Raw genomic sequence first — 57,671 nt, 5'->3', positions numbered from 1 at the left:
CATATGCAAATGATAGTGGAGTACAAGGTAAAATTGTACAAGCCGGAAAGCAAAAATCTTCAGGACCCTTACAATTTTTAGTAGATATGTTTCCTGATAATGCTTTTAAGGCACTATCTTCAAATGGATTGATGTTACAGGTTATTGTTTTTGCTATATTTCTAGGGATTTCAATGTTGTTGATTGGTGAGGAAAAAGCGAAACCTTTAAAGGAAATGTTTGACTCATTAAATGATGTAGTCTTAAAAATGGTAGACTTAATCATGCTATCTGCACCCGTAGCCGTATTTGCTTTATTGGCAAATGTAGTGGTGTCATCTGGTGACCCTGAGTTACTAATGGCACTTCTTAAATATGCAGGAACCGTTGTCTTAGGACTATTTTTAATGGTTGTATTTTATATGATTGTTATAAAAGTATTTACCAAAAAAGACCCGTTTTGGTTTATTAAAGAGTTAAGCCCTGCTCAGTTACTCGCATTTTCTACTAGTAGTAGTGCAGCAACTTTACCTGTTACCATGGAACGTGTTGAAGAACACATAGGTGTTGACAAAGAAGTATCTAGTTTTGTGTTACCCGTGGGCGCTACCATTAATATGGATGGTACAAGTTTATACCAAGGTATAGCTGCTGTTTTTGTTTCTCAAGCTCTTGGTTTTGATATCACCTTTGCAGATCAATTAACAATTATCTTAACAGCCTTATTAGCCTCCATAGGAAGTGCAGCTGTACCTGGAGCAGGTATGGTGATGTTAGTAATTGTTTTAGAATCTATTGGTTTTCCAGCAGATAAATATCCTATTGCGTTGGGGTTGATTTTTGCAGTAGACAGACCATTAGACATGTGTAGAACAGTCATTAATGTAACAGGTGATGCTACCGTGTCAACAGTAATAGCAAAATCAGTTGGTAAATTGGGCATACCAAAGCCTAAAGAATGGGATGATCATTATGATGAAGTAAAATGATATGGATGCATTTAAAGTAATAGGTATTGAGGTTCGCACTATGAATGCAAATAGTCAAGCTCAAAAAGATATTAATGAACTCTGGAATACTTGGTTTAGTGATCAGATAGCTTCTAGAATTCCGAATAAAGTTTCTGAAGCATTGTTTAATATTTATACAGATTATGAATCTGATGAAAATGGACTCTACACGACGATCCTTGGACAACAAGTTAAAACTTTAGATGCTGTTCCGAAAGGATTAGTGGGAAAGGAAATTCCAAAGCTTAAGTATAAAGAGTTTATTTCTAAAGGAAAGTTACCAGATTGTGTTGTAGATACCTGGAAGACTATTTGGAATTTAAAATTTGATAGAAGTTATCAGGTAGATTTTGATGTTTATGAAGCTGATAAAATGAACCTTGAAAATGCTGAAGTTAAAACCTATTTATCAATTAACTAATTTAAAATCTTAGATATGAATGTTTGCTTTTTAATGTATCCTTGGGAGCAGATAAAATCTCCGGAAAACGATACGTCACTTGCACTCATACATGAATGTGCAAGAAGAGGGCATGGTGTAGCTATTTGCTCACCGGCAAATCTTACCATTAGAAATAGTGTTACCAATGCTTTTTGTACCATTATAGAACGTATGGAAAAAGTTCCTGCATCTTTAAAATCTTTTCATAAAAAAGCAATTACAAGAGAAGAAATGCTTCCCTTGGCGGGATTTGATGCCATTTTTATGCGGGCAGAACCGCCTTTAGACCCTTTAATGCTTAATTTTCTTGACTCTGTAAAAGATGATGTTTTTATTGTCAATTCAGTACGGGGAATGCGCGAAGCAAACAATAAGCTATACACAGCTGTTTTTGATGACCCAGATAATGAAATCATACCTGTAACCCATGTTTCAAAAAATAAAGATTATTTAATTAGAATGATTGAAGAGTCTTCTTCTGATAAAATGATCTTAAAGCCCTTAAATGGATTTGGAGGCTCTGGAGTTATCTTAATAGAAAAAACAGCAATGGGCAATATCAACTCATTACTTGATTTTTACATTAATAAAAGTGATGGCACTTCAGATTATGTAATCTTACAGGAATACATTGAAGGAGCTGATCAAGGTGATGTACGAGTTTTAATTTTAAATGGAGTTCCTATTGGAGCCATGCGTCGTATTCCAGGAGATAAAGATCATCGCTCAAATGTATCAGCTGGAGGTACGGTTGCAAAGCATAAGCTCACACCCCAAGAGAAATTATTATGCAAAAAGATCGCACCAAAGTTGGTGAAAGATGGGTTGTATTTCGTAGGCATAGATGTGATTGGTGGAAAGCTGGTTGAAGTGAATGTAATGAGTCCCGGAGGTGTTACCTATATCAATAAGGTGTATAAAACGAAACTTCAGGAAAAAGTAATCGACTTTCTTGAGAGTAAAGTCTTAGAACGAAGTGCTGCCTTTCGACGCAAGACAGATCTTAAAAAAGTTGTTGATGAAGCTTAGTTAGTTGCAATGAGTACTGATTTTTCTACTCCTTTAGTAACTGTTGATTGGTTAGCTAATCATCTTGATAATGATAAAGTAGTTGTTTTGAATGCAACCTTGCCTAAGGTCAGTCAAGATGAAAATGCTTCTTCTAAACAAAGGCTACAAATTAAAAATGCTCGCTTTTTTGATATTAAGCATGTTTTTAGTGATACTTCTTCGTTACTTCCTAATACATTTCCATCTTCAGAGCAATTTCAACAAGAAGCCAGAAAATTAGGTGTCAATAAAGACAGTCTTATTGTTGTTTATGATGATTATGGGTGTTATTCGGCTGCCAGAGCTTGGTGGTTATTTAAATCCTTTAGCCATCAAAATATTGCTGTTTTAGATGGGGGTTTACCAGCTTGGATTGAAAAAGACTATCCTGTAGAAGAGTCAAAAAAATATGAAGGCTTGCTTGGTGATTTTGAAGCTGAGTATGTTGAAGGTGTTATTAAAAGTTTTAAAAAAGTATCAGAAAAGTTAGGTGACATAAATACTAAAATTATTGATGCTCGATCAAAAGATCGATTTTTAGGATTATCTCCAGAACCTAGAAAAGGATTACGGAGTGGTCATATTCCCAACTCTAAAAATCTACCCTATTCAGAGCTATTAAAAAATGGACATTTCTTATCCACAGAAGATTTAGAATCAAAGTTTAAAGGTTTTGCTGCTCATGAGAACGACTTAATTTTTTCATGTGGTTCAGGAATTACAGCATGTATCTTGGCTTTAGGAGCAGAGATGGCAGGCTTTAAGAATCTATCGGTTTATGATGGCTCATGGACGGAATGGGGAAGTAGACATGAATTGCCAATTGAAACAGAAAACTAAATTTCTTAGCTATGTTAAAATTATCTGTTGATCAGATCATTCAAAAGATTGAAAATCAAGAAACCTTTGAAGCCGTTTCAAATGATTATTCTTTTACTATTAAAATAGATAATTATGTTCATTATGCCTGTGGAGCGGTACATGATGGGCATCAGTTTAGACGTGAATTATGGCAGAATTGCTTACATACTGAATATGAACGCTGGTTTGAAGAAGATCCGGCTACTAAAGAAATGGTAAAAACACATCCAATAATTATTGCAGGTATGGATTCACGTTTTGAATACGATCTGAACAGGCATCCTGATAATGCTATTTATGAGGATGCTTGGGGGAAGCAATTATGGAAAAATCCTTTGCCAAGTGATATGCATAAAAAAAGTCTACAGAAGCATGAAAATTTCTATAAAGTAGTAGGCGTTTTAATCAAAAAATTGGAAGAACTTTTTGGTGTGTGTGTAGTTTATGATATGCATAGTTATAACTGGAAGCGTTGGGACCGCGAAGTGCCAACATGGAATCTTGGCACATCAAATGTAGATAATGACCGTTTTGGTGAAGAAATTGAACTTTGGAGAGAAATGCTTTCAAAAATGAAGTTACCAAACAGGATTAAATCTACTTCAAAAATAAATGACACCTTTCAAGGTAATGGCTATTTTTTAAAGTATATAACTCAAAATTTCAAGAATACATTGGTGTTAGCCACCGAAATAGCTAAGGTATATTGTGATGAATTGAATCAGATTATGTACCCTGAAGTAGTAGCCGCAGTTGAAAAAGCATTGCGCACAGATATAAAAAACCATGCAGAAGCTTTTTATAACAGGCATAAATCTTAAATTTGCGTTTCCCTAGCGTAAAGATGTATGATGAAAGATTCTCAGGTAGCCACTGAATCCTTATTTAAAATAGATGCTTATATAGATCAATTAGTCAAGAAGATTGAGTTATTGAGCTATGTAAACCCTGTAAATATTGAAGAGCAAAAAGAAAAATTCTTTGCATCTAAGTATTTTACAGACCCACTTTTTAAGTATCCATCTATTGACTTTGACAAGTTTAAGTTACATAGAGAGTTTTTCGCCCAGCCTTTAGAAATTATTGAGGACAAAGAGCTTAAGCAATTGTATGAGGATATCATCTATTTCTATTCTGGCTTGATTCAGTGCATAGAAACTATTGGAGAAGGAAAGAAGTTCTATTATAATAGTTTGCATTCTTTTGGTACACCCACCGAACAAGATGTTGAGAATGCAAAATTCATTCTACACTTTGAAGAGGAAGACCCAACGGACCCTTATTTTTTGCCAAAATATACCCCTTTAGAAGCTGAACAAATCTTTAGAGACTACTCAAAGCAATACGATTTTAGCTATGAGATCAAGTTTTCTGAAACGATGGGAGCTATTGCTATGGTATTAAATAATATTAAAGCATTGGTGATTAATGGCAATCATACCTTTTCTGAAAACCAGATGGCTATATTAACGAGCCATGAAATAGGAGTACATATGGTTACTACCATGAATGGATTGTTACATCCGCTTAAAATCTTTTCTCATGGTTTTCCTAATAATGTAGAGACTCAGGAAGGCTTAGCTGTTTTTAGCGAGTATATGTCAGATAGCTTAACGGTAAGAAGGTTAAAAGAATTGGCATATAGAGTACTAGCTGTAGATAGTTTAGCTAAGGGCTATTCCTTTTCAAAAACTTTTAGGTTACTTCACAACACGTATGATTTGAATAAAGAGAAAGCCTTTTATATAACAATGCGAGCGCATAGAGGTGGGGGGTTTACTAAAGATTACCTATATCTCTCAGGCCTTAAAAAGATTTATGATTATTATAAATCAGGTAAAGACCTTAATTTATTACTTACCGGAAAAGTATCTTTAGAATATGTTGACCAAATAAATCGCCTAATTGAAAAAGGCTATGCTATTCCATCTAAACATATTACTACTTCTTACAGTAAAAACAAGAATACAAATAAGACTGTAGATTTCATTTTAAGTAACCTGAAATAAAAAAATGAAAATCTCATGGTTTTCCATGAATTTTAAAAATCCTTGATTGCTCTATTGACTGATATATACCTTTTATATACTTTAGTCCTGTATTTCGTTAATTATTCTTGAATTCTTTACACACAATAATTCCTAGTGTAAGGTTTTCAAAAATCGCTCCCTCTCAATTTAGTAGTTAGTTTAATTTTAAATGAATGCCTATGGTATTATAGAAGATTACATCTTTTTTATATAGGTTAGGATAGAACTGTAAAGTATATCCTAAGTAGTATCAAAACATACAATTTATTGAAAGATAAATAATATGTATAGCAGCTAGACGTATGCAAAAAAATAAAGCGCAGTTGTTCATACCTAGGATACTACTTGCCTAAACCAAAACAAGATTACTCTATTTATTAATGAAATTAAAGCGTCCTTTTTTCCGGTAAAAAAGGTACACAGGGGAAGTGCATTCAAATTTAAAACGAAATACAAATATAAGTAACTGAAAAACAACGAAATATATAAAAATAACGAAATATTTTAACGTGACTCCTTTCTTCCCTACAAGAATAAAAAAACTTAAAAAAGTATAACAATTTAAAAATTTATTTATCATGAAGAAAGTAGTTTTAACCACCGTTTTTAGTTTAGTAGTAATGGCATTATTTGCACAAGATGCAAAGCCTCAATTATTAAAATATGTTACTACCGCTCCAGACGGATCTGTAGCCATGACTATAACAGATGATTCTAGAAAAGATGTCATGAAATTAGAATCAGCAAACAATTTTTATAAATATCAAGTATTAAATGAGCGTACAGGTGAACCAGTATATGCTGCTGCTAATCAAGGAAAAGAATGTACAATAGCTAAGTCTAAACTCGCAGCAGGTACTTATAATCTTAAGCTTTATACTAGAAGTTTTGTAATTACTTCTAAAATTACAGTTTCAGCATCAAGAAAAGCAGCCAATGCTATTAAGGAGGAAATGGTTGCCATGAATGATTAATTAGCTTCTAATATTTTCTGACTCCTTTCTTCCTAAAACAAAGTATTAAGTCAATAAACATTAAAAAATAAAATCATGAAAAAAGTAGTATTCACATTCGTAATAAGTTTAGTAGCAGTATTCACATTTGCTCAGCAAATACAGTCACAAAATAGATTGAAATATATAACTACCGCACCAGATGGATCTATAGGAATTACCGTAACTGATGATAGGGTAGAAGATAGCATTAAATTGGAGTCAGCTGATGATTTTTACAAGTTTCAAATTTTAGATACAAGAACAAGTGAACCAGTATATGCGGCAGAAAATGATAGTAATATTTTTAAAATTGATAAAGCAAGTGTAGCTGCAGGGACTTATAAATTAAGGTTATACACTAAGAATTTTATCATAACATCAAGGCTAATTGTATCTGCTTCAAGAAAATTAACGGAGATAGCTGGTGAGCATCCTATAGCAATGAATGAATAAAAATGTTAAACAACTTAAAAATGAATATCATGAAAAGAACATATATTTCAACAGTCATAATGCTTTTAACAGTATTATTTATTACCGAAGGAACAGCGCAGAGTTTTAAGAATCTAGATAATGTACCACATGACATTGCATATTATAGAGAAACAAGATTGACTGAACCTGTTATAAAAGTGGTATATGGAAGACCGAGTATAGATAAAGAAGTGGCAGTTTTTGGCAATAAAATACCTTTTGGTGAGTTATGGAGAACAGGGGCTAATGAGGCTACGGAAGTAAAATTGTATAAAGATGCGGTACTTGGTGATGTAGTTGTAAAGGCAGGATCATATGTATTGTATACTATACCTGGTGAGTACGAATGGGAGGTTATCCTAAATTCTGATTTAGATGTTTGGGGAGCTTATCAGTACAACCCTGACGCAAATGTTGTGCGCATTAAAGTGCCTGTACAACAAGGAAATATGCTTGAAACTTTCTCAATAGCTTTTAAAAGAAAACATGAACAGTTAAATATGGTACTAGGTTGGGGAACAACTAGAGTGAAAGTACCCTTTAGAGTCTATGAACGCAATGATATTGCAGGGCTTTAAAAGATTAAATTTAGATGAATACTTGAGAAATGAATTGAATTAAAACAATATGTGTATTTCGTCTTAAAGATTTTAAAAAGATGAAAAGCAATTTTGATCCGATATCAAAGTGGAACTAACGAAATACACACTTCATTCTCAAGAATAATGATTGTTTCAAACGCTTTTCATTGATTAGGAAGCCTGAATTACTTAAAATTCAGGCTTTTTTTATTCCAAAAATTTAAGTTTCAACTCCTTTGATGGAATCATGCAGTTATCTAATTTCCCAAACCATTTGTACCTATTTCGTGCAACAATATTATAAACTCCATCTCTTATGAACTTTGGCACAATAATAAATCCGTAAAGTAATTGGTATGGAAATCCTAATTTCCTACAAATTCTTAAAACTGCTGTTGATTTGTCATAAATTTTGCCGTTTTCTACCAAAATAATTGATTTTAAATCTAAATTTTCTTGTTGAAACTGTAACAAAATTCCTTGACTGGCGTCAGATTGTAAGGAAGAGAATAAGAAATTATTGTCTTTATCTCTTTTTATGACAAATTGTATTGACGTATTACATAAATTGCAAACGCCATCAAAAAGAATAACAGATTTGTCATGTATGTTTACCATGATACAAATTTACAAAATAACAGCCGATTCGTCTTTTAACATATTATTATGAATAGCTGTAATACCCAATTCTTAATTTTAAATCTTAAATTAATTAACCAGAAATGATCGAAATTAAAAAGCTCCACAAGTCATACCCAATGGGTAAAGACGCTCTTCATGTACTTAAAGGATTAGATTTAGAAATAAAAGAAGGGGAATTTGTTTCCATTATGGGAGCTTCTGGTTCTGGAAAATCTACATTGTTAAACATTTTAGGTTTATTAGATACACACGATGAAGGAGAGTACCATTTAAATGATCAGAAAATTGAGAAGCTGAATGAAAAGAAAGCTGCAGTGCTCCGTAATAAATTCTTAGGTTTTGTTTTTCAATCATTTAATTTGATCACATATAAAACAGCTCTTGAAAATGTAGCTATGCCTTTGTATTACAAGGGTTTAGGGAGAAAAGAACGACAAGAAATAGCCTTAGATTATTTGGATAAAGTGGGTCTAAAAGAATGGGCCAATCATTTGCCTAGCGAATTATCTGGTGGTCAGAAGCAACGAGTGGCGATAGCCCGGGCACTAGTTACGCAGCCTAAAGTTGTATTGGCAGATGAGCCTACAGGAGCTTTAGATTCTACCACTTCAGAATCTGTAATGGATCTTTTGACTAAGATAAATAATGAAGGAATGACCATAGTGGTAATTACACACGAAGAAGATATTGCAGCTATGACACATAGAATAGTAAGATTAAAAGATGGTGTAATAACTAGTGATGAGAAACCTAAAAAACTGCAAAACGTATAAGCAATGTTTGACATAGGCAGGTGGCAGGAAATATTTCAATCAATAAGTAAGAACAAACTACGCACTTTTCTAGGTGCCTTTACAGTAACTTTAGGTATTTTCATATTCACAGTGCTATTTGGTATGGGCAATGGTTTGAAAAATACTTTTGATAAGTTCTTCTCGGATGATGCTACAAATACCATTTTTGTTTGGGCCGGTAGAACCACAAAGGCATATAAAGGGTTTAAAGAGGGGAGGCAAATTCAGTTTGAAAATGAAGATTTAGAGCTTTTAAGAAAAGAATTAGGAGATAAAATAGAGTATATAACACCAAGAATCTACAAAAGTGTTCAGGCTACCAGGAAAAATGAATCTGGAGCTTACACCATGAGAGCAGTTTTTCCTGATCATCAGTTTTTAGAAAAGACAATTATTGATGAGGGAAAATTCATTGATGAAAGAGATGTGAAAACTAAATCAAGGGTTGTAGTTATAGGTAGACTTGTTGAACAAGATCTATTTAAGAATGAGAGTGCTCTAGGTAAGTTTATTGAGTTAAATGGTCTTGCATATAGAGTAGTGGGGGTGTTTAGTGATGCAGGTGGCGATAATGAAGAACGATTGATATATGCACCAGTCTCAACCATCCAATTAATCCATAAAAACACAGATGAAATTGATCAAATTAATTTATCGTTTAACAAAACATTGGGTGTAGCTGGAGCCAAGAAAATGGTGAATGACATAACCAAGATTCTAAAAGATAAGCATAATGTTTCTAAAGAAGACAGAAGCGCTATAAGGGTAAGATCTGTTTTTGATGATTACCAGCAGAATATGCAGTTTGCTAATATGCTGCAGTTGATAGTGCTTTGGATAGGTATTGGAACTCTATTTGCAGGAGCCATTGCCATAGGTAATATTATGGTATTTGTGGTCAAAGAACGAACAAAAGAATTAGGCATCCGTAAAGCGTTAGGCGCTACTCCAGGTGCAATAGTTGGACTTATTTTACAAGAATCTATTTTTATTACAGCAATAGCAGGATATATTGGAATTATGATCGCAGTTTTCGCTTTAAGTAGAATGGGCAATAATCTGGAAGATTATTTTATTACCAATCCTCAGGTGAATCAAAGCACAATAGTTTGGGCAACAATTATTTTAGTTTTTGTTGGTGCATTGGCTGGATATGTTCCAGCACGAAGAGCAGCAAAGATTAAACCTGTTGTAGCCTTAGGAGAAGATTAAAGAAACTAAAAGTACGAGATGAAATTTATTTTTGATAACGATACTTGGCAAGAGATTTTTGGATCGATAAAAAAAAGCAAAATTCGAACGGCCATTACTATTATTGGTGTTTTATGGGGTATTTTCTTATTTATAACTCTTTTAGGAGCTGCAAGAGGTATGGAAAATGGCTTTGATAAAGAATTTAGCAATTTAGCAACAAATAGTATCTTCTTATGGGCACAAAGAACAAGTATGCCAAATAAAGGATTTCAACGAGGAAGACAGTTACGATTAAAGGTTCAGGACGTAGAAGCTATTAGAAGGCAAGTTCCTGATATTGAATTTGTTGTTCCCAGGGATGTGCAGGGTGTGTTTGGCGGTCCACCTGCTCAAATAAAGCGAAAGGCAAATACCAAAACATATAAACTATTTGGTGACTATCCTACACTTGATAACGTAAACAAGGTGAAAATACTAGATGGAAGGTTTATTAATACAAACGATATTAATGACGAAAAGAAAGTGTGTGTTATCGGTGAGAAAATTGTAGATGAGTTGTTTGAAAGAGATGAAAAACCTGTGGGTGATTATTTAGAGATAAATGGCAGTTTCTTTCAAATTGTTGGTACTTATAAAGATAATGGACGAAGTTTTGAAGGAGATGATTCAGTTTATATTCCTTTTACTACGTACAGAAAAATTAACAATACCGGTGATAATATTGGTTGGATGGTGATTGCAGCAAAGAAAGAAGCAGATATTTTAGAAGTTGAAAAGAATGTGAAGACTTTATTAAAAAGACGACACGGTGCACATCAAGAAGATGAACAGGCATTTGGATCTTTTAATTTTGGAGAAATGTTTTCGAAAATAACAGGCTTTGTTAAAGGGATTAAGTTTTTAACTTGGTTTGTAGGTATTTCAACTTTAATTGCAGGTGTAATTGCTATAGGAAGTATTTTACTAATTACTGTTAAAGAGCGAACAAAGGAAATTGGAATTAGAAGGGCACTAGGTGCAACACCGAAAGCAGTAAAAGGTCAAATAGTATTGGAATCAGTGTTTTTAACCATAATTGCAGGAGTTCTGGGAATTATATTTGGAGGAATCGTATTAATGATAATTAATGCAACCTTAGCGGGAGGGGACGGATTCCCATTTGTGAATCCAACAGTAAATATTCCCATAGCCATAGGAGCGGTCTTGGCACTTGTAACATTTGGCACTTTAATAGGACTTATACCTGCGCAAAGGGCTGTTAGCATTCGCCCAATTGAAGCATTAAGAGAAGAATAACAACTTGAATAATTTATAAATCAACTAGAAAATTAATTACAAATGAAAAGAAAGATCATATTTGGTACAATAGCAGTTTTACTTCTTGCAGTTTTAATATGGTTCGGTAAAATGAATAGTAAATCGCCTGTTGAATACGAAACTGAAACACCATTCAAAACCACTATTATTAAAAAAACTGTTGCTACGGGTAAAGTAACTCCACTAGAAGAAATAGAGATCAAACCTCAAATTACAGGTATTATTGATAAAATTTATCTTGAAGAAGGTACAAAAGTCAAAAAAGGAGATCTTATTGCTAAGGTACGGGTTGTACCAAATGAGCAATCATTGGCTAGTGCTAGAGGTCGTGTTAATAGTGTTCAAATACAATTGAATAATGCAAAGGTTTCTTATGACAGAAATAAAGCATTATTTGATAAAGGGGTTATTTCACGGTCAGAATTTGAAGCAATTGAACTTACATATAATCAAGCAAAACAAGATTTGATCAATGCTCAGAATGATTATCAGATCATCAGAAGAGGTTCTATTGGCGGTGGTGGCGGAGCTAATACGAACATTCGAGCTCAAATATCTGGTACCGTATTAGAAATTCCGGTAAAAGAAGGAGATCAAGTCATTCAAAGTAATAATTTTAATGCTGGCACTACCATTGCATCAATTGCTGATATGACAAAGATGATCTTCGAAGGGAAAGTAGATGAAGCAGAAGTTGGTAAGATTAAGAAAGATATAGATTTAGATATCGTACTAGGAGCTGTAGAAGATAAAAAATTCCCAGCCAGATTAAATTTTGTGGCTCCAAAGGGTACTGAAGAGAGTGGTTCCGTTCAATTTACAATTAAGGCTGATGTAACCTTAGATGATGACTATTTCTTAAGAGCAGGTTATAGTGCCAATGCAGAGATTGTTTTAGAACAAAAGGATAGCGTGATGTCAATAAAAGAATCTTTGTTGCAATTTGATAAGAAAACTGAAAAACCATATGTGGAAGTAAAGACTGGTGAAGATGAATATGAGAAAAAAGATGTTAAGCTTGGAATTTCTGATGGTATTAATGTAGAAATACTTGAAGGTGTTACTATGGATGATCAAATTAAAGTTTGGAATAAGAAGTCTAAAGATGAGGATGAAGAAGATGAAGAAGAGAATGCTTAAGGAAAAAGTTTAGAGTAATTTTAGTTTTAATTGAGAGAAACCCGAAAAGAGATATTCTTTTCGGGTTTTTTTATTTCTTTTTAGACAAAAAAAAGGTTTTTATACAAAGTTTAAAAGAATAAAACCAAAAAATTTATTGATAAGATAATCATTTAGCAATTTTCGTTATTAAAACCCAAAAAATAAACGTATTTTTTAGTAAATTTACATTCTAACTAAAATTAATTCAAATATGAAACAAACTTTACTATTGAAGAAATTAAAACTTCTTCTGACATTCTTTCTTGTAATCTCAATCGCTTTTATTGGTTATTCTCAGCAATTACAAAAAAGTCATAGTGCAATACAAAAAGGGCATAAACTTTATAAGCAAACAAAGATTTATGATAATTCTGCTAAGTCAGGTTCTGAAACTAAGCCAAGACCAGTTGGTGATAATGCTCTAGATAGAGTAGGGTACGAACTTGAAAGACTTAAAAACCCTTATACAGGTAAAATTCCTGAAAACATTTTAGACCTTGAGTCTAAGTTTTCAAAATCTATTCAAGAAACTCAACAATCCAAAAGCGCATCTGCCAAGAGAGGTTATTCATATTGGAAAAATAGAGGACCTTATAATGTTGGAGGTAGAACTAGAGCACTAGCCATAGATAGATATAATGAGAATATTATTTTCGCTGGTGGTGTTTCTGGTGGTTTGTGGCGTTCAAGAAATGCAGGAACAACTTGGAGGAAAATTTCTAGAAACAGGCAATCGCCTAGTATTACAGATATAGTACAGGATCCTCGCCCAAGAAAAGGTCGTATATGGTATTATAGTTCTGGTGAACGATCTGGTAATTCTGCATCTGGTGGTGGTGCTTTCTACACAGGAAATGGAATTTATAAGTCTACAAACTATGGTTTTACATGGCGCTTGTTAAAGGCAACTGCTGACAACGATTTAACTTCTATTTCTCCATTTGAAATTACCAATTCACTAGCTATACACCCTAAAAATGGTGATGTATACGCTGCAACATTTAACGGAGTGCATAGATCAAAGGATGGTGGTAGAACTTTTGAAGAAGTTTTACCCGGTGGCTTTGATAATTGGACTGAAGTAATGATTACGCCTAGTGGGAAAATATATGCCACTATAGAATACTTTGGCGATCCTAATAATGGTATTTTCACCTCTGATGATGGTGATACTTGGACAAGATTATCAGATACATCTCCACCTATTTTCAATGGTAGAACAGTTATGACATACGATCCTTCTGATGATAGTATTATTTACTTTTTTGCAGAAAATCTTATAGGAACGCCATATTTGTTAAGATATGATGCCTCTGCAGAGGCAGGTTCTGAGTGGACAGATTTAAGCATTAATTTGCCAAATTCTATTGGAGGACCTGTTGGTAATTTAAATTTACAAGGAAGGTATAATATGATGATCAGGGTTAAACCAGATAACCCTAATTTTATTATACTTGGAGGTACAAATTTATATAGATCAACAACAGGTTTTACCACACCAGCGGGGCAAGAAAGCTGGATAGGTGGTTATTCGCCTTTAAATAATATTAGTGTATATCCAGATCAGCACCCAGATCAACATAATCTTATTTTCTATACGTCTAATCCTAATAAAGTTTTATCATCAAGTGATGGCGGTGTACATGTAACAGAAGATATAACTACGAGTAATACTAACGAAGAACCCGTGGATTGGGTCTCATTAAATAATGGTTATTTAACTACGCAATCTTATGCTGTTTCTTTTGATCCAGAGGCTAATAGCGACGATTTATTGTCGGGCTTTCAGGATAATGGAACTTGGTATACTAATTCAACTGATTCTAAAGAACCTTGGATAGAAGATTTTGGAGGAGACGGCTCGTATAATGCCATAGCGGATGGTGGGAATACGCGGTATGTTTCTTCTCAGTTTGCAAACATCTATCGTTTTAATTTTGATGATGAAGGCAATTTTATATCATTTGCAAGAATAAGACCTGCTATAGCCTCAGACCCCGGTTTTATAGCCCCATTTGTTCTTGATCCTAATAATGATAATATAATGTACTTACCTGACGGTAATCGTATGCTAAGAAATAATAACTTAGATGAAGTACCTGGAGGAACATTTGCATTTGCTACAGTTAATTGGGTTGCTTTATCACAAACAACTACCTTAGATAATAGTAGCATAACCGCATTAGATGTGTCAAGATATCCAGAAGCAAACAAACTTTATTATGGAACCAATAGTGGCTTGATTTACAGAATGGATAATGCCAATATAGATGATCAAGAGATTGTTGATATATCTTCTGGCAAAGGCATGCCACCTGGTTATGTAAGTAATATAAATGTTGACCCTTCTGATAGTGATAGAGTTATTGTAGCGTTTTCAAATTATGGAATTCCCAGTTTGTTTATCACAGAAGATGCAGGAGAAACATGGACAGATATAAGCGGGAATTTGGAAGAAAACCCTGATGGATCTGGTAATGGACCTTCAGTAAGATGGTCTGCTTTTTTTGGCAATGGTCAAGGGTATTACGTGGCAACAAGTACAGGATTGTATTATGCATTTCGTTTAAGAGGAAACAAAACCAGATGGTATAGAGAGCCGTTTAGAGTTGGTAATGCAGTAGTAGATCAGGTAAGAACAAGAAAGGATGGATTTATAGCTTTGGCAACTCATGGTAATGGTTTATTTAGTGCCAAGTTTCCAATTTTGCCTTGGTATAAAATACCTGAACCCAAATTAAGTGTAGCTTATTTGTTACCAGATTTAATTGTAGATGAAAATAGTGATGATACGGTTATTGATATTTCAGGATTATTTGTAAGCGAATCAAATCATCCAATTGAAATTGAATTCACAAATAATAATCCTAATCTAGTAACAGCTACTTTAGAAAATAATACGTTGACTTTAAAGTACACTCCCAATCAAGTTGGAGTAGCTACTATTGGATTTATTGCAACATCAGGAAAAGAAACTGTTGCGGAAGGATTTACGGTTACAGTTAATGAAGTGCCTGTTTATCAACAAACTGAAGACGCTTTGGCATCTGCACCAAGTCAAACATTCCCAGATTTTGGAAATGCGAGCCTTTTATCCGCAGATGATTTTGTTGTACCAGAAGGGAACGTATGGACATTAAACAGAGTTTTAGCTTTTGGTGGTGTAAATGGTGGACCAACGTTAAATAACTCAACTGTAGTTATTTACCAAGACGATAATGGAGAAATTGGCGAAGAAGTGTATAATAGTGGTGAAGTTACACCAATTTCTGCAGCAGACGATGCGAATATAAACATTATGTTACCACAAGAAGTACAATTAGAAAATGGCTCTTATTGGCTAGTTGTTTACATAACAGCTCCGTTTGCTGGAAGTGATCAATGGTTTTGGTCTACTCAATCATTGGTAAATGGTAATGAAAGTAAATTTAAAGACGAAGCTAATTTCATTAGTGGAGCTACAGATTGGACTCCAACCTCACTAGCTCTTGGAAATGCGCCCTCTGATCAACGGTTTCAATTATTTGGTGTATCCTCTGATTCAGACTCTTCTACAAATGTAACAGAATCTGCTTTAGCTACTTTAAATGCAAGTGTAGTTTCTTTAGCTTGGCCTAACCCATCTGCTGATAAGTTCAATTTTAATCTTAATTCTCTACCGTTAGGTAATTCTAAGGTCTCATTAAGAATATTCAATATTAATGGACAACTTGTTTATAGAAAGGATAATCTAGATAGCAGTAGAGAATTTTATTGGGATGCTTCTAGTAAAGCCTCTGGTATTTATTTAGTAAATATCAAAGGAAATAATTTTAATTATAAAACTAAATTAGTTAAACAATAGAAAATTAGATTTTAATTTTTATTAAAAAGGGATTGGTTTATTAGAATCAATTCCTTTTTTATTAATTTAGAATATGACTTACTATAAAATAATACCGATAATTTGTTTTTTAGCTTGTTTTTCTTGTAAACCGACAATTAAAGCTCAACAAAAAAATCAAAAAGAGTTAAAAGAAGTGACAAAATCTAAACCGACCTTTTCTGAAAAAGATATATACAACCAGACTGCTCCAAACATGATTGAGTTACATGCACATGTAGTTCAAATTGAAAATGATCTAAGACTTTGTGATATTGAATATGAGTTGGTTATTTCTTTTAAAGTAGATACAATTGTTAGTTCAGGGTCTTCAATTGTGAATATGTTGAATAAAGATCAAACCTTTAAAGCTATTTTTCTCAGGAATAAAACAAATAAAAAAGAAAAATCACCTGATTTACTATTTAAAAAAGGTGATTTGTTCAAAATTATTATTCATGAACAACTGTGTAAAGATGCTACTAAGACGATATATAGATTAAATAGTTTTATTAAACTCTAATCTCTTTATTTTACCTTCTGCTTTAAAAGTGCCTTTTCAATAACTTCTTTCATAGTATCTACATAATGAAATTTTAGTCCTTTTAAGTATTCAGGTTTAATCTCATCAATATCTTTTTTATTATCCTGACAAAGTATTATTTCTTTAATATTTGCTCTTTTCGCAGCCAATATTTTTTCTTTAATACCACCTACAGGCAATACTTTTCCACGCAATGTAATCTCACCAGTCATAGCTAGTCTTGATTTAACCTTTCTTTTAGTAAATGCAGATACTAATGAAGTTAACATGGTAATACCTGCACTAGGACCATCTTTAGGTGTAGCGCCTTCTGGTACATGAATGTGAACGTTTTTAGCTTGAATGTCTTCTACAGAAATACCAAATTCTTCAGCATTGGCTTTGATAAATTCTAAAGCTATTGTAGCAGATTCCTTCATTACCTTACCCAGATTACCGGTAATACTTAATCCACCTTTTCCTTTAGATAAGATAGACTCAATAAACAAAATATCACCACCAACGCTTGTCCATGCCAAGCCGGTTACCACACCTGCAACTTCGTTATTCTCATATTTATCGCGCTCCAATCGTGCCGGCCCTAAAATCTCAACAATATCTTCATTTGTAATCTTCTTATTATATTCTTGCTCCATGGCAATAGACTTTGCTGCATAGCGCACCATTTTGGCAATCATCTTTTCAAGACTACGTACACCTGACTCTCTTGTGTATCCAGCTACAATTTTTTCTAGTTGAGCTTTACCAATTTGCAGATCTTTACTAGTTAGTCCATGTTCTTTTAATTGTTTAGGTAATAAATGCTTTTTGGCAATTTGTACTTTTTCTTCTTGTATGTACCCACTTACATTTATTATTTCCATCCTATCACGTAGAGCCCAGGGTATAGCATTTATATTATTAGCTGTTGCAATAAACAAGACTTTTGAGAGATCATAACCTACCTCAAGATAATTATCATAAAAAGAGGTGTTTTGTTCCGGGTCTAATACCTCTAACATTGCAGATGAAGGGTCACCTTGGTGGCTATTTCCTAATTTGTCTATCTCATCCAACACAAAAACTGGGTTAGACGTACCAGCTTTCTTAATATTTTGAATGAGCCTACCTGGCATTGCACCTATATAGGTTTTTCTGTGGCCACGTATTTCAGCTTCATCTCTCAAACCTCCTAGTGACATGCGTACATATTTTCTTCCTAAAGACTCGGCAATAGATTTACCTAAGGATGTTTTACCAACCCCCGGAGGGCCATATAAACATATAATAGGCGATTTCATATCACCTTTTAATTTCAACACAGCTAAATGCTCAATAATACGTTCTTTTACTTTATCAAGCCCTGAGTGGTCTCTATCTAATATTTTTTGCGCTTTTTTAAGATCAAATTTATCTTCTGAATATTCATTCCATGGTAATTCTAATAATAGATCTAAGTAATTACGCTGTACAGAATATTCAGCTACTTGAGGATTCATACGTTGTAAACGACCAATTTCTTTTTCAAATGTCTCGGCTACTTCTTTTGGCCAACTCTTAGTTTTGGCCTTGACCTTCATTTCCTCAATCTCTTCATCATATGAAACACCACCTAATTCTTCTTGAATGGTTTTCATTTGTTGATGTAAGTAATATTCGCGTTGTTGTTGATCCATATCCTCACGAACCTTAGATTGAATATCATTCTGCAACTGTAAGCGTTGTAGCTCAACATTCATCTCTTTAAGAATATTTAAGGCTCTTTTTTGTAGGTCATCCTCATTGAGTAATTTTTGCTTTTTATCAACTGAAAGATTCATGTTTGATGAAACAAAATTCACTAAAAATGAATCACTCTGTATATTTTTAATGGCAAATGATGCTTCACTTGGAAGGTTAGGGTTCTCTTTTATAATTTTATATGAAAGATCTCTAATAGAATCTATAATAGCTCTAAACTCATCACTTTTAGTTTCAGGCTTTTTTTCTGGAACCTCAGAAGCAGTTGCCTTTATATAGGGCTCGGTTTGAATAAATTCACCAACTTTAAATCGCTTTTTACCTTGAATAACTACCATAGTATTACCATCAGGCATTTTAAGAATTCTTAAAATTCTGGCTACGGTACCAATTTCATGTACATCCTTGGCGGTAGGGTTTTCAACCAGTTCATTCTTTTGTGCAACAACACCTATGGTTTTACTACCCTTATTTGCTTCTTTAATTAGCTTAATTGAAGCATCTCTACCTGCAGTAATAGGTATTACAACACCAGGAAATAAAACCGTATTTCGCAAAGGTAAAATAGGTAAAACTTCTGGCACTTCTTCTCTGTTGATTTCTTCTTCATCTTCAGGAGTCATTAAAGGAATTAACTCGGCTTCCTCTTCAAGTATATTGTGAAGTGACAAACTGTCAATATTTATAAATTTTGGATTGCTCATAAGTTTAGATAAGTCAATATGACATTAAACGTTTAATTCATTAAAATAATATACAAATACGCTCTTTGTAATTAGCTTGTTTTAAGATATTTATATATTATCCATTTCTTTTCATAGAGTATATTTCAAGAGTTATGCCAATAGCTTATAACTTTCTACCAATTAACATTATATTTAGATTACACATTTAATTTGGTAAAAAGTGTAACAAATTAATTATGGTTTTGTCTTTTTAACAGAAACGATTCATTGCATACCCAAAGTCAACATATCAACCAATTATTGCAACGTTGTGAGCAAGGAGAACAAAGTGCTCAATTCGAAATCTACAAGCGATATTATAAAGCAATGTATAATACAGCGCTACGGATTTTAAAGGACAGCTTTGAAGCTGAAGATGTTATGCAAGAGTCGTTTCTGATAGCATTTACCAAATTGAGCACTTTTAAAAAAGAAGTTGCCTTTGGAGCCTGGTTAAAACGAATTGTAATTAATAGAAGTTTAACCGAATTGAGAAAAAAGAAAAATAAAGATGAAGTGCATATGGATGTGATTCCTGATACAAATGAAGAAAAAGAGGATACAAATGATTATGCAGTAATAAGGGCATCAGAAATTACACAGGCCATAAATCAATTAAAAGATAATTATAGAACGGCCCTTACATTAAATCTTATTGAAGGTTATGATTATGAAGAGATTGCTGATATTATGAATATTACCTATCAAAATAGCAGAACAATAATCTCTAGAGCAAAAAACAAGTTACGTCAATTATTAGTTGTGAGTCATGAAGGATAATTTAGAGAAACGAATTTTAGAATTAAAAGATCAATTTGATATTGAAGAGCCAAACGCTGGGCATTTTGATAGATTCAAGAATAGATTAGAGAAGCAGCCTGATCCTAAAGTTATCAAATGGAACCCCACTACCTGGAAATGGTTAGCCATGGCAGCTTCGGTATTGCTAATGGTTGGATTTTGGTTCGGAAATTATTCAGCGCAAAGCGGAATGGAGCTTGCAGATATTTCTCCTGAAATGGAAGAAACACAAAGTTTCTTTGTTTCTACCATTCAAAGAGAAATTGAAAAAGTAAATCAACAACGTACTGATGATAATTCACAAATAATTGACGATGCTTTTACGCAACTTAATGAATTAGAAAAAAAATATAGTGAACTAACTCTAGAACTTCAAGAAAGTGATGAAGATAAGCGTATTATCTATGCTATGATTAGCAATTTTCAGCAGCGTATTGAGGTTTTACAGAATTTATTAGATCAACTAGAAGAAATAAACGAAATAAAAGTACAACTAAACGAAGCCTAAACAACTCTAAAATATTGAATTATGAGAAATAACTACACATATAGTATGCTCGCTATCTTTTTGATGCTGCCGGCTATCATTTTTGCAAATGATAGGGGTAAAGGCAAGTATGAAAAGACGAAAACCATAAAAAAAGAGTATGAAGTAAATAGTGATGCTTTACTTAGAATACATAATAAATATGGTAATGTAGATGTAGCTACATGGGATAGAAATCAAATAGTCATTGAAGTAAAAGTTACCGTTAATGGTAATAGTGAAGAGAAAGTGATAAAACGTCTTGAGATGATTGATGTAGATTTTGATGCAAGTAGAAACGAAGTTTCTGCCAGAACAATCATAGAAAAAACATCCTCTGGTTGGAGTTGGTGGGGCAAAAAGAATAATGTGCATTACCAGATAGACTATAAAATTAATATGCCCATTACTGGTGATGTTAGGTTGAAAAATGCTTACGGAAATATTTATTTAAATGAGTTAAAAGGAGAAGCGGATATTGATTCTGATTATGGTAAGATAATTATTGGTGACTTATTAAATACCAATAATACAGTAACTATGGATTATTGCAGTTCATCAACAATCTCTAAGATGAATGGCGGCTCTATAGATTCAGATTATTCAAAGTTTACTATTGAAGATGCTGGCAATATTGAATTAGAGGCCGATTATTCTACCTCTGTATTTGAGCGCTTAAAAGATATAAGTTATGATTGTGATTACGGAAGTCTTAGAGTTAATGATGCAAATAGCGTTAGAGGTGTTGGAGATTATCTAAGTACCAGATTAGGTAGCGTCGCTAAAAAAGTTGATATATCTGCAGATTATGGTTCCTTACGTATAGAAGATTTAAAAGCTAGTTTTGATTCAGTAATTGTTGATGGTGATTATTGTGGTATTAAAATAGGAGTGCCCGATGCACCATTTAATTTTGAACTTAACTTAAAGTATGGTGGATTTAAGAGAAGCGATTTTGACTTTGAATTTAGAAAACAGATTGTTAAGTCTTCTTCAAAATATTATGAAGGTTATCACAAGAATGATAATTCTGGTGCCAAAATTAAAATAGAATCTAGTTATGGAAGCGTAACATTTCAATAAATAACAACTAAACTAAAAAATCATGAAACAAATAGGACTAATTATAGTAATAACGGTATTCTCTTTAAATGTGAATGCACAATGGTATGGAAAAAAAATACGAGGTAATGGTGACATGGTTACCAAGACCAGAAATGTTGGTGAATATGATAAGATTGCTGTAGGAGGTTCATTTGATGTAAACCTAGAATCTGGAGTTGAAGGTAAATTAACTGTTAGAATAGATGAAAATTTGTTAGAATACTTGATCACAGAAGTTGATGGTGATAAATTAAAGGTAAAATGGAAAAAAGGAGTTAATATTTATTCAAAAAGTAAAATAGTCGTAACAGTACCTTTTAAAGATATTAGTGCTGTTACCTTATCCGGATCAGGAGATGTTTATTCTGAAGATACTATTAAAGCTGATAATTTCAAGACGGCCATTTCAGGATCAGGAGATGTTAAATTAAAAATTGATACAAATGATTTGAGATCTGCCGTGTCTGGCTCTGGTGATATTGCTTTATCAGGAAATACAAATACCTTTGATTGTTCTATTTCAGGTTCAGGAGGTATTAAAGCTTATGATTTAGTATCTAGTAAGGCAGATGTGAGTATTGCTGGTTCAGGTGGTATGCGAATCAATGTTAAAGATGAATTAAAAGCCAGAATTGCAGGCTCTGGTAACATATATTACAAAGGAAACCCTGCAAGGCAAGATGTTAAAGTAAGTGGTTCTGGTAAGGTAAGTTCTCGTATGTAATTTTAGTTTAACATTAATAGTTAAAAGAGCGGTTTTTACCGCTCTTTTTTTATGTCATTCTGCAATGCTTCTATCGTTTAATGTAACATTTTTATTGGTTTTAAGTCTTATTTATAACAATTGATACTTCTAAAATAACAGTTCAGTTATTATTTTTTCGTTTTCACTTGAAATTTTGGAAATATTTGTAATGTCAATAATGACAATACGTTCAAAGCACTTTTAAAGAATGATATTTAGAAAATTTTATAAAAAGTGTAACAAAAAATAAAATGCATCGTCATATAATAAAGTACCTTGCAAAACATAGTACTAAATAAATCAACCTTAAAACCTTATAACAATGAAAAAATTAATTTTACCATGTATGCTTGTTATTAGCATTTTAACAGCTACAGCCGCACAATTATCAGAAAGTACACTTGATAGCACTCAAGAAGAAATGATTATTAATGAAACAAAAGAGCCAACATTATCATCAAATATCTTTGAAATAGCAATAGAAGAAGAAGATGAGGCATTTGATTTCAATACAAATGATTATTTGCCAATTGGCTTTGATCCATATATTTCTTTTGAAGAAAAGTATAATATAGTTTATGAAACAGTATCAGAAGAAGCTGATGTACCTTTTGACTTTAATACAAAAGATTACTTACCAGTAGGTTTCAACTTAGATCAAAACATTTTAAAGAATATTGTTGAAATTGAAGAATTAGAATTAGAAGAGCCTTTTGATTTTGATCATAAAAAGTACTTACCAATAGGTTTTAATACTAACCAAGTGAGTATAAAGATCAACGAACTATAAAACCCGATGTAAAGCCTCGGTTAGCTACCGAGGTTTTCTTTCACAGGAATTTAACGAAACCTTTAATCTATTGTTAAATAAATCATAACAAGTACTAGACAACGTAACATCAACCAAGAATACTCGTCTTATAAGTGAGTACAATTTAAAAAACAACAATTAACAATTCAAAACATACAACCATGAAAAAATTAGTTTACACCCTTAGTTTAATTATAGCATTTACCACAACTGCTTTAGCCATAGAGTATGAAACCAATTCACTAAATGACTCTACATTAATCAATAATACAAACAGCGTGCCAAATTATGAAGAGCTTGCTACAGAAGAAGCTGATGAGGCATTTGATTTTAATACTGAAGATTATTTACCAAAAGGATTTAATGCATTTAACGGTTTATATGAAGAGTATAGCAGCGAAGAAGTAGATGAAGTATTTGATTTTGATGTTAAAAACTATATACCAGAAAGTTTTAATCCTTACAAAGGAATGTTTAAGGAGTATGCATTAGAAGAAGCTGATGAGGTATTCAATTTCAATACTGAAGATTACTTACCTGAAGGATTCAATGCATTTGAAGGTTTATACAAAGAATATAGTAGCATTGAAGATACTGATGACACTTTTGACTTCAATATAAAGGATTATTTACCTGTAGGTTTTAACGCTGAACTTAATTTAGCTGAGATTACTGAATTAGCAAATGTAGAAGAGGATGAAGCTTTTGAATTTAATACAGAAGCATATTTGCCATTAGGATTTAATGCTTATGCTGGTTTAAGCATCACGGATAATCATATATTAAGTTGTATGAGTTTTCCATCAATATAAATAGTATTTGAATTAATTGAAAAAAGCCTCAGATATTCTGAGGCTTTTCCTTTTAAAAATTTCTATATTTTTCTGTAATCTTATATAGGTGATCTAATATATTTTGATCTTGTTCAGAATACTCCAAATGCTTACGTTTCATCACAGCTTTTACAACTTCATTTACTTTATTCATTCTAAATACCGTAAATCCACCTGAACCACCCCAGGCAAAAGAAGGAATAAAATTCCTTGGGAAACCTCCACCATAAATATTAGCGCTAACTCCCACAACCGTACCTGTATTAAACATAGTATTGATACCGCATTTAGAATGATCTCCCATCATAAGTCCGCAAAATTGTAAACCTGTTTTTGCAAAACGCTCAGTTTCATAACTCCATAATTTTACTTCTGCATAGTTATTTTTTAGGTTTGAATTATTTGAATCAGCACCTAAATTGCACCATTCGCCAATTACAGAGTTGCCTAAGTATCCCTCATGTCCTTTTCCTGAATACCCAAAAATTACTGAATTGTTAACTTCTCCACCTACCTTACTCATGGGGCCAATTGTGGTAGCACCATAAATTTTTGCTCCCATTTTTAAAACGGCATCATGCCCCATTGCAAAAGGCCCTCTAATTAAACAGCCTTCCATTACAATGGTGTTTTTACCTAAATAAATGGGGCCATTAGACGCATTAAGGGTTGCGAATGAAATATCAACTCCTTCTTCTAAAAAAATGTGGTTCTTTCCTATACAATTAACAGTGTCAGGTATAGGTTCAGATTTTCTACCATTGGTTAACAATTCAAAATCAGCTTTTATAGCTTCATCATTCTTAGAAAAAATATCCCAAGTATTGCTAATTTGTAAAAGCTCTTCATTAAATTCTATTTTGGTATAAGAATCAAGATCTACTTCTTGTTGTGCTGCTGTTGAGAAAAATGCAATGATCTCATTACCTTTTACAATCGCCTCATTTTTTTGAAGTCGTTTTACTTTATCAACAAGGGAAATTGTTGGTAAAAATGAAGCATTGATCAAGATATTCTGCTCCATTTCAACCATAGGGTATTTTTCTTCCAGGTATTCCTCGGTTATAGTAGTGGTTGTAAACCCTAAAAATTTTTCCCACTTTTCTCTAATGGTTAAAATACCAATTCTGATATCAGCAACAGGGCGAGTATATGTAAATGGTAATAAAGCGTTTCGAACAGGTCCGTCAAATAAGATGTAGTTCATTAATTATTTTTCAATTTTTAGCAAATATAATGCAAGTTAAGTATAACTAATCATATAGTATAACTTTAGTATATTTGAGAGAACTAACCTCATAATTATGCAAATAAAACAATCTCCTGACACCTTTGATGCTATTATAGTGGGCTCGGGCGCTGGTGGTGGAATGGCAGCCAAAGTACTTTCTGAAGCCGGACTTAATATAGCTGTTGTTGAAGCAGGTCCTTTTTATGATCCAGCAGATGAAAAGCAACGAACACAACTAAAATGGCCTTGGGAATCTCCGAGAAGAGGAGCAGGTACTACGCGTGATTTTGGCGAATTTGATGCGGCATATGGAGGTTGGCAGATCAAAGGAGAGCCGTATACTAGAAAAGTTGGGACTAAGTTTGATTGGTTTCGTTCTCGTATGTTAGGTGGTAGAACTAATCATTGGGGGCGTATTTCATTACGTTTTGGTCCTAAAGATTTCAAGCATAAAAGTGTAGATGGTTTGGGTGATGATTGGCCTATTTCTTATGATGATGTAAAGCCCTATTATGATAAAGTAGATAAATTAATTGGAGTTTTTGGTAGTAAAGAAGGTATTGAAAATGAACCTGATGGTTTTTTTCTACCAGCGCCAAAACCGCGTTTGCATGAACTCTATTTTATAAAAGGAGCGAGAGAGGCAAATGTTCCTGTAATACCCTCTAGACTTTCAATTTTAACAAAACCTATCAATGAAGAAAGAGGCGTGTGTTTTTATTGTTCGCAATGTAACAGAGGTTGCAGTGTATATGCTGACTTTTCTTCAGGTACTTGCCTGATTTTTCCTGCTCAGAAAGCTGGCGGACAAATTACCTTATTTACTGAAGCTATGGTTCGCGAAGTTATTACAGATGATTCTGGAAAAGCAATAGGTGTTATCTATATCAATAAAAAAGATAGAAAAGAATATCAATTAAATGCCAAAGTAGTGGTGTTGGCCGCATCTGCCTGCAGTACGGCCAGAATCTTATTAAATTCAAAAAGTAAAAATCATAAGGATGGTTTAGGCAATAGCAGTGGAATGGTAGGTAAATACTTGCACGATTCTACTGGAACCAGTCGTATGGCCTTTGTACCTCAACTAATGAATCGTAAAATATACAATGAAGATGGGGTAGGTGGAATGCACGTATATTCTCCCTGGTGGGGAGACCATAGTAAGTTGAATTTCCCCAGAGGCTATCATTTGGAAGTTTGGGGCGGTATGGGTATGCCTTCTTATGGGTTTGGCTTTAATGTGAATGCTATGAATGAGTTTATTGGCGGTAGAGTAGGTGGTTATGGTAATAAGCTCAGGGATGAAGTTAAAAAGTTCTATGGTTCATTCATAGGGATTTCCGGTAGAGGTGAGTGTATTGCACGTGAGGACAATTACTGCGAAATAGATCCTGATGTAGTTGATGAGTGGGGAATTCCGGTATTGCGATTCAATTATACATGGTCAGATCATGAACGGCAGCAGTCAAAACATATGCATGAAACCTTTGAAAATATTTTTAATGGTATGGATGCTCATATTTTAGGTGAAAAGCCTGGCAAAGATTCTGACTATGGATTGGCCGCTCCGGGGCGAATTATTCATGAGGTAGGTACTACCAGAATGGGTGATAACCCTAAAACATCTGTATGCAATAGTCATCAGCAATTACATGATGCCAAGAATGTATTTATTGTTGACGGAGGACCTTTTGTATCTCAAGCTGATAAAAACCCAACTTGGACCATTTTGGCATTATCCTGGCGAACCAGTGATTATATTATTGATCAATTAAAAAAACAAAATATTTAGTCATGAACAGAAGAGATACTATTAAGTCTATAATACTTGGCTCGGTAGCTGCTGGGCTGGCTATTCATGGTTGTAAGCCAGATGTCAAGGAGATTCCAAAGGAAGTTACTGATCTTCCATTCTATGGTAGAACACCTGAAGAGGAAGAATATGATAGAAAGGTATCAGCGTCTGAATTTTTAAATGAACATGAACTATCTACCATTGCAGTATTGTGTGACATTATTTTACCAGCAAATGAAAAGTATGGCTCAGCAGCTGATGCTAAGGTGCCTAAGTTCATAGAATTTATTGTGAAAGATTTACCTTCTCACCAAACACCTTTGCGGGGAGGATTGATGTGGCTTGATAATTTTAGTAATAAAACCTATGGCAACCAATTTATTGCTTGTTCTAATGAAGAACAATTAGCTATTTGTGATCAAATAGCATATCCACTAGAAGTGCCGCCGGAATTAAAGCAAGGAGCAGAATTTTTTACACGAATGCGTAATTTGACCTTAACAGGATATTATACTACTGAAATGGGTATTAAAGATCTAGGTTATCAGGGCAATACACCCAATGTATGGGATGGCGTTCCTGAGGAAGTGCTTAAAGAGCACAAACTTTCCTATGAACCAGAGTGGCTAGCAAAATGTGTCAATCAAGATACACGAGCAGATATAGCAAAATGGGATAAAGATGGTAATTTAATAGCTTAAAAAGACCGTTTGTAGAGCGGCCTTTAATCTTTTACTTCATCAAATACATCTTTCTTCTTGAGTACAATTCATAAAAATCATCATCTTTTAGATCTTTGATGAATAAAATGCTTTCACCGGTAGACTTCATCTCAGGGCCTAAGCGCTTATCTACATTCGGGAATTTATTGAATGAAAACACAGGCTGTTTGATGGCATAACCATTTAACTCAGGATTAAAAGTAAAATCCTTCACCTTATTTTCACCCAACATAACCTTTGTAGCATAATTTACATAGGGTTCTCCATAGGCTTTCGCAATAAATGGTACTGTTCTAGAAGCCCTTGGATTGGCTTCAATGATATAAACAATATCATCTTTGATAGCAAATTGGATATTGATTAGCCCTACAGTTTTTAATGCCAAGGCAATTTTCTTTGTATGATCTTTAATCTGTTGCATTACAAATTCCCCAAGATTAAATGGAGGCAAAGTGGCATTAGAATCCCCTGAATGTACACCACAAGGCTCTATATGCTCCATAATACCAATAATTTGCACATCTTCACCATCACAAATAGAATCAGCTTCAGCTTCTATAGCGCCATCTAAATAATGGTCAAGTAATAATACATTATTCGGAATTTTACGTAATAACCCAACTACATGTTCTTCTAATTCTTCTTTATTGATGACAATTTTCATACCCTGACCGCCCAATACATACGAAGGCCTTACCAAAATTGGGAAATCAAGCTCATCTGCTACTTTTAAAGCTTCTTCTGCTGTAGTAGCCGTATCGAATTTTGGATACGGAATGCCTAGTTCTTTTAATAAGGTTGAAAAACGCCCTCTGTCTTCAGCCAAATCTAAAGCTTCAAAAGAAGTACCAATGATCTTAATGCCATATTTATCTAGTTTTTCTGATAATTTTAAAGCCGTTTGTCCTCCTAATTGAACAATAACTCCTTCAGGTTTTTCATGCTGAATGATGTCGTAAATATGTTCCCAGAAAACAGGTTCAAAGTATAGTTTATCAGCTGTATCAAAATCAGTAGAGACTGTCTCAGGGTTGCAATTGATCATTATCGTTTCATAACCAGCTTCTTTAGCTGCCAATACACCATGTACACAGCAGTAATCAAATTCAATTCCCTGCCCAATTCTGTTAGGCCCTGAACCCAGTACGATTATTTTTTTCTTATCAGAAACTACCGACTCATTTTCAGCGTAAGCTTCACCGTTAACAGTTATAGTATTCTCAAAAGTAGAGTAGTAGTAAGGTGTTTGCGCCTTAAATTCCGCCGCACATGTATCAACTAATTTATATACACGATTGATATTTAGCTCTTGCCGTTTTTTATAAACCTCACTTTCATAGCATCCTAGCATATGCGCAATCTGACGATCACCATACCCTTTTTGTTTTGCTTCAAGAAGTAGATCTTTAGGAAGTGTCTCTAAAGTATAGGTAGATATTTCTTGTTCAATAGCGTACAACTCTTCATACTGCTTCAAGAACCACATATCTATCTTAGTAATACTATGAATTTTACTTAATGACATACCTATTTGAATCGCATCATAAATGGCAAATACTCGATCCCAACTAGCATTTCTTAGCTTATCTTTTATTTGTTCATAGTTAGTATAACTTTTACCATCTGCACCAATTCCATTACGCTTAATTTCAAGAGATTGTGTGGCTTTATGTAAAGCTTCCTGGAAAGACCTTCCAATACCCATAACTTCACCAACAGCTTTCATTTGAAGACCTAATGTTCTATCACTTCCTTCAAATTTATCAAAGTTCCAACGCGGTATTTTTACAATAACATAATCTAAAGTAGGTTCAAAAAGTGCGGATGTGGTTTTAGTGATTTGGTTGTCTAACTCATCTAATGTATAACCAATTGCTAATTTGGTGGCGACTTTTGCTATAGGGTATCCTGTTGCTTTACTTGCCAGAGCGGAAGATCGAGAAACACGCGGGTTAATCTCAATGGCGATAATCTCTTCTTTCTCATCTGGACTTACGGCAAATTGAACATTACAACCTCCTTCAAAATCACCAATTGAACGCATCATATGAATTGCCATATCACGCATTCTTTGAAAAGTTCTATCAGAAAGGGTCATTGCTGGTGCCACAGTAATGGAATCACCAGTATGAATACCCATAGGGTCCATATTTTCTATAGTACAAATAATAACCACATTGTCATTTCTATCACGTAACAATTCCAGCTCAAATTCTTTCCAGCCCATCATAGCTTTATCGATCATGACCTCATGAATTGGTGAAGCTTCTAGGCCCCTTCTTAAGAGGTCATCAAAATCTTCAGGTTTATAAACTATAGATGCGCCAGCACCACCAAGCGTATATGAAGATCGAATTACTAATGGAAAACCAAACTCCTGAGCAATCTCTTTACCCTTTAAGAATGAAGTTGCAGTTGCTTGAGGTGCCATTTTCACACCAATCTTGGTCATTAATTCACGGAATTGCTCTCTGTCTTCAGTAATATTAATTGCATCAATGTCAACACCAATAAGTTCAACGTCAAAATCTTTCCATATACCCTTATTGTCCGCTTCAATACAAAGATTCAATGCTGTTTGACCACCCATTGTAGGCAATACAGCATCAATTTGAGGATGCTCTTTTAAGATTTTAACAATAGATTTTGTATTCAAAGGCAACAAATACACATGATCTGCCATTGAAGGATCGGTCATGATAGTTGCAGGGTTAGAATTTATTAGAATAGTTTCTATTCCTTCTTCTCTTAAAGATCGTAGGGATTGAGAACCAGAATAGTCAAACTCACAAGCTTGACCAATAATAATAGGTCCTGATCCAATAATTAGTACCGATTTTATAGAGTTGTTTTTTGGCATTTTTATTTAAGAACTTTATTAGAATAATTTATAACGGTTGCAAATATTTTAATTTTCGCACTAAGTAATAAGTCACTTTTAAAAAACTTATTAAGAAGATATAAAAAAAGGTGTTACTAAAACAGTAACACCTTTTGAGAATATCAATAATTGATCATTATTTTTTTGGTCTTGGGTCAGAAGAAACAGTTAATCTTTTTCTTCCTTTAGCTCTTCTTCTAGCTAAAACTTTTCTACCATTTACACTAGCCATTCTTTCCATAAAGCCGTGTTTATTTCTTCTCTTCCTTTTTGATGGCTGATACGTTCTTTTCATCTCAGTATATCTTTAAAATCTATATTGTAAATACTAGTTATTTTAGTGACAAATGAAGCCTTGCTAAAATCGAGCGCAAATATACAAACCTTTTTGTGTTTGACAAGCAGATTTTTATAAAAATTAAAAATGCATTTTTCCTTATTCACTTGATAGAGAAAAGTGATATTTTTACATGTTAAACAATTTGAAATTAACTGAAATATGAAGAAATTAATTACACTACTCTTTGCGGTTGCTGTTATGCCTTTTTTAGAGGCACAGGAAACTGTGGTTAAAGATGCCAAGGAAGTTGCATTGGAAGTAAAAGATGCAAAAATTCCTATTGATCCAAACATCCGTAAAGGAAAATTACCTAATGGATTGACCTATTATATTAGGAACAACGGTAAGCCTGAAGATAAAGTGGTTTTGCGCCTAGCGGTAAACGCTGGGTCTGTCTTAGAAGATGATGACCAGTTAGGTTTAGCTCACTTTATGGAGCATATGAATTTTAATGGTACCAAAAATTTTAAGAAGAATGAACTAGTAGATTACCTGCAAAGTATAGGGGTTAAATTTGGTGCCCACCTAAATGCATATACAGGTTTTGATGAAACTGTATACATTTTGCCAATACCCAGTGATGATGAAGAAAAACTAGAAAAGGGATTTCAGATACTTGAAGATTGGGCATTTAATACCCTATTGACTGATGAGGAAATTGACAAAGAAAGAGGAGTTGTACTAGAAGAGTATCGTTTAGGTTTAGGTGCGGATAAGCGTATGTTAAACAAGTATTTACCTATTATTATGAACGGCTCAAAATATGCTGATAGGTTACCTATAGGTACTAAAGAAATTTTGGAAAACTTTTCTTATGAAGCTTTGCGAAGATTTAAAAAAGATTGGTATCGCCCTGATTTAATGGCTGTTGTTGCCGTAGGAGATGTTGATGTAGATAAGTTGGAGACCAAAATTAAAGAGCACTTTGGTAAAGTTCCAGCGGTTGAAAACCCAAGAGAGCGTAAGATTTTTGAAGTTCCAAATAATGAAGAAACGCTGGTTGCTATTGAGTCAGACCCTGAGTCTACTTTCAACCGTGTACAATTAATGTATAAGGAAGAAGGTCTGCCAAAGGCTGATAAAACAGTTGAAGACTATAGAAAGTTGGTAGTAAAGAGTTTATTCTCTCAGATGATCAATAACAGATTGGATGAGTTGCGAAATAGTGAGAATCCACCATTTGTATTTGGCTCTTCATACCAAGGGGGCACATGGGCACGAAGCAAAAGTGCATATCAATCTTTTGCATTAACAAGTGAAACTGGGCAATTGACAGCCCTAAAAGCATTATTAGAGGAAAATGAACGCGTAAAAAGGTTTGGGTTTCAAAAAGGAGAATTTGAACGTGCAAAAAAAGATATTCTCGCAGGTATGGAAAAAGCATATCAAAATAAAGATAAGAATGAATCAGCCAATTATGTAGGTGAATATGTGCGTAATTTCTTAGAAGATGAGCCCATCCCTGGAATAGAATGGGAATATAATTTTTACAAAAGAGCATTACCTACTATCAACTTAAATGAAGTAAATAATTTGATAAATAGTTATTTGCGTAAGGATAATAGGGTGGTAGTGCTAACCGGTGCTGAAAAAGAGGGTGTAAAAAAGGCAACCAAGCAGCAGGTACTTGATTTATTGAAGTCTGTAGAAACTTCGGATATTAAACCTTATGAGGATGCAGAGTTGGCAAAATCACTAATGACAGAATTACCAAAGCCTGGCGCAATTATTCAAGAAGTGAAAAATGAAGCTTTAGGAACAACCACTTTAACATTGGTGAATGGAGCTACCGTAACCTATAAGAAAACCGATTTTAAAGATGATGAGGTATTAATGGAAGCATTTAGTTATGGTGGAACTTCATTATATTCTAATGAAGAGTTGCAAAAAGTGGCGAATGCTAATAGAGGTTTGACAGAAGCTGGTGTTAATGGCATGACTAAAACCGATATGGGTAAAGTGATGTCTGGTAAGATAGCAAATGTTACACCGTTCATTGGAGGAAGCAGTGAAGGACTAACGGGAAACTCTACGCCTAAAGATTTAGAATCGTTATTTCAGTTAACACATTTATATTTCACATCCTTAAATAAAGATGACAAAGCATTTAAATCATTTATAGCAAAACAAAAAGCGTTTTTAGGAAATGTGCTATCGAACCCTAATATCTATTTTCAGATAGAAATGGGTAAGTTTATGAATGAAGGAAATCCAAGATATGTAGGGTTTCCAACACCAGAAATTTTAGACAAAGCTGACTATAGCTTAGCTTTCGAAAAATATAAGGAACGCTTTGCCAATGCTGGCGACTTCAACTTCTACTTTGTCGGAAACTTTGATGAAGAAAAATTAAGGAAATATGCGCAGCAATATTTAGCAAGTTTACCTGGAACAAAAGAGAAGGAAGCATTTAAAGATCATGGATTCAGATCGCTTTCTGGCTCACATAAGAAAATCGTAAAAAAAGGAACTGAACCTAAAAGTACAGTTCTGTTGCAATGGAATGGTGAAACTGCCTATAATGGTAAAGACAAACATTTATTAAAGAGTTTAGGTGAAATATTATCTATCAAGCTAATTGAGAAATTGCGTGAAGAAGAGTCAGGTGTATATGGAGTAGGCGCTAGAGGTTCTATGAATAAAATACCCTATGGTTCTTATAATTTTACAATATCTTTCCCCTGCGGACCTGAAAATGTTGATAAGTTAACCGAAGCAGCTTTAGCAGAAGTTCAAAGTATTATTAATAATGGTCCTGAAGAAAAAGATGTAGCTAAAGTAAAAGAAGCACAATTATTAGAGTATAAAGAAGGGCTTAAAAAGAATAAATATTGGATCAATGCTTTAAAGGATGTTGATTATAATGAATCTGATAAGATGAAGGTCATTGGGGCTACTAAAGATATTGATGCTATTTCAAAAGAAGGTATTCAAGAAATAGCTAAAAAATATTTGTCAGAAGGGCATATTATGGCAGTGCTTTATCCGGAGGATAAGAAATAATTTGCTTTATATGAATGCTTTAAGTAAAGCTGTTAACTCACTTGTTAACAGCTTTATTTTTTGTTCAAAACTTCATTTTTATTACTGCCAAATAATCGTATTTTTATGGCTTCAAAAAAAGCATCATTTTAATGGGGAAAATCATAGCGATTGCCAATCAAAAAGGGGGAGTAGGCAAGACCACAACAACAGTGAATTTAGCAGCTGCATTGGGGGTTTTGGAGCAACGTGTATTGCTTATTGATGCTGATCCTCAGGCAAATGCAACTTCTGGTTTGGGTATTGATGTTGAAAGCGTATCAGGAGGTACATATCAGCTATTAGAGCATACTATTTCTGCTAAAGATGCTATTGTAACTACAAATTCACCTAATGTTGATATTATTCCTGCACATATTGACTTAGTAGCTATTGAAATTGAATTGGTAGATAAAGATGAACGTGAGTATATGCTCAAAAGGGCATTAGAGTCTATTCAGCATATTTACGATTATATTGTTATTGATTGCGCGCCGTCGTTAGGTTTAATTACATTGAATGCACTAACAGCAGCTGATGCTGTTATTATTCCTATTCAATGTGAGTATTATGCATTAGAAGGTTTGGGCAAGCTTTTAAATACTATTAAAAGTGTACAAAAGGTACACAATCCTGATCTTGATATTGAAGGGTTATTGCTTACCATGTATGATTCGCGTTTGCGTTTGTCAAATCAAGTGGTTGCTGAAGTGAAGAAACACTTCCATAATATGGTATTTAAAACCATTATTCAACGTAATATCAGATTAGGGGAAGCGCCAAGCTATGGAGAAAGCATCATCGCCTATGATGCTACAAGTAAAGGAGCAGTAAATTATATTAATTTAGCACATGAATTATTAAAAAAGAATGCAAATGGCAAAAGCAGTAAAAAAGCAAGCATTAGGTAGAGGATTATCTGCTTTATTAAATGATTCAGCTGATACAATTAATTCTATTCAAGATAAAGGAGCTGATAAGGTAGTAGGAAACATTGTTGAAATTTCTATTGACTCTATAGAGGTAAACCCGTATCAACCAAGAACCTATTTTAACGAGGAAGCCTTACGCGAACTGGCCAGCTCTATTAAAGAATTGGGCGTTATACAGCCTATTACGGTTAGAAAGCTAGAAGGAAACCAATTTCAATTGGTATCCGGAGAACGTAGGTTCAGAGCATCTAAATTGGTTGGTCTAAATACAATTCCTGCTTATGTGCGTTTGGCAAATGACCAGGAAATGCTTGAAATGGCCTTGGTAGAGAATATTCAACGCCAAGACCTTGATCCAATAGAAGTAGCGTTATCCTACCAACGATTAATTGATGAGATCAAGCTAACACAAGAACAATTAAGTTCTAGAGTTGGTAAAAACAGATCTACAGTAACCAATTATTTGCGTTTATTGAAATTAGATCCCATCATTCAAACAGGAATGCGTGATGGTTTTTTAAGTATGGGCCATGGTAGGGCTTTGATCAATATAGAGAATCATGATGATCAGTTAGATATTTACGAAAAGGTCATTAAAAATAAATTGTCAGTTCGTCAAACAGAGCAATTGGTTAAAAATCTTCGAGAAGGTCATTCTACACAAATCAGTAGTGTAACTCCAAAAGAAGAAACACCAAAATATATACGCAAAGGGTTAAAAGAAATAAGCGAGTATTTTGGGCATAAGGTAGATGTAAAGGTGGCATCAAATAATAAAGGTAAGATTATCATTCCTTTTCACTCTGAAGAAGACTTCAATCGCATTTTAAAGTTGATGCAATAAGGCTATGCCTGGAAAAATCATCTATAGCATACTTATTTTATTTTTATGCACGTCATTCATCCAAGCGCAGGAAACAGATGAATTGATCATAAAAAAAGACTCTGTTGCGGTTAAGAAAAAACTGATTCGGTTTAATCAAGATATTGACCCCTTATCACCTGCACGAGCTGCCTTCTATTCAGCTATTTTACCTGGTTTAGGGCAGATTTATAATAAAAAGTGGTGGAAAGCACCTATTGTATGGGGAGCAATAGGTACAGGTGTTTATTTTTATGTACGAAATGATGATGATTTTAATCGCTATCGTACAGCTTTTAAACTTCGTAGAGCAGGTCGACCCGATGAGTTTGATGGTACAAATGGTGCTTTTATAAGTGAAGACGGGCTTGAACGTGCTCAAAATGTGTTTAAAGAGAATAGAGACCTTTCTTTGTTTATTACTATAGGTTTATATGCATTAAATATTTTGGAGGCGAATGTAGACGCACATTTACCTGACAAAGCTTTAGATACCAGACTATCTTTCCGTCCCAAAGTCTTTATGGAATCAATTACAAATCAGCCAATGGTCGGATTATCAATGAATTTTAAGTTTTAGTATGAAGATTGCATTATTTGGCTACGGAAAAATGGGAAAAACCATAGAAAGATTGGCTCTAGAAAGAGGACATACTATCGTAGCCAAGATAGATGAAGGCCGTTTAGATGAAGATTTTTCTATGGCTGATGTGGCGATTGATTTTAGTATCCCTACGGAGGCTTTTAATAATATTACAAAATGTTTTGATGCTAATGTTCCTATTGTTTCTGGTACTACAGGTTGGTTAGAGCTTTTTGATAAAGCAGTTGAGTTTTGTGAACAGAAAAAAGGTGCATTTATTTACGCTTCAAATTATAGTTTAGGTGTAAACCTTTTCTTTGAATTGAATAAAAAGTTAGCAAAGATGGCAGCACCTTTTCAAGAATATAAGGTGTCAATGGAAGAGATTCATCATACACAGAAGTTAGATGCACCTAGTGGTACAGCAATTACCTTGGCTGAAGGAATTATAGAAAACTCTTCTAAAAATAATTGGGTATTAAATGTAACAAAAAATGAAGATGAAATACCTATTGTCGCGAAACGTATAGCTAAGGTACCAGGAACACATAGTGTTTTATACGATTCAGCTGTTGATGAAATTGAAATAAAACATACAGCAAAGAATAGAGACGGTTTTGCTTTAGGAGCTATTATTGCAGCTGAATGGCTTAAAGACAAGCAAGGCGTATTTACAATGAAAGATGTACTAGGTATTTAAAAGAATTTGTCATTCTTGTGTAGGTAGGAGTCCATTTTTTATAAAACGAATAAGATTATGACATTTACAGGTTGGTTACTATTTTTCTTAATCATTCAAGTAATTCACTTTTTAGGCACTTGGAAATTATATGTGCGTGCTGGTAGACAAGCATGGGAAGCTTTGATTCCCATTTACAATGCCATTGTTCTGATGCGGATTATAAATAGACCTTGGTGGTGGGTTATCTTATTGTTTATACCCATTATTAACTTGTTTATGTTTCCTGTTATATGGATAGAAACCATCAGAAGTTTTGGTTTTAACACTACGAAGGATAGTTTCTTAGTGGTCTTAACACTTGGTTTCTATATATATTATGTCAATTATTTTACAGATGCACCTTATATTGAAGACAGAAGCTTAAAACCCAGGACCGAATTAGGAGAGTGGGTTAGTTCTATTGTTTTTGCTATCATCGCAGCTACACTAGTGCATACTTATTTTATGCAACCCTATATTATTCCTTCTTCATCTTTAGAGAAATCGTTATTGATTGGTGATTTTTTATTTGTGAGTAAGTTCCATCATGGGGCACGTGTTCCTATGACCACAGTAGCAGCACCCATGGTGCATGATACTATTCCTTTGATAAAGTCAAAGTCTTATATGTTTGATGATAAAAAGGAAAATAAAAATAGTTCCTTATTAAACAAGTTGCAATTGCCCTATTTGCGACTTCCTGGATTTCAAAAGATTGAACGCAATAATATTGTAGTATTTAATCAGCCGGCTGATACCCTACTTGATATGAATGATTTTCATCCTGATAGGAACTACTACAAACCTATAGATAAGAAAACGAATCTTGTAAAACGATGTACAGGTATAGCTGGTGACTCTTTAGAAATAAGAGATGGTTATGTTTATATTAATGGTAAACGAACTGAATTGCCAGACAGAGCCAAAACACAATATAATTTTATTGTTGATACTGATGGGCAGGCTATCAACCCCAACACATTAGTAAATAGATATGGAGCTAGAGAAGGAGGGAGGATGCAAGACGGTAATTACTTTTTGACCTTAACAGATCAAGAAGCTGCTTTGATTGCTAAAAACCCCCTTGTAAAAAGTGTGACCAAAAATTTAGAAGCTAAAGGAGTGCCAAGAGATGTCTTTCCTCATGTACCGTCATTAGGATGGAATGGCGACAATTTTGGTCCTCTTTTTATCCCTAAAAAGGGAGTAACTGTTAAATTAACCAAAGAAACACTCCCATTTTATAAACGTGTGATTTCAGAATATGAAAACAATAATCTCATAGTCAATGGAGATGAAATTATGATTAATGGAGAGTTTACTGATGAATATACCTTTAAACAAGATTACTATTGGATGATGGGTGACAATCGTCAAAATTCGCTGGATTCACGTGCCTGGGGATTTGTACCTTTTGATCATGTGGTTGGTAAACCAGTATTTATATGGATGAGCTGGAATAAAGATGGTAAAGGTTTTAATAAAATACGGTGGGATCGTGTATTTACCACTGTTGGTGGTGAAGGAAAACGGGTATCTTATTTACCTTATTTCTTAGGTGCTCTGGTATTATGGTTTGGTTATGATTTTTATAGGAAACGAAAGAAAGCTAATAGTTAAGTTTAATCGTTTATTTGTAAAGCCGTTTTAACGGTTCAGCAAATCATCAAATTAACGGTGTTATTCTACCCTACATACTTTTCTCCAATTTCGCAGTATGTTGCGATTTCAAAAGCTCAAAAAGTTGTTTTTGAAGTAGCAGACAATTTCCAAAAGCAAACCTATAGGAATCGCTGCTATATTTATGGAGCCAACGGCAAGCAATTACTAAATATTCCTGTTTTAAAATCAAATAGTAAACAGGCTTCCAAAGATGTACAAATTGATCACAGTGAAAACTGGAAACAGCAACATTTAAAGTCAATCGCTTCAGCTTATAATTCATCTCCATTTTATGAATTTTTTGATAGAGAGCTTGAAGTATTATTTAATGCCAAGGAAAAGTACTTGCTTGATTTTAATTTTAAATGTCATGAATTCATAGCAGAACAAGTACAACTGGAGGTTAAAGATTATCAAAAAACCACACAATTTGTAAAGGAATATGAAGTAGGAAAGGATTATCGTTTGTTAGTAGATGCCAAAGCCAAACAAGACTTCAATTTTGAACCCTATTACCAGGTGTTTTCAGATAAACATGGATTTATAGAAAACCTAAGTATTTTGGATTTACTCTTCATGGAGGGCGGAAATACCTTAAATTATCTGGAAAGTCAATCCCTTAATTTTTAATGGAAATTGTACGATTTAGCGTTCATTACGGGCTACATTTTCTGTTCCCGGGAGTATTAGCTTACCTTTTCTTTAGAGATCAGTGGAAAAAAGCATGGCTCATTATGCTGGCAACCATGTTCATTGATTTAGATCATTTATTAGCAACGCCCATTTTTGATCCTAACAGATGCAGTATTAATTTTCATCCACTACATTCGTATTATGCTTTACTTATTTATATGATTCTTTTTAGTATAAAGAAAACAAGAATTATTGGTTTAGGCTTGCTGTTACATTTGCTAACGGATTCAATTGATTGTTTATTTATCTAGGTTGTCATTTTACGTCATTGCGAGGTACGAAGCAATCTTTTAATTTAGAACAATTAATTAACAGATTACTTCACTTCGTTCGTATGACGTGTTGATCTATTTTTTTACCGGAATAGGAGGAGGGCCTTCAGGCACAATAGCCTTATACACAGTATCTCCTTTGCGTAGTTTGTATTCTGCTTTTACTTTTTCTACCAGTTTTGGGTTTTCAAATAAATCTGCCATGGTCATGGCCATTGCCTTTGAGGCATAGACCATTCCTTTATGACCAATACTCATACCACCACAAGCCACAACTGCCCAAGAATGCCAGGGTGTATCTTTAGGGGCTGTAGTTACAGACAAATTAATGTTGGGTACATTCCAGCTTACATCACCAACATCTGTAGAGCCACCACCCGGATGTTCTTTGGTAGCTTCTAAGGGTTTAATGTCACTATCCATACCCACTTGCGGTTTACCTGTTACTTCCTGTATCTTTTTTCCAAAAGCAGTTTCTTCATCGGTATAATTGATGGGACCTAACAATTCCAGATTTTCTTGCATGATTTCACCACCTGCTCGGTTCACAAGTACCTCATAGATACCCGAGATCAAAGAGATCTTATAATCAACATTTGCCATAATAGCAGCGCCTTCAGCCATTTTCTGTACACGTTCATAGACAGGCATCATGCCTTCACGTTTTGTATCACGTACACGCACCCATATTTTTGAATAGTCAGGCACTACATTTACTACTTGTCCACCATCTTGAATATGATAATGAATACGCACTGTTGGTTTTACATGTTCTCTATAGTAATTGATTCCTGTAGTATACAATTCTAAGGCATCAGAAGCACTTCTACCGTTCCAGGGGTCAGCAGAAGCATGTGCTGCCTGCCCGAAAAACTCCACTTTAAAGTCTACCAATGCTAAGGAACTTTGTACATCAGCTTCAATGGATGCACTGGGGTGCCAGCTGATGTTTACGTCTACATCATTCCATAGCCCATCACGTACCATCCATATTTTACCAAAGAATTTCTCTTCAGAAGGGGTGCCAAAGAATTTTATGGTACCTTTTAGCTTGCCTTGTTCTATTAATTCTTTAATAGCGATTGCAGCACCTAAACTTCCGGCGCCAAAAAGATTATGGCCGCAACCGTGCCCGCCTGCGCCTTCCTCTAGAGGTTGCTTGGTAGGCTCCGCTTTTTGAGAAATGCCCGGTAGGGCATCAAACTCTCCTAAAACAGAAATGACAGGTTTGCCCGAGCCATAGGTGGCTACAAAAGCAGTTGGCATATCAGCAACTCCGCGTTCAACGGTAAATCCGTTTTGCTCAGCATAATCTGCTAATAATTTTGCAGATTCATATTCTTCAAAGGCGGTTTCTGCCTTGGCCCAAATCTCATCAGATAATTTGATGAGGTTTTCTTTGTGCTTTTCAACGGAAGCTTGAATGGTAGCCTTATTTTTGGTTAGTTTCTTTTTCTTTTGTGGAAAGCAATAGCAACATAGAACTAGTGTAATCAGAAGTAAAAGTCTGGTTTTCATTGTATTTGAATTTTGAGAAGACTAAAAATACAAAAGATAATTGAATGCTACTATTAATAGAGAATGTCTAAGCTTCGCTTATCGGTTTTGTGAATGATTAGTTGAAGAAAAGGACGCGAGTCATTTCCCGACATACCCGAAAGATAGTTAATAAGTTTGAATTTTCGTGTAGGACATTCAGCAACAATTAATTATACATGTTGTTGACAGTGGTTTTTTCTTCTATTCCTAAATTTTCAATAGCCTTATATAACTATATTTTTTTTGAGAAAATTATATTGTCATACTCTTTACCTGTAACAACAAAATTTAATTTTCCAACTGTTTTAAACTCATTTCTTTCGTAGAATCTTATGGCTCTTTTGTTTTTAATGTAAACTGTTAGCCACATGGTGTTTAATTGTAATTTTCTAGCTTGGTCTTCTACAAAAGTTAGTAACTGCTGTCCGATTTTTAAAGGGATAAATTCGTTTAGGATAAAGATTCGTTCTAATTGGCAACTATTAGGCGATGTAACATTTTTGTTAAATGTATTAAGGACTAATTTCGCGTAACCAGCAGGCAAATTATCTGCATAAATAATATAAAACAGTTGGTTGGGATCGTTTATATTTTGCTTTGTTCGCGAAACAGAAAAATTCTTCTCAAGATATAGTAATACTTCATTTTTATCTTCAATATACGGACCATGAGATTCTGACCAAGTTAATCGACCCAACAATGCTAAAACCTCAACATCTTCTTTAGTAGCTAATTTTATTTTAACCATTACTATTATTTTTTATTCTTAATCTTCTTATGTGATATCCATGTAGTAATACGGCAATAGTACATCCTACAATTATTGGCGTTGCACTAATCAATACTCCATATAAAATGTAAATTATATTAGCGATAAGTGAGACTAACCTTAATTTATACTCACCTTTTGTAGACATAGAATATAAGTTTATGACTAAACCTCCATAACCAATACAATCAATCAAAAATGGACTCATGATTTATCTTTTTTATGTTATACTATTGAACTGTATGCTTAACTGTGTAAATTCAACAATACAAATGTATAAAGCATTTTGTCTATAATACCTTATAATCGAATTAATAAATGTATTTTTACATTTGATTATGTTTAATATTTATTAAAAATTTTTTGATTACAAATGGATGTATTAGATAAAAAGATACTAGAAATGCTAAAAATTAATGCCAGAGAAAGCTTTGCTAATATTGGAAAAGAAGTTGGTTTGTCTGCTCCCGCTATTGGCAAACGAGTTAGACAAATGGAAGAAGAAGGAATAATAGAAGGCTATGTATTAAGGGTAAATCATGAAAAATTAGGTATAGAGACTAAAGCGTATATAACATTAGTAATGCATCAAGGACTTACAGGAACATCAGATGTTTTAGACAAAATTCGTGAGATGGAAGAAGTACAAAGCTGTGATAGAATTACTGGAGATGACTGTATTTGTGTTTTAGGTTATTTTAGAAATAATAGGCACCTTATTGCTTTTCTAGAGAAAATGTCTCAATATGGATCAACCAAAACAAGTATAATTTTAGAAGTGTAATTTATTTCTTTGAAAGGTTCTGCAAATAGATGCATTCCACCATTTATTTATCTGTAGGAGATAATATAACTACAAACTATAAAGATTCTAATTCGGTTTAATGAACTATATCGGTCGATACAGAAACGAGTCCAGCACGGGTAAGCGAAGTTCGTAGAAATAAAATTAAGAATCAAATTATTCTTTGAATGCTTTCTTTAATAGAGGTAAGAATAAATTGTCAGCTAATAATTATTTTTTTACTGTAATTGCGATTACTCTTATTGATATTATAGATATAAACCCCTGAAGTTAACCTTGGGAATTTATCCGTAATACTAATATCATGTTGACCTGGCTGTAAGACATCACTATAGAGCATTCCTGTTTTTTGTCCCAACACATTATATAAGGAGACTTCGTAGCTATCCTCAAAATTATTATTGATCCTAATGCTCACACCGCCTTCATCATGATAGATTGCTGTATGATCAAAATTTTCACGTACTATATAGTCATGATTAGTTACAGAGCTAGAACAGCTAAAACCAAAATCTAAAGGCGTATAAGGCCTGGGTATGGATTGATTGATAATACTTGGGTCTATACATAGCCATTCTTGCATGACCGTACCATAGACGTTGATGTAGTCTTGTGTGTATCTTAAATTGCCTCCACGGGTTAGACTTGACATACTTGGGTGGTCTCCTATAAAGCCGCTACCGTTTAATGACGGCCCAAATAATAGCATAGGGGCCGCTGTACCATGATCGGTGCCATTAGAACCATTCTCGCGAACACGTCTACCAAATTCTGAAAATGTCATAGTTAATACATCATTGTCCCTTCCGCTTGGTTCTAAATCGCGATAAAAGGCCATGATAGATTGTGAAATATTGGTCAACAGTTCCTGGTGTCTTTCAGGCTGATTGGCATGTGTGTCAAATCCGTTAAGGTTAACCATATACACACTGGTACCCATGCCTGCTTTGACGGTCTTAGAAATAATGGCTAGTGATCTTCCTAAATTGGTGTCAGGAAATTCAACAACATTGGTTTGTGAGTCTGCCGCCTCTTTAATTACTTCTGAATATTTTAATGTGGCATTTAATACACCACGTACAAATCTAAGTTGGGAGCCTCTTGTACAGTCCGGTACATCTGCAACATTAAATAATGTGCCGTCTGAAGTAATACGCTCTAATTGACGTGTATTTGCAATGGTAAATGCAAAATTACTTTCTGTACCCGTAAAAATAATATCACCTACACCACCAATCTGTACTGCAGGAGGTGCTTCTGGTAAATTCAATAAATAATCTGGGTATACATTTTCAAAATGACGTCCATAAACCCCCGTCTCAACCAATTCATCATCAGTTCCTCTAGACATATTATCTGTTCCCGTAAAGTGTGATAGATTTTGATCTTCATAACCGGTGCCATGCACGACTTTCATACAACCACCTTCCCAGATAGGTTCCATATAATCCTGCAAATAGCTGGGAACACCAAAATCTTCTGATAATTTGTAGATGCCAGCAAGATCATGACGTAATGTAGGTCTGTAATTTGCATATCTATCATAGTCGTAAATAGGAACAATAGTGTTTAATCCGTCATTGCCGCCTTGTAACCGTACAATTAATAATACTCTTCCTGATGCATTACTTTTTAGTGCGTTTGATAACGGTGTTTCTTGTCCAAATGCCATTGGAATACCACTCATCATTAATGTAGCACCAACCCCACCTAAACCTAATGTTTGTAGAAAGGAACGTCGGTTCCATTTATCGTGGTCTTCGGTATTGCAGCTAGTATGTAAATTGTTTGTAGTACACATATTATTTAATTTGATAGTCAGGTAGGGAAACGATATATTCTATAAGGTCACGAACTTGCAAGGGGACACCTTCAAAATTTAATGACCAGATGTTTTCTTCAAAATAATTGGAGGGTACTCTACTTTTAAAAATGTCAATACCGGTCTCAAAATCATCAAGCGTATAAGGTATTTCAACCATTAAGGCTTCAAAGACTTCTTTTGCAACCACATCGGCATCGTTACTATCACCAGAGACATCTCTGGCAAACTGCCTGAACTGCTCTTCATTTTGCTCCCAAGCCCAATAAAGTACATCTTTACATAGATACGCACCTCTAAACGTAATTGTACCTGAGTTGATCCAATTTCTATCTCCAGGCCATCCAAATACGGTAGGTGGGTTCAAAATATGTTGATCAAAAGCACCCGCAACGTTCTTAATTGATTCTTTATTCATATCATAACTACCAAAATCAAATCCAGTTGTCACAATAAACTGTACGATCAAATCTAGAGGACTTTTAATAATGGTATTTCTCGCTTTTTCGTCAAAAAAGTGCTCACTTTTAAATAATGCTTTTAATACCGGTGCGATTTCAAAATTATTGGTAATAAAAAGATCTCCCAAGGGGTTTATAATTGATGATCGTATAACGTCATCTACCTCAGGACTTACAAAATTGACATATATCTTTTCGCAGATATATCTTGCAATTAGTTGTGTTTTTTGCTGAAATACAATGTCTATAACATCTGTATATCCCCAATTACCTGTTTGATTGAAAATGGTTTTGTCAGTTGTATCAAAGGTTTCTTCATTAAAAATAATGGTTGAATTATCCCCGTTAGCATATTCATTATAGCCGGTTAAAGCTCTTGAAGTTTCTACAATGTCGTCTTCTGTATAGCCATTGCCTTCTCCTAACGTAAATAGTTCATATAATTCTCTGGCATAGTTCTCATTAGGGCTTCCAGCAGTATTTTCAAATCCGTTTAGAAATTTTAGCATGGCACCATCTAATCCCATTTCACTCACAAAATCTTTAAAATTATCTGTACAATTTCTTTGTAGTACTTGGCAATATCTGAATGCATACCCTGCAAATCCATATTCATTAGCTCTTGTTACAAAGTGATTGTGCCAGAATAACATTAATCTGCCTCTAACACCATTTTCTAAAAGTTCATTAATAAACATGTATTGCGTTTCCTCAACCAACAACTCATTTTCATCTTCACTGTAGGTGTAACCATTGGCGGCGTAGTCCGCCGGATCAAGAGGTGCCCAAGCTGGTTCTGTTGTGGGTGGAAGTAAAGGAATACTATCGATCAATTGATCTATATAATTACTTGGAGATTGCGATAGGGCATTCGCCATTTGGTCTATGGATATACCAAACCCTATGCGATTGTGTAGGTGTCTTATTTTTTGATTATCCCAAGGGTTATCTACACTTGGAACAAAAATATCTAGAGGGGAGGTGTTACATGATAGCATTGTATTGATCATATAGTTACCTTTTTAACTTAGTAATAACGGGTAAATTGACCTAAATAGTATAAGCTTAGTATAATTTAATCTGTTGTACATTTTAAATTAATATTAAGACCAAAGCCGTCAGTTCGAGTTTTTTCCTTGGAAAAAGTATCGAGAACAAGGTTTTGTCTGCTCTAAAATTCTATTCTCGATATAATTTTTCTTCATCTTATTCATAAAAATCAGCCGAATTGACGAATTTTTATCAAAATCCGTAAGGGGTTAATTCTAAAATATTAGTACACTATCGATTTTTCCTTGAGGAAATAGTTTACAGAGAAGCCAAAGGTTTTATGCTTCCAGGTATCTCCTTCGGTATTGATAATATTTGACAAGCTGTTATAATAATTGAGCCTAATTTTCACTCTTTTTTTTATTAGAACTCCAACACCTGCGTTTGCACCAGTGCCCAATCTTTTTACATCACCATCACTTCCAATGTCTAAACGTACGGTTTCTGTATCATTCTCAAAAGTAGCTTTGCTATTATATCCGATGTTAATACCGGCATCTACAAAAAATTGAAAATTCCGATTATTATAGTTTAAATAGTATCCTAAATTTATAGGAATTTCAACAGCGTCTAATCGCCATTTCTCATTTGTGGTATTGATTCCTCTTATATTGATGGCCTTAAATGTTCTTCGGTTAAAACCAACCCCTAATCGAATATAAAATGTGTCTGAGAGATCTCGCTCTGCTACATAACCTATAGAAAATCCATAAGCACTTCCTGAGTCTTCAGATTCATTTAATTCGAAATTGGCACTGGTTAAATTTGCTCCCACATCTACACCATGATAGAACTGACTATAACCTTTAAAGGATAAAAGGAATAATAATATGGAAAATAGCAGATGATTTAAGTTGTTGATTTTTACTCCCATATAGGATATTTTGAATACAATCATTTTTAATTTTCAATAGTAGGGGAGTGCTACTTTTATTTATTCTTGGAAATCACCAGATTGCCAATCTTTGATAGTTTGAATTTCAGCGGCACTGAGTTCACTATTACCGGGGGGCATAGATCCATCTTCAACTCTGCCAATCAAATTTCTATTTTCAATAGCCTCTTTAACTGTTTCAAGTGTGGTTAAAGACATAGGTGCTCCATTGATGGGAGTTTCTGCATGGCAACTGGTACAATAATTATCCATGATCGTTTTAACGCTGTTTGTATACGTTACTTGGGCTGGTGGTGTTTCTACAGGGTCACTGTCGTCTGAAGAACAGGCACAAAAAATAAATAGGAGAGAGATACTACAAATAATTGCTTTTCTCATAAGATGCACTTTTGTATAGCATAAACGTTATATAAGGAAAAATATTTTTGACGCTTAATAATGACGGTTCAATTATGCGTTATGAGATTTTATAAAAGAGCTTCTTTAAGGATCGTAACAGGATGTTTAGCCATACGTTTGGTACCATCATAGATTTGATGTCTACAGCTCGTTCCTTACTTAAGTCACCAAAACAGAGCTTTAATATATGACTGCTAATAAATAGAGCGACTAGAAGTAAAAGTTTGGTTTTCATTGTAATTGTATTTTAAAAATACGAGTAGTGAAAATATAAGTAAGAATTGAGACTTGTAAGGCTAATATAACACTTTGACTATTAACTATATGAGTAAAATTTGTAACTTTAATGCAAATAGCTCTTGTATTGAAATTTTTATTAAAAATATTATTCACCTCTATTTTAATCTTCTGTAGTTGTCAATTAAGGGCAAACAATTTGATTATTGCACCGAGTGTAATAGAGATTAAAATATTAAGTGATAAATCTGCATGGAAAAAAGCGCAAAAAGAGAATACAATTGAAAGCTATATGGTCTACCTTAAAAGATACCCAAATGGGAAATATACTAAAATAGCTAAAGAGAGAATTAAGAATTTAGAATACAAAAAAATTGAAACATCTACCTCCATTGAGAAGCTGCAAAAATTTACTAGCAAATATTCAGGTGATGATTTAACTAAAAAAGTACTTATAAGAATAGATAGTTTGCAATTTCAAAAGGTATTACAAAAAAATACATTTGATGCTTATTTTGAATACTTAGATAATAACCAATTGAATAATTACTCAGTTAAAGTTTTTATAAGGGCATTGAAAAAGTACGACTCGATAAAATGCTTTACTAAAGAATGGGAATTTGCTAAGTCAAAAAATACAGTTAAAGCAATAGAATCTTTTCTAATTAAACACTTGTCTACACCATATATTTTTGAAGCTCGTAAAATAATGCAAGGTTTATACGTTCCAGAAGACTTGAAAAATTTTCGATCAAATCTCCCAAAATTTAAAGAACAAGAAATTACAAAATATAATAATAGCTTAAGTAAGAATAGAGATAAGAGAGATGATAGAACTCTTTATTTTAATGTAATAGGAGACGTCTATTCCATTCCAAATAATGAAAAACCATATTGGATTTTTAAAAATGAGAATATGGAATATATTAAGTTGACAGTTGATGGTTTTGAAAAAATGCCGGTTGATTATGAGTTATTAGCATTAAGATATGCAAAGCCAAGAGAATTGATAGTGGTTTTTATTCCAGAAGAATTATTAAATGACTCAGAAAAATTGGCTAAAAATAAAGAGTTTGGAAGAATTTCCTTAAAATATGCATGGAGATTTATTGGAAGAGATAAGATTTTAAAGTCTCACATAATTACAACTTTTAAGGCAGAAATTCTAAATAAAATTACTACCAAAATACCACACTACAATGTTTATAGAATCTTGGCAAAAAAAAATAAATATTCTATCAGAGAATTAGAAGTAAAATCTCAACCGGAATATTTAAGAAGCCTTAATGTAAAACTAAATGATAAGTTAGAAATTTTTTTAAATTCTAATAATGAATACATTATCCAAAAAGTTATAGATTCTATTTTTAGTTATGATATACCTTCTTTAGAAGAATCATTGACTACTTTTTCTTTAAAAAATCCAAAATATATTTTTAATTCTAGCATATCAAATTCTCTAGTTAAAAATGCTCTTTTAATAAAAATGATAAAGACTTTTGAAAATAAGGATTTACTTTTAAAAGCTACAGCTAATATTCGAGATAGAGATTTTTTAATTAATTTGATTGAATCTAATAATTCCCTACTTGGTGCAGTCGCTAAACTATCTGCGATAGCTGACTATTCATTTATTAAAAAACAATTACCAGATTATAAGGTAGAAATTTCTTGGAAAGAAGGAAACGCAACATATATTGGCGAACACAATGAGAAAATGAAAGCAACAGGAGAGTATATTGATTTAAAAATTAAAGAAGGTGACATAGTAATTGATAATACCACTTGGGGTGGATTTCCAGCACTTTTTGGGTATTATGGACATCTACCTAAAAAAAGTAATTTTCCTGCAAAGGCAAATGTTATTAGAATTCTTAACAAAATTTTTGATAATGTAGAGATTGATGACCTAGTCTTATCAGAAGTTTTTTCTAATCCTCTAGTTTATGAAATGAAGGCAGAAATTATAAAAAGAATAGATGATGATAAACTATTATACAATCTGTTCATAAGTGTTAATTCAATATATGATAAACAATCAATTATTCGCAAGGTCAAGAATGAAGAATTGTTAAAAAGTGCATATAATAATATAAAAGGGTTTAATGATGAAAAGTTAGAATGTTCTATCATAAGTAGAATTAAAGATGAAGAATTTTTTAAAAAATATTATGAAGAAAATAGAAAGTATCAATGTCATCATGGGATACAATACATTAATAGTGTTAGTTTTTTAGTGAAGATACTAAATAAAAATAAGGACTACATGTTGAAATATTATATTAGAAAGCGAATAAAAGAACTTAAAAAAAAATAGTAGTCTATTTATTAAATTTTCAGAGCTCTTTTTAAAACAGTTATTGGATGTTTTGCGATGTGTTGGGTACCATCAACTATTTGATGACGGCAACTTGTTCCAGAAGCAACCAACACTGTTGATTTATCAAGATTTCGAACTTTAGGAAATAAGGTATCTTCACCAACCTGCATACTTACTTTATAATGCTCTTTTTCGTAACCAAATGAACCTGCCATACCACAGCAACCAGTATTTAGGATTGTCGGAGAATAGTTTTTAGGTATATTGAGCAGTGTAAATGTAGCATGCATAGTGCTTAATGCTTTTTGATGGCAGTGTCCATGTATCTTGATACTTAGAGGCTTTTTTGTAAAAACATCTTTGGTGATATTTCCATTCTCAAATTCTTTAGAGATAAATTCCTCAATAGTAAAGGTGTAGTTTGCTATTTTTTGTGCTGATTTTTTATCATCAGCTAAACGTACATATTCATCTCTAAATGTTAAAATAGCAGAGGGCTCAATTCCTATTAGCGGAGTGTTTTTAGTAATAATACTCTTAAAAACCCCTATGTTATTGTTTGTTAATCTTTTAGCTTCGTTTAAAAAACCTTTTGAAATGGCGCTTCGCCCACTTTCTTTGTGGTCAATAATTTGAACTTGATATCCTAATTTTTCTAACAAAAAGATGGCATCCTTTCCAATGTCAACATCATAATAATTGGTGAATTCATCACAAAACAAATAAACCGTCTTTGTATTTTTTGAAGTAGGTTGTTTGCGATACCATTTTCTAAGGGTGCATGAGGCTAATTTAGGAATACTTCGCTCTTTGGCAACTCCCATAATGCTTTTGGCAATAGACGTGTTTAGAAAAGTATTGACCATTGTCGGAAGTTTGCTGCCTAGTTTATTATAAGCGGCATTATTGGCAAAGAGTTTGTTTCTGAATGAATAACCATTAGATTCTTGATATTGATATAAAAACTCAGCTTTTAATGCAGCTACATCAACATTGCTGGGACATTCACTTGCACAGGCTTTACAACTTAAGCATAGATCAAAGACCTCTTTTAGTTCTTTGTGGTTGAATTTATTGACCTTCTCAGAACTGGTTAAAAACTCGCGTAATGTGTTGGCCCTAGCTCTGGTAGTATCTTTTTCATTTTTTGTAGCTCTGTAGCTTGGACACATAGTACCACCTGCTTCAGGCGGTTTTCTACAATCACCTGAGCCATTACATTTTTCACTGAACCGTAAAATACCTTGATCTTGAGAAAAGTCTTGTAGTGTTTTAATTTCAGGTTCTTTTCTATTGACCTCATAGCGTAAATTTTTATCCATAGGAAACGCATCTACAATCTTTCCTTTATTGAAAATACAGTTTGGATCAAATGCATTTTTGATACGTTGTAAAAGCGCATAATTCTTTTCACCTATCATCATAGGAATGAATTCGGCTCTTACTATGCCATCACCATGTTCACCACTAAATGAACCTTGATACTTTTTAACCAATTGAGCAGTTTCGGTAGTAATTTTTCTGAATAGGTCAACATCTTCCCCCTTTTTTAAATTTAAAATAGGGCGGAGGTGAAGTTCACCGGCCCCTGCATGTGCATAATACACAGCTTCTTGATCAAATTTGGCCATTAGCTCTGAGAACTCTTCAATATAATTTGGTAATTCCTCTAGTGCTACTGCAGTATCTTCAATACAAGCAACTGCTTTTTTGTCACCAATCATATTTCCTAACAACCCCAGTCCTGCTTTTCGTAAATCCAGCGCTTTGTGAATATCCTCACCATATAACTTTGGATGATGATATCCGTACCCTTGTTCTTTTAAAGTATCAATAAGAGTGTTGGCTTTTTTTTCAACTTTTTCTAAAGTTTCAGCTTTAACCTCAAGCATCAAGATAGCCTGAGGATCTCCCTGTACGAAAAATCGATTCTTTGCCTGCTCTCGATTATTTTTGGTACAGTCTAAAATCACCTTGTCCATCAATTCACATGTGTATAAATGGTAGTTCATTGTCACTACTGTGGCTTTTAAGCTCTCATGAACACTCTCAAAATGTGATGCTACCATAATACTATAAGCAGGAGGAAGTTCTTCTAGTTGTAGAGTAACCTCGGTTGTAAAAGCTAAGGTTCCTTCACTTCCACAAAGTAATTTGGCTAAGTTGACTGTGGAGTTCGTACCGCCAAAAAGATCAAAATCTAATAGAGCATCGACTGCATACCCTGTATTTCTTCTATGAATAGATGATTTTGGAAACTGTGTCTTGATTTCTTCTTGAATCTGGCTTTGAGACAATTCATTATAAATTGATTTGTAAATACTGCCTTCAAGAGAAACTTCTTGCATTTTTTTTCGAAAATCCTCCAATGAGATTTCAGAAAAAGTTGCAACACTACCATCGCTTAAAATGGCATCTATAGCTAGTGTTTTGTCTCGAGTAACACCATATCGAATGGAAGTACTTCCGGAAGAATTATTACCAACCATACCACCTAGCATACATCTATTAGAGGTAGATGTATTAGGACCAAAAAACAACCCAAACGGTTCTAAAAAACGATTCAAATCATCACGAATGACTCCAGGTTCAACGGTTATGGTTTTATTAGCCTCATCAAAGTCTAGTATTTTAGTGAAATGTTTTGAAACATCTACCACAATACCATCGCCTACGCATTGCCCTGCTAAGGATGTGCCCGCAGCTCTGGGGATTAAAGTAGTTTGGTGTTTGTAAGCAAATGCGATGAGTCTTTTGATGTCTTCTTTATCCTTGGGATAGGCAACTGCTATAGGAATTTTTCTATAGACCGATGCATCAGTGGCATACATGCTTTTATGAAGATCGTCAAAGAAAAGTTCTCCTGATAATGAATTAGATAATTCAGCTAAGGGTATGTCATCCTGCTTTCTGAACATTTAGCTGACTTGTTCTCCGTTTTTGGCTGAGGCAGAAGTTTGCAGTAAAATGATTTCACCTTGCTCATTGGCTACACCTAATACCAAACACTCACTTTGAAAATTAGCAATCTGTTTTGGTTTAAAATTAACAATAGCTGTTACTTGCTTGTTCAGTAAAACTTCTTTTGAGTAAAGGTCAGTAATCTGTGCACTGGATTGTTTTATACCCAAATCGCCAAAATCAATTTTCAATTGATATGCAGGTTTTCTGGCTTTAGGAAAATCATTAACTTCTATAATCGTTCCTATACGAATATCGACTTTTGTAAAGTCTTCAAAAGAGATTTCATCTGCCATTTATTTTGTAATTTTATTGGATAAATCTACAAATAATATCGCAATGGCTAGAACTCCTTCAAACATGCTTCCGTTGGGTACTACTGCTCCGGGTTTTACTTTGTATGATACGGTTTCTGGAGAGGATCTTACGCTGTTTGAGTTACACGGTGATGTAGCTACAGTTATATTGTTTATCTGTAATCATTGTCCGTTTGTGTTACATGTTAATGAAGAATTAGTACGTGTAGCGAATGACTATAAAGATAAGAAAGTAGCGTTTGTTGCTATTTCTTCTAATGATGTCAAGAACTATCCTGATGATGCTCCGCATTTAATGCGGAAAAGAGCTCTGGAATTAGAGTACCCTTTTCCGTATTTATATGATGACTCTCAGGAAGTGGCACTTTCTTTTGATGCCGCTTGCACACCTGATATTTATGTGTTTGATAAAAATTTAAAACTTACATACAGAGGTCAATTAGATGATTCGCGCCCTGGTAATGGTATTCCTGTTACTGGAAAAGATTTACGTCATGCCTTGGATTGTTTGGTAGAAGGTAAAGAGAATACAGAAAAGCAGAAGCCAAGTATAGGTTGCAATATTAAATGGAAAGTGTAATTTTAGCAGTTAGCAGGAGTTATCTAGGTCTAATTATTTCCAACCTTTTCTGATCATTAAGTTTTGTATATGTGCGTAATGATGATTACAATGCCAAGCATAAATTCCAATATTCTCAGATAGCTTTACATCTTCATTCGTTTCAGGATGAATAAAGCTTTTCTGAAGCTCTTCAAAAGACAATCCTTTTAATAAATACACTAACTTGGCATGGGTACTTTTCAATGCATCAAGAGATAATTGTATAGGTCCTTCTTTAGTATCATGTAATTCTGCCCAGCGATCTTCAAAATAGGCTTTTATTAGTGGATTATCTTCTGTAAGTGCCCATTTGAATCGGGTATAGCTGTTGTGATGGCTATCAGCACAATGGTGCACCACCTGTCTGATGGTCCAACCACCTTCACGATAGGGCGTTTCAAGTTGTTTTTCAGTCAAATGAACTACTAATTCAGATAACTTTTCGGGAAATTCCTCTAATACTAAAATCCAATCACGAGTATGTTCTTGCGTAATTTGCTCAGGAATTTGAGTCTTACCGATTGGATATTTTAATTGCTCTATGTCCGTATTCAATGTTTTCGTTTAATAGCGTACAACACTTAAGGTGGCGACTTTACCGGTACTTATATTCCATGCTTGGGCTTTTACCAATTGCCCTTTATCATCATATACAAAGAATTGAGCGGTATTTGGCCCTACATAACCTTGATTTAATGCCTTGAAATCAATTCTATTATAACCTCTTTTCAGGGGAATCTCAATAAAAGATGAAATACCTTTCAAGGTAATATTGGCATCTACTACTTGTTCATTTAAATAAATTCGCACTCTATCACCATCTACCAAGCCATGATCTCTGAATTCAATACGAACAAATTTAGTAGAGCTTTCTATGCTTCCCAGATCAGCATGACTCGTTAATTTTGGATTGCTCGTATCTTGTCCGTTAAAGCTACGTTTTACAAGAACATCATCATCTAATTTTACTCTTGACATGAAGTTTTTACTTCCACCGCTCGTGCTACTGTTATTCGTATTTAAATTTAAGTAATAATCAAGGCTTTTTAATTCTAGAGGCTTGGGTTTATTTAAATCAAATAATGGACTAATTTTATCAGGAATGGCTATAGTAATACCATCAGCTCTCTTTCTGGAATCTAATATAGATTGAAAGCTAGATTTTTTAACATCCTTTTTTATAGTATCGTTTTGTGCTACAAGTACGTAGTTACTTGAAACCAAAAAAAAGAAAACTAAGATTACTTTGTATATAGAATTAGCAAGCATATTACCTAAAATATGTCGCAAATATAATGCCTAAATTACTTTTTGGTTGCGTCTTTTTTCTGTAGTTTTTTAATTTGATCTTTGGCTCTCCTATTTCCTGAATCTAATTCAATTGATTTTTGATAGTTTAAGACAGCATTTGTGGTATCTTTATTTCGTTGATAAGCTTCACCCAAGCTATCATATACATTAGAGCTTTTGGGATATAATTCGGTATTAATTTTAAAAAGATTGATTGCAGCTTGATAATCTTTTTCACGAATTTTATCATAACCCAAATGATTAATTCTGCGCTCGCGAACAATAGGATTTAAGGAGTCCTTAGTTTTAATGTTTTGATACCCTTCAAGTGCTTTGTCATAATTTCCTTCTGCTAACCATTGACTGGGAGTTTTATAACCCTTAGCAACTTTTGAATGCTCATATTTTATAAAACTATCTTTATCCTTAGGAACAAAAACCAAATACATTTTTTTATCTTGAGGATTGGTTAAAAACTGGATTTTAGAGTTCATTTCTTTAACAAAGAATGTATTATCTCCTGTTTTCATGGTTTTTATACCTTCTGCGCCACGCCAGTCTATTAGTATAGAGTTATTCTTAGTGTATACTTTGATAAGTTCATCTTCAGTGTATAAGTAGTTTCCTGAAATTTTTTTGATGAATTCTGGGTCATTAGATCCAGATTTACATGCTGCCAAAACGGTAAGCGTAAAAAGGACTGTAAAAAGAAATTTAATTCTCATCGAGATTTGGTTTTAAAATATGACGACGAAAAATAAGATACGTAACAAAATTATTAATTATTTATATAGGGTTTAAATCTATAGCTAAGCATAAATCCATGTGTGTTATTTAAAACAGAATTACCTAAAATTTGGTTATAACTATAAATAAATCTCAAGTTTTTTAGAGCAAATAAACCTACTAAAAAGTTTAGAGATGAGGTAGTTCTATAACCAATACCAAACTCAATTTTATTTTTATAATTGATAGAGGTGTTTAAGTCAGCTTGCAAAGGTGCGCCATTTTCATATTTAACCAATAAGCTTGGTTTTATGAGAATTTCTTCAAAAATTGAATTGTAAAATCGATATCCAGTGTAACCGTAATATGTGTTTTTTAAATTTACTTCATCACCTGAAGCTATATTTGCTATAAGATTTGGAGATGAAATTCCAATATAAAATTGCTCTTTATTCCACATGAATCCAGCACCAACAGATGGAATTATTGTCCTGATATTTTCATCAAAATTTTCATCATCAGTAATTTCCAATTCTAAAAGATCATCTTCATATAGTTGTAATCCTGCTGTTATACCAAATGAAATTACATTTGGTGTATAAACTTCCCAAGCAGGTCTATCTTTTTTTAGATCGAAGAAAATTTTATAAGCGTAAGCTCCTGAGATACTTGTGATAGATGTAACACCAATTTGATCTCTTAATATCACTCCTCCAATACCAACATTTTTAGAGTTAAGAGGTGAGTTTACTGTCAATGAAAAGTTTCTAGGACTTCCTTCAAACTGATTTAAAAATCCACTATTAGCTAATGTTATTTCTGTTGACTGGTCAAAACCAGCATAAGCAGAATTAATAATAAATGGATTATAATTATATTCAGAAAATACGGGTGTTTGTTGCCCTATAAGAAGGTTTGAGGATAAAAATATCAGCATTATCATTATCAAAACAAAGGATTTTATACGTTTCATCTTTAGCATATTATCTTCTTAAGACTAGAAATCCTTTTAGTTTTTTAATAGTATGGCTTCCATCTATTTCAATATTGAAAAAATAAGTGCCATTTGGTAATTCATCAGCGCCTAGATTAGTTAGTTTGTTTGCGTTTCCATTAAATACTTTTGAGGTATTATTATATCCAATTACTTCAAACACAACATTTCCCCAACGATTGTATATGGTAACTTTATTGTTTGGGTAGTTTTCAATACCAACTATTTTCCAAACTTCATTAATTCCATCTCCATTGGGAGAGAATCCGTATTTTGTTTCATCCTTTTCAAATAAGTCTGCGATGATTGTAAATGTTTCAGTAGTACATCCTGTGGCATCACCAGCTGTATTGTAAGAAGTGATAGTTACAGATACTGTCTCACCGTTATCGAAATCATTAGCAAAGTTGTAGGATGTGCTTGAAGTAATATCAAAGTTGGTTAGGTTGTTAGCGGTAGAAGAGCTCCCTGTGACTGTTAGTCTATATCCATCAGCATCAGTTACTGTATTCCAAGAGATATTGGTATCTACGGCAACATTAGTAGTTCCATCAGTAGGACTGCTTAGTA

General features: G+C 33.7%; 52 protein-coding genes (1 of these 52 running past the window's edge). 34 read left to right on the top strand and 18 right to left on the bottom strand.

Annotated elements, in window-relative coordinates; genetic code table 11:
• From AC1EU5_RS12150 to AC1EU5_RS12110, 9 genes are all read left to right on the top strand, one after another.
• On the top strand, positions 1–968 hold the 3' portion of the coding sequence (locus AC1EU5_RS12150; RefSeq protein ID WP_480192667.1) for a dicarboxylate/amino acid:cation symporter. 358 nt of this gene lie to the left of the window's left edge; the window shows 968 of its 1,326 coding nt (coding positions 359–1,326); its start codon lies beyond the left edge, outside the window; the stop codon is at positions 966–968.
• 1 nt (position 969) lies between these two features.
• On the top strand, positions 970–1,410 hold the full coding sequence (locus AC1EU5_RS12145) for a GyrI-like domain-containing protein (RefSeq protein WP_480192666.1): 441 nt from the start codon (positions 970–972) through the stop codon (positions 1,408–1,410).
• A gap of 15 nt (positions 1,411–1,425) precedes the next feature.
• Complete coding sequence (gene gshB, locus AC1EU5_RS12140) at positions 1,426–2,460, top strand: glutathione synthase (RefSeq protein WP_480192665.1); 1,035 nt, start codon at positions 1,426–1,428, stop codon at positions 2,458–2,460.
• Between the two features lie 9 nt (positions 2,461–2,469).
• Entirely contained in the window at positions 2,470–3,321 is an 852-nt protein-coding gene (locus tag AC1EU5_RS12135) for a sulfurtransferase (protein WP_480192664.1), read from the top strand.
• Positions 3,322–3,332: 11 nt separating this feature from the next.
• Positions 3,333–4,163 carry an N-formylglutamate amidohydrolase gene (locus AC1EU5_RS12130; RefSeq protein ID WP_480192663.1) on the top strand — a complete coding sequence of 277 codons (831 nt, stop codon included), beginning with the start codon at positions 3,333–3,335 and terminating at the stop codon, positions 4,161–4,163.
• Between the two features lie 30 nt (positions 4,164–4,193).
• A complete protein-coding gene (locus tag AC1EU5_RS12125; protein WP_480192916.1) occupies positions 4,194–5,351 on the top strand; it encodes a peptidase MATCAP family protein in 1,158 nt (385 codons plus the stop codon).
• Positions 5,352–5,950: 599 nt separating this feature from the next.
• Positions 5,951–6,346, top strand: coding sequence for a hypothetical protein (locus AC1EU5_RS12120; protein WP_480192662.1), 396 nt, complete (start codon positions 5,951–5,953; stop codon positions 6,344–6,346).
• A gap of 75 nt (positions 6,347–6,421) precedes the next feature.
• A complete protein-coding gene (locus AC1EU5_RS12115) occupies positions 6,422–6,820 on the top strand; it encodes a hypothetical protein (protein ID WP_480192661.1) in 399 nt (132 codons plus the stop codon).
• A gap of 29 nt (positions 6,821–6,849) precedes the next feature.
• The gene (locus AC1EU5_RS12110) at positions 6,850–7,419 is read left to right on the top strand and encodes a DUF2911 domain-containing protein (RefSeq protein WP_480192660.1); all 570 of its coding nucleotides are present in this window, start codon (positions 6,850–6,852) and stop codon (positions 7,417–7,419) included.
• Positions 7,420–7,629: 210 nt separating this feature from the next.
• Here AC1EU5_RS12110 and AC1EU5_RS12105 read toward each other — a convergent pair whose 3' ends face one another.
• Positions 7,630–8,040 carry a thiol-disulfide oxidoreductase DCC family protein gene (locus AC1EU5_RS12105; protein WP_480192659.1) on the bottom strand — a complete coding sequence of 137 codons (411 nt, stop codon included), beginning with the start codon at positions 8,038–8,040 and terminating at the stop codon, positions 7,630–7,632.
• 104 nt (positions 8,041–8,144) lie between these two features.
• Between AC1EU5_RS12105 and AC1EU5_RS12100 the strand changes: the two genes are divergently transcribed.
• The 6 genes from AC1EU5_RS12100 (at position 8,145) to AC1EU5_RS12075 (ending at position 16,915) form a co-directional block, all read left to right on the top strand.
• Complete coding sequence (locus tag AC1EU5_RS12100) at positions 8,145–8,837, top strand: ABC transporter ATP-binding protein (RefSeq protein ID WP_480192658.1); 693 nt, start codon at positions 8,145–8,147, stop codon at positions 8,835–8,837.
• Positions 8,838–8,840: 3 nt separating this feature from the next.
• On the top strand, positions 8,841–10,070 hold the full coding sequence (locus AC1EU5_RS12095; RefSeq protein WP_480192657.1) for an ABC transporter permease: 1,230 nt from the start codon (positions 8,841–8,843) through the stop codon (positions 10,068–10,070).
• An 18-nt stretch (positions 10,071–10,088) separates the two neighbouring features.
• Entirely contained in the window at positions 10,089–11,348 is a 1,260-nt protein-coding gene (locus AC1EU5_RS12090; RefSeq protein WP_480192656.1) for an ABC transporter permease, read from the top strand.
• A gap of 42 nt (positions 11,349–11,390) precedes the next feature.
• The gene (locus AC1EU5_RS12085) at positions 11,391–12,509 is read left to right on the top strand and encodes an efflux RND transporter periplasmic adaptor subunit (protein WP_480192655.1); all 1,119 of its coding nucleotides are present in this window, start codon (positions 11,391–11,393) and stop codon (positions 12,507–12,509) included.
• Between the two features lie 232 nt (positions 12,510–12,741).
• Positions 12,742–16,374 (top strand): T9SS type A sorting domain-containing protein, encoded by a 3,633-nt coding sequence (locus tag AC1EU5_RS12080; protein ID WP_480192654.1) that lies wholly within the window; start codon positions 12,742–12,744, stop codon positions 16,372–16,374.
• Between the two features lie 73 nt (positions 16,375–16,447).
• Entirely contained in the window at positions 16,448–16,915 is a 468-nt protein-coding gene (locus tag AC1EU5_RS12075; RefSeq protein ID WP_480192653.1) for a hypothetical protein, read from the top strand.
• Between the two features lie 5 nt (positions 16,916–16,920).
• On the opposite strand, the gene lon is transcribed toward AC1EU5_RS12075, so the two are convergent.
• A complete protein-coding gene (gene lon, locus AC1EU5_RS12070) occupies positions 16,921–19,359 on the bottom strand; it encodes an endopeptidase La (RefSeq protein ID WP_480192652.1) in 2,439 nt (812 codons plus the stop codon).
• 249 nt (positions 19,360–19,608) lie between these two features.
• On the opposite strand from lon, the gene AC1EU5_RS12065 reads away from it, so the two are divergent.
• The 6 genes from AC1EU5_RS12065 (at position 19,609) to AC1EU5_RS12040 (ending at position 24,179) form a co-directional block, all read left to right on the top strand.
• The gene (locus tag AC1EU5_RS12065; RefSeq protein WP_480192651.1) at positions 19,609–20,160 is read left to right on the top strand and encodes an RNA polymerase sigma factor; all 552 of its coding nucleotides are present in this window, start codon (positions 19,609–19,611) and stop codon (positions 20,158–20,160) included.
• Positions 20,150–20,689 (top strand): hypothetical protein, encoded by a 540-nt coding sequence (locus AC1EU5_RS12060; RefSeq protein ID WP_480192650.1) that lies wholly within the window; start codon positions 20,150–20,152, stop codon positions 20,687–20,689. Before AC1EU5_RS12065 ends, AC1EU5_RS12060 begins: the two co-directional genes overlap by 11 nt.
• A gap of 21 nt (positions 20,690–20,710) precedes the next feature.
• Positions 20,711–21,790, top strand: coding sequence for a DUF4097 family beta strand repeat-containing protein (locus tag AC1EU5_RS12055; RefSeq protein ID WP_480192649.1), 1,080 nt, complete (start codon positions 20,711–20,713; stop codon positions 21,788–21,790).
• Between the two features lie 22 nt (positions 21,791–21,812).
• Positions 21,813–22,535 (top strand): head GIN domain-containing protein, encoded by a 723-nt coding sequence (locus AC1EU5_RS12050; RefSeq protein ID WP_480192648.1) that lies wholly within the window; start codon positions 21,813–21,815, stop codon positions 22,533–22,535.
• Positions 22,536–22,878: 343 nt separating this feature from the next.
• Positions 22,879–23,346, top strand: coding sequence for a hypothetical protein (locus tag AC1EU5_RS12045; protein WP_480192647.1), 468 nt, complete (start codon positions 22,879–22,881; stop codon positions 23,344–23,346).
• A gap of 182 nt (positions 23,347–23,528) precedes the next feature.
• A complete protein-coding gene (locus AC1EU5_RS12040; RefSeq protein ID WP_480192646.1) occupies positions 23,529–24,179 on the top strand; it encodes a hypothetical protein in 651 nt (216 codons plus the stop codon).
• 52 nt (positions 24,180–24,231) lie between these two features.
• On the opposite strand, the gene AC1EU5_RS12035 is transcribed toward AC1EU5_RS12040, so the two are convergent.
• Positions 24,232–25,407, bottom strand: coding sequence for a GlmU family protein (locus tag AC1EU5_RS12035; RefSeq protein WP_480192645.1), 1,176 nt, complete (start codon positions 25,405–25,407; stop codon positions 24,232–24,234).
• Positions 25,408–25,504: 97 nt separating this feature from the next.
• Between AC1EU5_RS12035 and AC1EU5_RS12030 the strand changes: the two genes are divergently transcribed.
• Together AC1EU5_RS12030 and AC1EU5_RS12025 are read left to right on the top strand one after the other, a co-directional pair.
• Positions 25,505–27,223, top strand: coding sequence for a GMC family oxidoreductase (locus tag AC1EU5_RS12030; RefSeq protein ID WP_480192644.1), 1,719 nt, complete (start codon positions 25,505–25,507; stop codon positions 27,221–27,223).
• Between the two features lie 2 nt (positions 27,224–27,225).
• The gene (locus tag AC1EU5_RS12025) at positions 27,226–27,927 is read left to right on the top strand and encodes a gluconate 2-dehydrogenase subunit 3 family protein (RefSeq protein ID WP_480192643.1); all 702 of its coding nucleotides are present in this window, start codon (positions 27,226–27,228) and stop codon (positions 27,925–27,927) included.
• A gap of 31 nt (positions 27,928–27,958) precedes the next feature.
• On the opposite strand, the gene carB is transcribed toward AC1EU5_RS12025, so the two are convergent.
• Both carB and rpmH read right to left on the bottom strand, forming a co-directional pair.
• On the bottom strand, positions 27,959–30,808 hold the full coding sequence (gene carB / locus AC1EU5_RS12020; protein ID WP_480192642.1) for a carbamoyl-phosphate synthase large subunit: 2,850 nt from the start codon (positions 30,806–30,808) through the stop codon (positions 27,959–27,961).
• 157 nt (positions 30,809–30,965) lie between these two features.
• The gene (rpmH, locus tag AC1EU5_RS12015) at positions 30,966–31,124 is read right to left on the bottom strand and encodes a 50S ribosomal protein L34 (protein ID WP_480192641.1); all 159 of its coding nucleotides are present in this window, start codon (positions 31,122–31,124) and stop codon (positions 30,966–30,968) included.
• A gap of 204 nt (positions 31,125–31,328) precedes the next feature.
• Here rpmH and AC1EU5_RS12010 point away from each other — a divergent pair, with 204 nt between their 5' ends.
• The 8 genes from AC1EU5_RS12010 (at position 31,329) to AC1EU5_RS11975 (ending at position 39,894) form a co-directional block, all read left to right on the top strand.
• Positions 31,329–34,172 carry a M16 family metallopeptidase gene (locus tag AC1EU5_RS12010; protein WP_480192640.1) on the top strand — a complete coding sequence of 948 codons (2,844 nt, stop codon included), beginning with the start codon at positions 31,329–31,331 and terminating at the stop codon, positions 34,170–34,172.
• A gap of 131 nt (positions 34,173–34,303) precedes the next feature.
• Positions 34,304–35,101: a ParA family protein gene (locus AC1EU5_RS12005; protein ID WP_480192639.1), complete on the top strand. Its 798-nt coding sequence runs from the start codon at positions 34,304–34,306 to the stop codon at positions 35,099–35,101.
• Positions 35,067–35,966: a ParB/RepB/Spo0J family partition protein gene (locus tag AC1EU5_RS12000; RefSeq protein WP_480192638.1), complete on the top strand. Its 900-nt coding sequence runs from the start codon at positions 35,067–35,069 to the stop codon at positions 35,964–35,966. The genes AC1EU5_RS12005 and AC1EU5_RS12000 overlap by 35 nt, the downstream gene beginning before the upstream one ends.
• Before the next feature lie 4 nt (positions 35,967–35,970).
• Positions 35,971–36,564, top strand: coding sequence for a DUF5683 domain-containing protein (locus AC1EU5_RS11995; RefSeq protein ID WP_480192637.1), 594 nt, complete (start codon positions 35,971–35,973; stop codon positions 36,562–36,564).
• Between the two features lies 1 nt (position 36,565).
• Positions 36,566–37,267, top strand: a complete 702-nt coding sequence (gene dapB / locus AC1EU5_RS11990) for a 4-hydroxy-tetrahydrodipicolinate reductase (protein ID WP_480192636.1) — start codon at positions 36,566–36,568, stop codon at positions 37,265–37,267.
• Positions 37,268–37,324: 57 nt separating this feature from the next.
• Entirely contained in the window at positions 37,325–38,908 is a 1,584-nt protein-coding gene (gene lepB, locus AC1EU5_RS11985; protein WP_480192635.1) for a signal peptidase I, read from the top strand.
• Positions 38,909–38,965: 57 nt separating this feature from the next.
• Complete coding sequence (locus tag AC1EU5_RS11980; protein WP_480192634.1) at positions 38,966–39,580, top strand: WbqC family protein; 615 nt, start codon at positions 38,966–38,968, stop codon at positions 39,578–39,580.
• Positions 39,580–39,894 carry a DUF6122 family protein gene (locus AC1EU5_RS11975; protein WP_480192633.1) on the top strand — a complete coding sequence of 105 codons (315 nt, stop codon included), beginning with the start codon at positions 39,580–39,582 and terminating at the stop codon, positions 39,892–39,894. The genes AC1EU5_RS11980 and AC1EU5_RS11975 overlap by 1 nt, the downstream gene beginning before the upstream one ends.
• A gap of 96 nt (positions 39,895–39,990) precedes the next feature.
• On the opposite strand, the gene AC1EU5_RS11970 is transcribed toward AC1EU5_RS11975, so the two are convergent.
• Positions 39,991–41,433, bottom strand: coding sequence for an amidohydrolase (locus AC1EU5_RS11970; protein ID WP_480192632.1), 1,443 nt, complete (start codon positions 41,431–41,433; stop codon positions 39,991–39,993).
• Between the two features lie 253 nt (positions 41,434–41,686).
• Positions 41,687–42,202 (bottom strand): GNAT family N-acetyltransferase, encoded by a 516-nt coding sequence (locus AC1EU5_RS11965; protein ID WP_480192631.1) that lies wholly within the window; start codon positions 42,200–42,202, stop codon positions 41,687–41,689.
• Between the two features lie 394 nt (positions 42,203–42,596).
• Between AC1EU5_RS11965 and AC1EU5_RS11960 the strand changes: the two genes are divergently transcribed.
• Complete coding sequence (locus AC1EU5_RS11960; RefSeq protein WP_480192630.1) at positions 42,597–43,007, top strand: Lrp/AsnC family transcriptional regulator; 411 nt, start codon at positions 42,597–42,599, stop codon at positions 43,005–43,007.
• A gap of 220 nt (positions 43,008–43,227) precedes the next feature.
• Here the strand turns inward: AC1EU5_RS11960 and AC1EU5_RS11955 are convergent, their stop codons facing one another.
• From AC1EU5_RS11955 to AC1EU5_RS11940, 4 genes are all read right to left on the bottom strand, one after another.
• The gene (locus AC1EU5_RS11955; RefSeq protein ID WP_480192629.1) at positions 43,228–44,829 is read right to left on the bottom strand and encodes a DUF1501 domain-containing protein; all 1,602 of its coding nucleotides are present in this window, start codon (positions 44,827–44,829) and stop codon (positions 43,228–43,230) included.
• A gap of 1 nt (position 44,830) precedes the next feature.
• Positions 44,831–46,321 carry a DUF1800 domain-containing protein gene (locus AC1EU5_RS11950; RefSeq protein WP_480192628.1) on the bottom strand — a complete coding sequence of 497 codons (1,491 nt, stop codon included), beginning with the start codon at positions 46,319–46,321 and terminating at the stop codon, positions 44,831–44,833.
• Positions 46,322–46,584: 263 nt separating this feature from the next.
• On the bottom strand, positions 46,585–47,235 hold the full coding sequence (locus tag AC1EU5_RS11945) for a porin family protein (RefSeq protein WP_480192627.1): 651 nt from the start codon (positions 47,233–47,235) through the stop codon (positions 46,585–46,587).
• A gap of 60 nt (positions 47,236–47,295) precedes the next feature.
• Positions 47,296–47,508, bottom strand: a complete 213-nt coding sequence (locus AC1EU5_RS11940) for a c-type cytochrome (protein WP_480192626.1) — start codon at positions 47,506–47,508, stop codon at positions 47,296–47,298.
• Positions 47,509–48,001: 493 nt separating this feature from the next.
• On the opposite strand from AC1EU5_RS11940, the gene AC1EU5_RS11935 reads away from it, so the two are divergent.
• Positions 48,002–50,209 (top strand): hypothetical protein, encoded by a 2,208-nt coding sequence (locus tag AC1EU5_RS11935; protein WP_480192625.1) that lies wholly within the window; start codon positions 48,002–48,004, stop codon positions 50,207–50,209.
• 11 nt (positions 50,210–50,220) lie between these two features.
• On the opposite strand, the gene AC1EU5_RS11930 is transcribed toward AC1EU5_RS11935, so the two are convergent.
• Together AC1EU5_RS11930 and AC1EU5_RS11925 are read right to left on the bottom strand one after the other, a co-directional pair.
• Positions 50,221–53,130 (bottom strand): FAD-binding and (Fe-S)-binding domain-containing protein, encoded by a 2,910-nt coding sequence (locus AC1EU5_RS11930; protein WP_480192624.1) that lies wholly within the window; start codon positions 53,128–53,130, stop codon positions 50,221–50,223.
• Positions 53,131–53,469 (bottom strand): tRNA-binding protein, encoded by a 339-nt coding sequence (locus AC1EU5_RS11925; RefSeq protein ID WP_480192623.1) that lies wholly within the window; start codon positions 53,467–53,469, stop codon positions 53,131–53,133. It lies immediately after the preceding gene.
• A gap of 43 nt (positions 53,470–53,512) precedes the next feature.
• Here AC1EU5_RS11925 and AC1EU5_RS11920 point away from each other — a divergent pair, with 43 nt between their 5' ends.
• Positions 53,513–54,070, top strand: a complete 558-nt coding sequence (locus tag AC1EU5_RS11920; RefSeq protein ID WP_480192622.1) for a thioredoxin family protein — start codon at positions 53,513–53,515, stop codon at positions 54,068–54,070.
• Between the two features lie 33 nt (positions 54,071–54,103).
• Here AC1EU5_RS11920 and AC1EU5_RS11915 read toward each other — a convergent pair whose 3' ends face one another.
• From AC1EU5_RS11915 to AC1EU5_RS11895, 5 genes are all read right to left on the bottom strand, one after another.
• Complete coding sequence (locus tag AC1EU5_RS11915) at positions 54,104–54,646, bottom strand: YfiT family bacillithiol transferase (RefSeq protein WP_480192621.1); 543 nt, start codon at positions 54,644–54,646, stop codon at positions 54,104–54,106.
• A gap of 9 nt (positions 54,647–54,655) precedes the next feature.
• The gene (locus tag AC1EU5_RS11910) at positions 54,656–55,360 is read right to left on the bottom strand and encodes a hypothetical protein (RefSeq protein ID WP_480192620.1); all 705 of its coding nucleotides are present in this window, start codon (positions 55,358–55,360) and stop codon (positions 54,656–54,658) included.
• A gap of 35 nt (positions 55,361–55,395) precedes the next feature.
• On the bottom strand, positions 55,396–56,106 hold the full coding sequence (locus AC1EU5_RS11905) for a tetratricopeptide repeat protein (RefSeq protein WP_480192619.1): 711 nt from the start codon (positions 56,104–56,106) through the stop codon (positions 55,396–55,398).
• A 53-nt stretch (positions 56,107–56,159) separates the two neighbouring features.
• Positions 56,160–57,080, bottom strand: a complete 921-nt coding sequence (locus tag AC1EU5_RS11900) for a PorP/SprF family type IX secretion system membrane protein (RefSeq protein ID WP_480192618.1) — start codon at positions 57,078–57,080, stop codon at positions 56,160–56,162.
• A 10-nt stretch (positions 57,081–57,090) separates the two neighbouring features.
• Positions 57,091–57,671, bottom strand: a 581-nt coding sequence (locus AC1EU5_RS11895) for a T9SS type B sorting domain-containing protein (RefSeq protein WP_480192617.1), incomplete at its 5' end; no start/stop codon positions are given.

This window comes from Maritimimonas sp. 2405UD52-3, from assembly GCF_056591715.1.
The sequence above is the reverse complement of the archived record's forward strand: the minus strand, read 5'-3'. Positions and strand labels throughout refer to the sequence as shown.

Coding starts and splice junctions, on each gene's coding strand:
- AC1EU5_RS12145 (WP_480192666.1), top strand. CDS start 970: ATGGATGCATTTAAAGTAATAGGTATTGAGGTTCGCACTATGAATGCA.
- gshB (WP_480192665.1), top strand. CDS start 1,426: ATGAATGTTTGCTTTTTAATGTATCCTTGGGAGCAGATAAAATCTCCG.
- AC1EU5_RS12135 (WP_480192664.1), top strand. CDS start 2,470: ATGAGTACTGATTTTTCTACTCCTTTAGTAACTGTTGATTGGTTAGCT.
- AC1EU5_RS12130 (WP_480192663.1), top strand. CDS start 3,333: ATGTTAAAATTATCTGTTGATCAGATCATTCAAAAGATTGAAAATCAA.
- AC1EU5_RS12125 (WP_480192916.1), top strand. CDS start 4,194: ATGAAAGATTCTCAGGTAGCCACTGAATCCTTATTTAAAATAGATGCT.
- AC1EU5_RS12120 (WP_480192662.1), top strand. CDS start 5,951: ATGAAGAAAGTAGTTTTAACCACCGTTTTTAGTTTAGTAGTAATGGCA.
- AC1EU5_RS12115 (WP_480192661.1), top strand. CDS start 6,422: ATGAAAAAAGTAGTATTCACATTCGTAATAAGTTTAGTAGCAGTATTC.
- AC1EU5_RS12110 (WP_480192660.1), top strand. CDS start 6,850: ATGAAAAGAACATATATTTCAACAGTCATAATGCTTTTAACAGTATTA.
- AC1EU5_RS12105 (WP_480192659.1), bottom strand. CDS start 8,040: ATGGTAAACATACATGACAAATCTGTTATTCTTTTTGATGGCGTTTGC.
- AC1EU5_RS12100 (WP_480192658.1), top strand. CDS start 8,145: ATGATCGAAATTAAAAAGCTCCACAAGTCATACCCAATGGGTAAAGAC.
- AC1EU5_RS12095 (WP_480192657.1), top strand. CDS start 8,841: ATGTTTGACATAGGCAGGTGGCAGGAAATATTTCAATCAATAAGTAAG.
- AC1EU5_RS12090 (WP_480192656.1), top strand. CDS start 10,089: ATGAAATTTATTTTTGATAACGATACTTGGCAAGAGATTTTTGGATCG.
- AC1EU5_RS12085 (WP_480192655.1), top strand. CDS start 11,391: ATGAAAAGAAAGATCATATTTGGTACAATAGCAGTTTTACTTCTTGCA.
- AC1EU5_RS12080 (WP_480192654.1), top strand. CDS start 12,742: ATGAAACAAACTTTACTATTGAAGAAATTAAAACTTCTTCTGACATTC.
- AC1EU5_RS12075 (WP_480192653.1), top strand. CDS start 16,448: ATGACTTACTATAAAATAATACCGATAATTTGTTTTTTAGCTTGTTTT.
- lon (WP_480192652.1), bottom strand. CDS start 19,359: ATGAGCAATCCAAAATTTATAAATATTGACAGTTTGTCACTTCACAAT.
- AC1EU5_RS12060 (WP_480192650.1), top strand. CDS start 20,150: ATGAAGGATAATTTAGAGAAACGAATTTTAGAATTAAAAGATCAATTT.
- AC1EU5_RS12055 (WP_480192649.1), top strand. CDS start 20,711: ATGAGAAATAACTACACATATAGTATGCTCGCTATCTTTTTGATGCTG.
- AC1EU5_RS12050 (WP_480192648.1), top strand. CDS start 21,813: ATGAAACAAATAGGACTAATTATAGTAATAACGGTATTCTCTTTAAAT.
- AC1EU5_RS12045 (WP_480192647.1), top strand. CDS start 22,879: ATGAAAAAATTAATTTTACCATGTATGCTTGTTATTAGCATTTTAACA.
- AC1EU5_RS12040 (WP_480192646.1), top strand. CDS start 23,529: ATGAAAAAATTAGTTTACACCCTTAGTTTAATTATAGCATTTACCACA.
- AC1EU5_RS12035 (WP_480192645.1), bottom strand. CDS start 25,407: ATGAACTACATCTTATTTGACGGACCTGTTCGAAACGCTTTATTACCA.
- AC1EU5_RS12030 (WP_480192644.1), top strand. CDS start 25,505: ATGCAAATAAAACAATCTCCTGACACCTTTGATGCTATTATAGTGGGC.
- AC1EU5_RS12025 (WP_480192643.1), top strand. CDS start 27,226: ATGAACAGAAGAGATACTATTAAGTCTATAATACTTGGCTCGGTAGCT.
- carB (WP_480192642.1), bottom strand. CDS start 30,808: ATGCCAAAAAACAACTCTATAAAATCGGTACTAATTATTGGATCAGGA.
- rpmH (WP_480192641.1), bottom strand. CDS start 31,124: ATGAAAAGAACGTATCAGCCATCAAAAAGGAAGAGAAGAAATAAACAC.
- AC1EU5_RS12010 (WP_480192640.1), top strand. CDS start 31,329: ATGAAGAAATTAATTACACTACTCTTTGCGGTTGCTGTTATGCCTTTT.
- AC1EU5_RS12005 (WP_480192639.1), top strand. CDS start 34,304: ATGGGGAAAATCATAGCGATTGCCAATCAAAAAGGGGGAGTAGGCAAG.
- AC1EU5_RS12000 (WP_480192638.1), top strand. CDS start 35,067: ATGGCAAAAGCAGTAAAAAAGCAAGCATTAGGTAGAGGATTATCTGCT.
- AC1EU5_RS11995 (WP_480192637.1), top strand. CDS start 35,971: ATGCCTGGAAAAATCATCTATAGCATACTTATTTTATTTTTATGCACG.
- dapB (WP_480192636.1), top strand. CDS start 36,566: ATGAAGATTGCATTATTTGGCTACGGAAAAATGGGAAAAACCATAGAA.
- lepB (WP_480192635.1), top strand. CDS start 37,325: ATGACATTTACAGGTTGGTTACTATTTTTCTTAATCATTCAAGTAATT.
- AC1EU5_RS11975 (WP_480192633.1), top strand. CDS start 39,580: ATGGAAATTGTACGATTTAGCGTTCATTACGGGCTACATTTTCTGTTC.
- AC1EU5_RS11970 (WP_480192632.1), bottom strand. CDS start 41,433: ATGAAAACCAGACTTTTACTTCTGATTACACTAGTTCTATGTTGCTAT.
- AC1EU5_RS11965 (WP_480192631.1), bottom strand. CDS start 42,202: ATGGTTAAAATAAAATTAGCTACTAAAGAAGATGTTGAGGTTTTAGCA.
- AC1EU5_RS11960 (WP_480192630.1), top strand. CDS start 42,597: ATGGATGTATTAGATAAAAAGATACTAGAAATGCTAAAAATTAATGCC.
- AC1EU5_RS11955 (WP_480192629.1), bottom strand. CDS start 44,829: ATGTGTACTACAAACAATTTACATACTAGCTGCAATACCGAAGACCAC.
- AC1EU5_RS11950 (WP_480192628.1), bottom strand. CDS start 46,321: ATGATCAATACAATGCTATCATGTAACACCTCCCCTCTAGATATTTTT.
- AC1EU5_RS11945 (WP_480192627.1), bottom strand. CDS start 47,235: ATGGGAGTAAAAATCAACAACTTAAATCATCTGCTATTTTCCATATTA.
- AC1EU5_RS11940 (WP_480192626.1), bottom strand. CDS start 47,508: ATGGATAATTATTGTACCAGTTGCCATGCAGAAACTCCCATCAATGGA.
- AC1EU5_RS11935 (WP_480192625.1), top strand. CDS start 48,002: ATGCAAATAGCTCTTGTATTGAAATTTTTATTAAAAATATTATTCACC.
- AC1EU5_RS11930 (WP_480192624.1), bottom strand. CDS start 53,130: ATGTTCAGAAAGCAGGATGACATACCCTTAGCTGAATTATCTAATTCA.
- AC1EU5_RS11925 (WP_480192623.1), bottom strand. CDS start 53,469: ATGGCAGATGAAATCTCTTTTGAAGACTTTACAAAAGTCGATATTCGT.
- AC1EU5_RS11920 (WP_480192622.1), top strand. CDS start 53,513: ATGGCTAGAACTCCTTCAAACATGCTTCCGTTGGGTACTACTGCTCCG.
- AC1EU5_RS11910 (WP_480192620.1), bottom strand. CDS start 55,360: ATGCTTGCTAATTCTATATACAAAGTAATCTTAGTTTTCTTTTTTTTG.
- AC1EU5_RS11905 (WP_480192619.1), bottom strand. CDS start 56,106: ATGAGAATTAAATTTCTTTTTACAGTCCTTTTTACGCTTACCGTTTTG.
- AC1EU5_RS11900 (WP_480192618.1), bottom strand. CDS start 57,080: ATGAAACGTATAAAATCCTTTGTTTTGATAATGATAATGCTGATATTT.